The 55,306-nt window shown below is 39.1% G+C and carries 57 protein-coding genes and 4 pseudogenes; 27 read left to right on the top strand and 34 right to left on the bottom strand.

Annotated elements, in window-relative coordinates:
- Nucleotides 1–635: 635 nt before the first annotated feature.
- The 3 genes and pseudogenes from PYW33_RS16730 to PYW33_RS16720 all read left to right on the top strand — a co-directional run bounded on the left by PYW33_RS16730 (nucleotide 636) and on the right by PYW33_RS16720 (nucleotide 3,424).
- A pseudogene (locus PYW33_RS16730) lies at nucleotides 636–992 on the top strand (type II toxin-antitoxin system RelE/ParE family toxin).
- Nucleotides 985–1,287, top strand: coding sequence for a helix-turn-helix domain-containing protein (locus PYW33_RS16725; protein WP_001140620.1), 303 nt, complete (start codon nucleotides 985–987; stop codon nucleotides 1,285–1,287). The pseudogene PYW33_RS16730 and the gene PYW33_RS16725 overlap by 8 nt, the downstream one beginning before the upstream one ends.
- 259 nt (nucleotides 1,288–1,546) lie before the next feature.
- On the top strand, nucleotides 1,547–3,424 hold the full coding sequence (locus tag PYW33_RS16720; protein WP_004282101.1) for a potassium transporter Kup: 1,878 nt from the start codon (nucleotides 1,547–1,549) through the stop codon (nucleotides 3,422–3,424).
- A gap of 66 nt (nucleotides 3,425–3,490) precedes the next feature.
- Here PYW33_RS16720 and PYW33_RS16715 read toward each other — a convergent pair whose 3' ends face one another.
- Together PYW33_RS16715 and PYW33_RS16710 are read right to left on the bottom strand one after the other, a co-directional pair.
- Nucleotides 3,491–3,688 carry a hypothetical protein gene (locus PYW33_RS16715; protein WP_004282105.1) on the bottom strand — a complete coding sequence of 66 codons (198 nt, stop codon included), beginning with the start codon at nucleotides 3,686–3,688 and terminating at the stop codon, nucleotides 3,491–3,493.
- Nucleotides 3,689–4,108: 420 nt separating this feature from the next.
- The gene (locus PYW33_RS16710) at nucleotides 4,109–5,239 is read right to left on the bottom strand and encodes a hypothetical protein (RefSeq protein ID WP_004644750.1); all 1,131 of its coding nucleotides are present in this window, start codon (nucleotides 5,237–5,239) and stop codon (nucleotides 4,109–4,111) included.
- 440 nt (nucleotides 5,240–5,679) lie between these two features.
- Between PYW33_RS16710 and PYW33_RS16705 the strand changes: the two genes are divergently transcribed.
- Together PYW33_RS16705 and PYW33_RS16700 are read left to right on the top strand one after the other, a co-directional pair.
- Nucleotides 5,680–7,125 carry a DNA cytosine methyltransferase gene (locus PYW33_RS16705; RefSeq protein WP_004644751.1) on the top strand — a complete coding sequence of 482 codons (1,446 nt, stop codon included), beginning with the start codon at nucleotides 5,680–5,682 and terminating at the stop codon, nucleotides 7,123–7,125.
- A gap of 62 nt (nucleotides 7,126–7,187) precedes the next feature.
- Nucleotides 7,188–8,507 carry an MvaI/BcnI family restriction endonuclease gene (locus tag PYW33_RS16700; protein WP_004644752.1) on the top strand — a complete coding sequence of 440 codons (1,320 nt, stop codon included), beginning with the start codon at nucleotides 7,188–7,190 and terminating at the stop codon, nucleotides 8,505–8,507.
- Between the two features lie 23 nt (nucleotides 8,508–8,530).
- Here PYW33_RS16700 and PYW33_RS16695 read toward each other — a convergent pair whose 3' ends face one another.
- From PYW33_RS16695 to PYW33_RS16610, 18 genes are all read right to left on the bottom strand, one after another.
- On the bottom strand, nucleotides 8,531–8,995 hold the full coding sequence (locus tag PYW33_RS16695; RefSeq protein WP_004644753.1) for a very short patch repair endonuclease: 465 nt from the start codon (nucleotides 8,993–8,995) through the stop codon (nucleotides 8,531–8,533).
- A gap of 250 nt (nucleotides 8,996–9,245) precedes the next feature.
- A complete protein-coding gene (locus PYW33_RS16690) occupies nucleotides 9,246–9,632 on the bottom strand; it encodes a hypothetical protein (protein WP_004644755.1) in 387 nt (128 codons plus the stop codon).
- Between the two features lie 426 nt (nucleotides 9,633–10,058).
- Nucleotides 10,059–11,336 carry an LPD7 domain-containing protein gene (locus PYW33_RS16685; protein WP_004644756.1) on the bottom strand — a complete coding sequence of 426 codons (1,278 nt, stop codon included), beginning with the start codon at nucleotides 11,334–11,336 and terminating at the stop codon, nucleotides 10,059–10,061.
- A gap of 10 nt (nucleotides 11,337–11,346) precedes the next feature.
- Complete coding sequence (locus PYW33_RS16680) at nucleotides 11,347–11,628, bottom strand: hypothetical protein (RefSeq protein WP_004644758.1); 282 nt, start codon at nucleotides 11,626–11,628, stop codon at nucleotides 11,347–11,349.
- 10 nt (nucleotides 11,629–11,638) lie between these two features.
- Nucleotides 11,639–13,885: a type IV secretory system conjugative DNA transfer family protein gene (locus PYW33_RS16675; RefSeq protein WP_004644759.1), complete on the bottom strand. Its 2,247-nt coding sequence runs from the start codon at nucleotides 13,883–13,885 to the stop codon at nucleotides 11,639–11,641.
- On the bottom strand, nucleotides 13,882–14,994 hold the full coding sequence (gene virB11 / locus PYW33_RS16670) for a P-type DNA transfer ATPase VirB11 (RefSeq protein WP_004644760.1): 1,113 nt from the start codon (nucleotides 14,992–14,994) through the stop codon (nucleotides 13,882–13,884). Before virB11 ends, PYW33_RS16675 begins: the two co-directional genes overlap by 4 nt.
- Complete coding sequence (gene virB10, locus PYW33_RS16665; RefSeq protein ID WP_004644761.1) at nucleotides 14,975–16,399, bottom strand: type IV secretion system protein VirB10; 1,425 nt, start codon at nucleotides 16,397–16,399, stop codon at nucleotides 14,975–14,977. Before virB10 ends, virB11 begins: the two co-directional genes overlap by 20 nt.
- A complete protein-coding gene (locus PYW33_RS16660; RefSeq protein WP_004644762.1) occupies nucleotides 16,399–17,289 on the bottom strand; it encodes a TrbG/VirB9 family P-type conjugative transfer protein in 891 nt (296 codons plus the stop codon). Before PYW33_RS16660 ends, virB10 begins: the two co-directional genes overlap by 1 nt.
- Before the next feature lie 11 nt (nucleotides 17,290–17,300).
- Nucleotides 17,301–18,116: a VirB8 family type IV secretion system protein gene (locus PYW33_RS16655; RefSeq protein WP_004644763.1), complete on the bottom strand. Its 816-nt coding sequence runs from the start codon at nucleotides 18,114–18,116 to the stop codon at nucleotides 17,301–17,303.
- Nucleotides 18,117–18,269: 153 nt separating this feature from the next.
- The gene (gene virB5 / locus PYW33_RS16650) at nucleotides 18,270–18,971 is read right to left on the bottom strand and encodes a P-type DNA transfer protein VirB5 (RefSeq protein WP_004644764.1); all 702 of its coding nucleotides are present in this window, start codon (nucleotides 18,969–18,971) and stop codon (nucleotides 18,270–18,272) included.
- Nucleotides 18,972–18,982: 11 nt separating this feature from the next.
- Nucleotides 18,983–20,008 carry a TrbL/VirB6 family protein gene (locus PYW33_RS16645; RefSeq protein WP_004644765.1) on the bottom strand — a complete coding sequence of 342 codons (1,026 nt, stop codon included), beginning with the start codon at nucleotides 20,006–20,008 and terminating at the stop codon, nucleotides 18,983–18,985.
- 23 nt (nucleotides 20,009–20,031) lie between these two features.
- Nucleotides 20,032–20,340 carry a hypothetical protein gene (locus PYW33_RS16640; protein WP_004644766.1) on the bottom strand — a complete coding sequence of 103 codons (309 nt, stop codon included), beginning with the start codon at nucleotides 20,338–20,340 and terminating at the stop codon, nucleotides 20,032–20,034.
- A 2-nt stretch (nucleotides 20,341–20,342) separates the two neighbouring features.
- On the bottom strand, nucleotides 20,343–22,805 hold the full coding sequence (locus PYW33_RS16635) for a VirB4 family type IV secretion/conjugal transfer ATPase (RefSeq protein WP_004644767.1): 2,463 nt from the start codon (nucleotides 22,803–22,805) through the stop codon (nucleotides 20,343–20,345).
- 7 nt (nucleotides 22,806–22,812) lie between these two features.
- Nucleotides 22,813–23,139: a VirB3 family type IV secretion system protein gene (locus PYW33_RS16630; RefSeq protein ID WP_005407440.1), complete on the bottom strand. Its 327-nt coding sequence runs from the start codon at nucleotides 23,137–23,139 to the stop codon at nucleotides 22,813–22,815.
- Entirely contained in the window at nucleotides 23,139–23,444 is a 306-nt protein-coding gene (locus tag PYW33_RS16625; protein WP_004644768.1) for a TrbC/VirB2 family protein, read from the bottom strand. Before PYW33_RS16625 ends, PYW33_RS16630 begins: the two co-directional genes overlap by 1 nt.
- Nucleotides 23,445–23,578: 134 nt before the next feature.
- Nucleotides 23,579–24,256: a lytic transglycosylase domain-containing protein gene (locus PYW33_RS16620; protein WP_004644770.1), complete on the bottom strand. Its 678-nt coding sequence runs from the start codon at nucleotides 24,254–24,256 to the stop codon at nucleotides 23,579–23,581.
- On the bottom strand, nucleotides 24,256–26,508 hold the full coding sequence (gene topA, locus PYW33_RS16615; protein WP_004644771.1) for a type I DNA topoisomerase: 2,253 nt from the start codon (nucleotides 26,506–26,508) through the stop codon (nucleotides 24,256–24,258). Before topA ends, PYW33_RS16620 begins: the two co-directional genes overlap by 1 nt.
- Before the next feature lie 283 nt (nucleotides 26,509–26,791).
- Nucleotides 26,792–27,070, bottom strand: coding sequence for a hypothetical protein (locus PYW33_RS16610; protein WP_004644772.1), 279 nt, complete (start codon nucleotides 27,068–27,070; stop codon nucleotides 26,792–26,794).
- 464 nt (nucleotides 27,071–27,534) lie between these two features.
- Between PYW33_RS16610 and PYW33_RS16605 the strand changes: the two genes are divergently transcribed.
- Nucleotides 27,535–27,780 (top strand): hypothetical protein, encoded by a 246-nt coding sequence (locus tag PYW33_RS16605; protein WP_004644773.1) that lies wholly within the window; start codon nucleotides 27,535–27,537, stop codon nucleotides 27,778–27,780.
- Nucleotides 27,781–27,805: 25 nt separating this feature from the next.
- Here the strand turns inward: PYW33_RS16605 and PYW33_RS16600 are convergent, their stop codons facing one another.
- Together PYW33_RS16600 and PYW33_RS16595 are read right to left on the bottom strand one after the other, a co-directional pair.
- Nucleotides 27,806–28,126, bottom strand: coding sequence for a hypothetical protein (locus PYW33_RS16600; protein WP_004644774.1), 321 nt, complete (start codon nucleotides 28,124–28,126; stop codon nucleotides 27,806–27,808).
- An 11-nt stretch (nucleotides 28,127–28,137) separates the two neighbouring features.
- On the bottom strand, nucleotides 28,138–28,410 hold the full coding sequence (locus tag PYW33_RS16595; protein ID WP_004644775.1) for a hypothetical protein: 273 nt from the start codon (nucleotides 28,408–28,410) through the stop codon (nucleotides 28,138–28,140).
- A gap of 1,186 nt (nucleotides 28,411–29,596) precedes the next feature.
- On the opposite strand from PYW33_RS16595, the gene PYW33_RS16590 reads away from it, so the two are divergent.
- From PYW33_RS16590 to PYW33_RS16545, 10 genes are all read left to right on the top strand, one after another.
- On the top strand, nucleotides 29,597–30,787 hold the full coding sequence (locus tag PYW33_RS16590) for a replication initiation protein (protein WP_004644776.1): 1,191 nt from the start codon (nucleotides 29,597–29,599) through the stop codon (nucleotides 30,785–30,787).
- A gap of 165 nt (nucleotides 30,788–30,952) precedes the next feature.
- Nucleotides 30,953–31,981, top strand: a complete 1,029-nt coding sequence (locus tag PYW33_RS16585) for an IS701 family transposase (protein WP_080591875.1) — start codon at nucleotides 30,953–30,955, stop codon at nucleotides 31,979–31,981.
- A 622-nt stretch (nucleotides 31,982–32,603) separates the two neighbouring features.
- A complete protein-coding gene (locus PYW33_RS16580) occupies nucleotides 32,604–33,068 on the top strand; it encodes a hypothetical protein (RefSeq protein WP_004644779.1) in 465 nt (154 codons plus the stop codon).
- 343 nt (nucleotides 33,069–33,411) lie between these two features.
- Nucleotides 33,412–33,930: a hypothetical protein gene (locus tag PYW33_RS16575; protein WP_004644780.1), complete on the top strand. Its 519-nt coding sequence runs from the start codon at nucleotides 33,412–33,414 to the stop codon at nucleotides 33,928–33,930.
- Nucleotides 33,931–34,056: 126 nt separating this feature from the next.
- Entirely contained in the window at nucleotides 34,057–34,332 is a 276-nt protein-coding gene (locus PYW33_RS16570; RefSeq protein ID WP_016807023.1) for a hypothetical protein, read from the top strand.
- Between the two features lie 361 nt (nucleotides 34,333–34,693).
- Nucleotides 34,694–35,074, top strand: a complete 381-nt coding sequence (locus PYW33_RS16565) for a DUF6573 family protein (RefSeq protein WP_004644781.1) — start codon at nucleotides 34,694–34,696, stop codon at nucleotides 35,072–35,074.
- A gap of 153 nt (nucleotides 35,075–35,227) precedes the next feature.
- A complete protein-coding gene (locus tag PYW33_RS16560; RefSeq protein ID WP_004644782.1) occupies nucleotides 35,228–36,004 on the top strand; it encodes a ParA family protein in 777 nt (258 codons plus the stop codon).
- Nucleotides 36,005–36,007: 3 nt separating this feature from the next.
- Nucleotides 36,008–37,045, top strand: a complete 1,038-nt coding sequence (locus PYW33_RS16555; RefSeq protein ID WP_004644783.1) for a ParB/RepB/Spo0J family partition protein — start codon at nucleotides 36,008–36,010, stop codon at nucleotides 37,043–37,045.
- A gap of 239 nt (nucleotides 37,046–37,284) precedes the next feature.
- Entirely contained in the window at nucleotides 37,285–37,953 is a 669-nt protein-coding gene (locus tag PYW33_RS16550) for a plasmid mobilization protein (protein WP_004644784.1), read from the top strand.
- The gene (locus PYW33_RS16545) at nucleotides 37,953–39,026 is read left to right on the top strand and encodes a relaxase/mobilization nuclease domain-containing protein (RefSeq protein ID WP_004644785.1); all 1,074 of its coding nucleotides are present in this window, start codon (nucleotides 37,953–37,955) and stop codon (nucleotides 39,024–39,026) included. The genes PYW33_RS16550 and PYW33_RS16545 overlap by 1 nt, the downstream gene beginning before the upstream one ends.
- A 35-nt stretch (nucleotides 39,027–39,061) precedes the next feature.
- Here PYW33_RS16545 and PYW33_RS16540 read toward each other — a convergent pair whose 3' ends face one another.
- The 3 genes and pseudogenes from PYW33_RS16540 to PYW33_RS16530 all read right to left on the bottom strand — a co-directional run.
- Nucleotides 39,062–39,997: a hypothetical protein gene (locus PYW33_RS16540; RefSeq protein ID WP_004644787.1), complete on the bottom strand. Its 936-nt coding sequence runs from the start codon at nucleotides 39,995–39,997 to the stop codon at nucleotides 39,062–39,064.
- A gap of 69 nt (nucleotides 39,998–40,066) precedes the next feature.
- The gene (locus PYW33_RS16535; protein WP_004644788.1) at nucleotides 40,067–40,405 is read right to left on the bottom strand and encodes a DUF192 domain-containing protein; all 339 of its coding nucleotides are present in this window, start codon (nucleotides 40,403–40,405) and stop codon (nucleotides 40,067–40,069) included.
- Nucleotides 40,406–40,521: 116 nt separating this feature from the next.
- Nucleotides 40,522–41,226 (bottom strand): annotated as a pseudogene (locus tag PYW33_RS16530) (DinB/UmuC family translesion DNA polymerase); the annotation flags it as partial.
- Between the two features lie 53 nt (nucleotides 41,227–41,279).
- On the opposite strand from PYW33_RS16530, the pseudogene PYW33_RS16525 reads away from it, so the two are divergent.
- Nucleotides 41,280–41,741 (top strand): annotated as a pseudogene (locus PYW33_RS16525) (IS5 family transposase); the annotation flags it as partial.
- 33 nt (nucleotides 41,742–41,774) lie between these two features.
- On the opposite strand, the gene merR reads toward PYW33_RS16525, so the two are convergent.
- Nucleotides 41,775–42,230, bottom strand: coding sequence for an Hg(II)-responsive transcriptional regulator (gene merR / locus PYW33_RS16520; protein ID WP_004644734.1), 456 nt, complete (start codon nucleotides 42,228–42,230; stop codon nucleotides 41,775–41,777).
- Nucleotides 42,231–42,301: 71 nt separating this feature from the next.
- Here merR and merT point away from each other — a divergent pair, with 71 nt between their 5' ends.
- The 7 genes and pseudogenes from merT to PYW33_RS16485 all read left to right on the top strand — a co-directional run.
- Nucleotides 42,302–42,652, top strand: a complete 351-nt coding sequence (merT, locus tag PYW33_RS16515; protein ID WP_001294659.1) for a mercuric ion transporter MerT — start codon at nucleotides 42,302–42,304, stop codon at nucleotides 42,650–42,652.
- A gap of 13 nt (nucleotides 42,653–42,665) precedes the next feature.
- Nucleotides 42,666–42,941: a mercury resistance system periplasmic binding protein MerP gene (merP, locus tag PYW33_RS16510; protein ID WP_004178136.1), complete on the top strand. Its 276-nt coding sequence runs from the start codon at nucleotides 42,666–42,668 to the stop codon at nucleotides 42,939–42,941.
- 27 nt (nucleotides 42,942–42,968) lie between these two features.
- Nucleotides 42,969–43,394, top strand: coding sequence for an organomercurial transporter MerC (gene merC, locus PYW33_RS16505; protein ID WP_000522996.1), 426 nt, complete (start codon nucleotides 42,969–42,971; stop codon nucleotides 43,392–43,394).
- Between the two features lie 38 nt (nucleotides 43,395–43,432).
- The gene (gene merA, locus PYW33_RS16500; RefSeq protein WP_004644736.1) at nucleotides 43,433–45,118 is read left to right on the top strand and encodes a mercury(II) reductase; all 1,686 of its coding nucleotides are present in this window, start codon (nucleotides 43,433–43,435) and stop codon (nucleotides 45,116–45,118) included.
- 17 nt (nucleotides 45,119–45,135) lie between these two features.
- Entirely contained in the window at nucleotides 45,136–45,501 is a 366-nt protein-coding gene (merD, locus tag PYW33_RS16495) for a mercury resistance co-regulator MerD (RefSeq protein ID WP_001277463.1), read from the top strand.
- Nucleotides 45,498–45,734 carry a broad-spectrum mercury transporter MerE gene (gene merE, locus PYW33_RS16490; RefSeq protein ID WP_001087807.1) on the top strand — a complete coding sequence of 79 codons (237 nt, stop codon included), beginning with the start codon at nucleotides 45,498–45,500 and terminating at the stop codon, nucleotides 45,732–45,734. Before merD ends, merE begins: the two co-directional genes overlap by 4 nt.
- Nucleotides 45,735–45,784: 50 nt before the next feature.
- A pseudogene (locus tag PYW33_RS16485) lies at nucleotides 45,785–46,012 on the top strand (DUF3330 domain-containing protein); the annotation flags it as partial.
- Between the two features lie 192 nt (nucleotides 46,013–46,204).
- Here PYW33_RS16485 and PYW33_RS16480 read toward each other — a convergent pair.
- The 7 genes from PYW33_RS16480 to arsC all read right to left on the bottom strand — a co-directional run bounded on the left by PYW33_RS16480 (nucleotide 46,205) and on the right by arsC (nucleotide 51,385).
- Complete coding sequence (locus tag PYW33_RS16480) at nucleotides 46,205–47,290, bottom strand: ArsO family NAD(P)H-dependent flavin-containing monooxygenase (RefSeq protein WP_171057026.1); 1,086 nt, start codon at nucleotides 47,288–47,290, stop codon at nucleotides 46,205–46,207.
- Nucleotides 47,291–47,386: 96 nt separating this feature from the next.
- Nucleotides 47,387–48,337 (bottom strand): thioredoxin-disulfide reductase, encoded by a 951-nt coding sequence (gene trxB / locus PYW33_RS16475; RefSeq protein ID WP_004644738.1) that lies wholly within the window; start codon nucleotides 48,335–48,337, stop codon nucleotides 47,387–47,389.
- Between the two features lie 18 nt (nucleotides 48,338–48,355).
- Complete coding sequence (gene arsH / locus PYW33_RS16470) at nucleotides 48,356–49,060, bottom strand: arsenical resistance protein ArsH (RefSeq protein WP_004644739.1); 705 nt, start codon at nucleotides 49,058–49,060, stop codon at nucleotides 48,356–48,358.
- A 4-nt stretch (nucleotides 49,061–49,064) separates the two neighbouring features.
- Entirely contained in the window at nucleotides 49,065–50,105 is a 1,041-nt protein-coding gene (arsB, locus tag PYW33_RS16465; RefSeq protein ID WP_004644740.1) for an ACR3 family arsenite efflux transporter, read from the bottom strand.
- A 5-nt stretch (nucleotides 50,106–50,110) separates the two neighbouring features.
- Complete coding sequence (locus PYW33_RS16460; protein WP_004644741.1) at nucleotides 50,111–50,584, bottom strand: arsenate reductase ArsC; 474 nt, start codon at nucleotides 50,582–50,584, stop codon at nucleotides 50,111–50,113.
- Nucleotides 50,585–50,588: 4 nt separating this feature from the next.
- Nucleotides 50,589–50,912, bottom strand: coding sequence for a metalloregulator ArsR/SmtB family transcription factor (locus PYW33_RS16455; RefSeq protein WP_004644742.1), 324 nt, complete (start codon nucleotides 50,910–50,912; stop codon nucleotides 50,589–50,591).
- A 44-nt stretch (nucleotides 50,913–50,956) separates the two neighbouring features.
- A complete protein-coding gene (gene arsC / locus PYW33_RS16450; RefSeq protein ID WP_004644743.1) occupies nucleotides 50,957–51,385 on the bottom strand; it encodes an arsenate reductase (glutaredoxin) in 429 nt (142 codons plus the stop codon).
- 315 nt (nucleotides 51,386–51,700) lie between these two features.
- Between arsC and PYW33_RS16445 the strand changes: the two genes are divergently transcribed.
- Entirely contained in the window at nucleotides 51,701–52,267 is a 567-nt protein-coding gene (locus tag PYW33_RS16445) for a recombinase family protein (protein ID WP_016807019.1), read from the top strand.
- A 225-nt stretch (nucleotides 52,268–52,492) separates the two neighbouring features.
- Here the strand turns inward: PYW33_RS16445 and PYW33_RS16440 are convergent, their stop codons facing one another.
- Complete coding sequence (locus PYW33_RS16440; RefSeq protein WP_004644745.1) at nucleotides 52,493–52,843, bottom strand: DUF3147 family protein; 351 nt, start codon at nucleotides 52,841–52,843, stop codon at nucleotides 52,493–52,495.
- Between the two features lie 190 nt (nucleotides 52,844–53,033).
- On the opposite strand from PYW33_RS16440, the gene PYW33_RS16435 reads away from it, so the two are divergent.
- The gene (locus PYW33_RS16435; protein WP_026055779.1) at nucleotides 53,034–53,960 is read left to right on the top strand and encodes a chromate resistance protein ChrB domain-containing protein; all 927 of its coding nucleotides are present in this window, start codon (nucleotides 53,034–53,036) and stop codon (nucleotides 53,958–53,960) included.
- Entirely contained in the window at nucleotides 53,957–55,306 is a 1,350-nt protein-coding gene (chrA, locus tag PYW33_RS16430) for a chromate efflux transporter (protein WP_004644748.1), read from the top strand. The genes PYW33_RS16435 and chrA overlap by 4 nt, the downstream gene beginning before the upstream one ends.

The raw sequence follows: 55,306 nt of genomic DNA, 5'->3' as shown, positions 1-55,306 counted from the left end.
AGAATGAACACTAGAGGTATGGATAAAAAATCTATGCTTCTTTTGACACGATTCAAGGTATCTTCTTTCATATAAAAAATTAAAGAATATTCCACTAAATCACTCCCCATTTAACATAATGGCGGTTATACGAAGTACACTTGTATATTAATATAAAAATCAATATCTTAAAAATTTACACCAAACCCTAAAATCCATAAAAAGCCGACTTTGAAACAAGTCGGCTTTTTTATGAGCAGTTTTGATACTTCTTGCCAATAAAATTGTTTAAAAAATAGTCAATTTTGAGATTTTTCAAATTTTATCAATGCCTCAATGTCCGAAACTATCCCCAATTGCTGTGGATAAAATTTAGGCTATTTTGTACGCTCTGGCGTACATCAATCTCGGCCCTTTGCGGCTACCTGGGACAGTGGAATTTTCCTATGATGAACTCATCGGGAACAGGAAGTTCCATACAAGAATAACAAGAGATAAGCACAAGGACTGTAAGGTACGACAGGAGTTATACCGAGCGAACCAATACGAAAAACCCCGGCAGGATGCCGGGGTTTTTTATTTCCTATCCTTTCTCATTTGCAAAATAAACATAATGCTCCTAAAATATAGACTATAATCTATATTTTGGTTGTGGTATGTGGACAGTCATTACGACAGATCTATTTAATCAGTGGCTTGAACAGCAAGATGAACCTACACAAGAGAAGGTCCTAGCTGCCCTGGTTGTTCTACAGTAGCAGGGACCGAGTTTAGGCCGTCCTTTAGTAGATACTGTGTATGAGTCTAAATTTACCAATATGAAAGAACTGCGTGTTCAACATCGCGGTAGACCCTTAAGAGCTTTCTTCGCATTTGATCCCTTACGACAGGCTATTGTTCTATGTATTGCTGATAAAGGCGGTAAAAAGCGTTTTTATAAAGACATGCTGGATATTGCAGATGAACAATACCAACTTCATCTCACTACCCTAGGAGATAAATCTAATGGCTAAGACTCTGCAAGAATTGTTAGCTAGCCGCTCTCCAGAGAGCCAAGCCCGTATTCAAAAAATGGCAGATGAATTACTGCTAGAAAATCAGCTTCATCTTATTCGTGAAGAACTCGAAATTTCTCAAAAAGAGCTTGCTGAAACTTTGGGAATAAAACAGCCATCGCTTTCAGCAATAGAAAATCGTGGCAATGATCTTAAGATTTCAACCATGAAAAAGTATGTTGAGGCAATGGGTGGGAAGCTCCGTATTGATGTAGAGCTTCCAACAGGAAAACATATAGGATTCAACGTTTAACAATAAAAATGGGAGCTATAGGCTCCCATTTTTAGATTCGTATAAGGTGTATTATGTTAATTTTAGAAAAAACTTAAAATTATCTATTAAAGAATCATATATTTTTGGATTACTTATAAGTGAAATAGCACCTATATAGTGCAGGCTTAGCTAGAAAAACTATAACACTCTAAGAAAGTATGGGTTTTTATGTACAAGGCAATTTCATAAGAAGCCAGATGATAAAATTCGAGGCTCCCCAATTTTGTAAATCAAATATATGCAAAATAATGTGAGTAAGCCGGCAGTACCAGCATTAACACTGGCTGCACTAGGAGTAGTATTCGGCGATATAGGAACGAGTCCATTATATGCATTAAAAGAAAGCTTTCATGCGACACGCGGGCTACCTATTAATGAACTTAATATCCTGGGAATTCTCTCTTTAATCTTTTGGACCATTACCTTAATTGTTTCGCTTAAATATGTTTTGGTGATCATGAGAGCTGATAACAATGGTGAAGGGGGTATCATGGCATTACTCGCCTTAAACCTTAGGCAAAAAGGATTGTCCCGTGGAAAAAGACTGGCAATCATTATCTTAGGTTTCATTGGAGCATCCTTATTCTTCGGTGACGGTATCATCACCCCTGCTATTTCTGTTTTATCTGCAGTTGAGGGACTTTCTGTTGCTGCCCCGTCATTTGATCGCTTCATTATTCCAATCAGTATTGGAATTCTTATAGCTCTCTTTGCCGTTCAAAAACATGGGACTGCAATGATGGGGAAGTTTTTTGGTCCTATTACCCTGTTATGGTTCCTATCTATTGGTGCCATTGGCATTATGAGTATTATTCAAAGTCCATTTGTTCTTGCATTATTCAGCCCACACTGGGCTTTTTTATTCGTTATTAACAATCCTCTTATTTCATTTTTTGTAATGGGAGCTGTGGTTTTAACAGTAACAGGTGGTGAAGCCTTATATGCGGATATGGGACATTTTGGTATTTTACCGATCAAGTTAGGCTGGTTTTTAATTGTACTGCCATGTCTGATGCTGAATTATGCTGGACAAGGAGCATTACTGTTAAGAGATCCTTCGGCTATCACCAATCCTTTTTACCTGCTTCTGCCTTCAGCCCTTCTATATCCTATGATTATTCTGGCTACTGCAGCTGCAGTGATTGCCTCACAGGCTTTAATCAGTGGGGTATTCTCTATGGCTAAACAGGCAATACAGTTGGGATATCTACCTAGGCTTACAGTTTTACATACCTCCGCTTCGGAAATTGGACAAATTTATATTCCATTACTGAACTGGCTCCTGTTTATCTCTATCACCATCTTGATCTTAATATTTGAAAGTAGCAGCAAGTTGGCAGGTGCTTATGGTCTGGCCGTCACTGTGACCATGTTCTGTGACACACTGTTAGTAGCTTTTCTGGCTTATAGTTACTGGAAATGGAAAACATGGAAAGTCTTACTGTTCATTATTCCATTCGCCTTTATTGATCTGGTTTTGCTGAGTTCAAACCTATTAAAAGTCCTGATTGGAGGCTGGGTACCAGTCGTTATTGCGGTTATTGTTTTTACCCTCATGATGACCTGGAAAAAAGGCAGAGAGATTCTTCAGGACAAACTGCAGAAGGACACGCTTCCACTGAATGTGTTTCTTGAGCACCTTGAACAGACAGGTCAGAAAGTGAGTGGAAATGCCGTATTTTTAACTGGAACGCCTCAAGTCGTACCCCATGCGCTTTTACATAATCTAAAGCATAATAAAGTTCTGCATGAACGTAATTTTTTGGTGACAATCAAGACTTCTGAAATCCCGTATGTTGATGAAGCTAAGCGAATCGTTACTGAAGTACTAGAGAATGGTTTTTTCAGAATAACGATCCATTATGGATTTAAAGAAGAGCCTAATGTGCCTCATTCATTGAAACAAGCTTTTTCAGTACTGGATCTTGAGTATGACTTAATGAATATCAGCTTCTTTGTTTCTAGAGAAAGATTAATTCCAAGTCTGTCCAGCAAGATGTCTACATGGCGTGAAAAGTTATTTGTCGCAATGCAAAAAAATACCAGCCCTGTCAGTGATTTTTATAAAATCCCTTCTAACCGGGTGGTAGAGCTAGGTAGTCAGATTGAAATTTAAGAATTTCTAAAATGAATAGGCACCTTTAAATAAGGGTGCCTATCTGATCAGAATAAATCTTTTACTTTAATTTTCCAATAGTTGACCAATCTCTAAAGCTGAATAACCACGTTCTTTAAAGATCAAAATAATTGCTTTTTTATAATCTTCAGAAGTAGAGGTCTTATATTTTGTTATAAGTTGAATTTCAGAATTAAGCTGAAGGTCATTTTTTATCGTCAACACTTCCGTAGAGACTTTATTAAAAATCTTGAAATTAAACATACAGGCGCTCTTTATCAATATTATAGCGGCCCGACTACAACAAATACCTGCCTTAGCTCAGCTAGACACCCTTGGCTGCAAGGATTACAAATTAGACAAGATTCTGCAAGTTTTGCTCCATTGAAAGTATGAATATTCAACTAAAGAAGGTTCCATTTAACATAATGGAGGTTATACGAAATTCTGTTGTTAGAACCCATTCAAAATGTCTATATTCTCACCAATAAAAATGTCTAGTTTATGATGACTTGGCTGTAATTTCCTATGATGGATGTATCGAGAGCAGGATGCTCCAAATAACAAGAATAAGGAAATCGCACAGGATCAGCAGATACGACAGTACTTACACCACGCGAGCCCAATACGAAAAACCTTGGCAAGATGCCGGAGTTTTTTATCAGGTAATCTGGATTTTATTGATCAAGATACTAAGGCATGGTTCTTGATGACATTGGAAATTTCTTCACTAAAAATAATTTCAACATCATTATTGCCGTCAGCATTTAAAGGCTTTTTCACTATCATAAAGAGGTCTTTAAGAATCTTTAATGTAAGAGGATCTTGACCAGTACTTTGAAGACGATAAGCAGATTCATCAAGAATAGTATTTAATCTTTTGATCTTGCTTTCATGAATATTCTTCTCCACAGAAATAAGATAAGCACGGTAAAGGATCGCTATGACAGTTTTATATTTTATATAAACTTGCATATTCAGTCTGCCAGCTTGAGGAGAGGATATAAGCATATCTTTGCAAATTATTTTTCTGTTAGATACATCAAAATCTGAGTGGGTTAACAAATCTCGAATTTCACGCTGAATATGCACTTTATTGAAATAAGGTAAGCTGGTTTCAATCGCTTTTTTTAGATTTTTAATAGTCAGGTTCGTTTTATTATTAGCAAGACTTGAGAAATCCATACCTCTTGAATTATCCGCATATACCAAAGCATTGCTACGCGTCATCATTGTAATAGCTGACCAGAATTGATAGTTAAGTTCAGCCTTGAGCTCATCACTTAGATCAAGAGCCATATAGTTATCATAGATATAAATAATATCATCAATATTTTTTAAAAGCTCAGAGGCAACCGCTACCTCAGATTTAACAGGATTAGGATTGAACTCGATTCCAATCATGGAAGATATTAGAAACCCGAATAATCGAGCCATATCCTGATTTTCAATAATAGAAGCATAGCTGTACTCTTGAGCTAGAGTATCCATTGCTGTTTGAGCTAATGCTTCATATAAATCAGAGTCTTGTACCGGACGTGCTATATTTTTAACAACCACTGAAACATCCGGATGTATAAGACTGGTAAATAACCCTGAGGCAATATTAAATTCAGCATTAGATTTAAGATGGTCATTCATCATAAGAACACGAATAAGATATTTATTATTCTTAATTTTTTTATGAGTTGAAACTAGACTTATGATGGCATACGTAAATCTTGGGTCTTCAGTATCCATGTAGGAAATACCTTCAACTTTATAAGGATGGCGATAATTCTTAGGTGGTACTAGTTTAATTTTTTGCTCTGACATGTGAATTCTTGAAGAAACCTCGAAGTTTTAAAAATAAACATTGGGATAGACTAAGAAAATGAATTATCAATACTTTTCCTATTCTTGCACAGTTTTCCTTTTTTAGCATTTGAAGGTAAGACTAAAATTCCTTTTAACTTGGACTTCTTTCTGATGGAGGTTGTATCTAAAGAAAAAAAGAATAATCATTTTACCAACCATAATCGTCAAAAATGACAAGAATCACAAATACATTTCATAGTAAGCTGCTGACGCTTTATGTACTTACTTTAGCAATTCTCATTAATTTTCTATTTGTTTAAAAATCCGCATATGTACCAGAATCAACTAAAAGATCAGTTGAGTATTGCATAATTAATGAACACAAAGAACTTAAATCCTCCAATCTGGGTTAAATGAGTGATAAAATATCACTCAAAATACCCAATATAGATTTATAGATGAAAGAGCTTTTGTCCCAAGCTGATGACCTGCATGAAAAGTATCTAATCCAGGAAAACCAGAAAATTGCAGAACACAAGGCGCTGGTTAATCAGGTACTGGAGTCCTATGACCAGAAAACTGTTGCTGAAATACTTCGTAGAGTAGGTCAGTATGACTGGACCCGTGAAACGCTGAATAAATGGCTGAATGGAAAGAGTGCACCAAGGGCATTGAGTGAAGGTGAAGTAGAAATGCTTCAGCAAAAAATGCTTCCAAAACCACCAGCCCACCATCCAGATTATAAATTCCGTTTTATTGATCTTTTTGCCGGTATTGGTGGGATCAGAAAGGGATTTGAAGAAATCGGCGGACAATGCGTGTTTACCAGCGAATGGAACAAGGAAGCCGTCCGGACATACAAGGCTAACTGGTACTGTGATCCTGAACAGCATAAATTCAACGAAGATATCAGACAGGTTACGCTGACTGAAGATCCGGATACAGACATCAATGAAGCTTATGAGCATATTGATAACGAAATTCCAGATCATGAGGTACTACTGGCCGGTTTCCCATGCCAGCCGTTCTCTCTGGCAGGTGTTTCAAAAAAGAATTCCCTTGGCAAGGCTCATGGTTTTGAATGTGAAGCACAGGGAACTCTGTTTTTTGATGTGGCACGTATTATTGCTGCAAAACAGCCAGCCATTTTCGTACTCGAGAATGTAAAAAACTTGAAAAGCCATGACAAGGGAAATACCTTCCGTATCATCATGAAGACGCTGGACGAGCTGGGCTATGATGTTGCAGATGCTGACGCGAGTGGTCCGAATGACCCCAAAATCATTGACGGCAAAAATTTCCTTCCCCAGCACCGTGAGCGTATTGTACTGGTAGGCTTCAAACGCAGTCTGGATATCAAGGGAGACTTTTCCCTGAAAAATATCAGTAAACTCTTCCCTGAAGCCCGTCCGACCATACAGGATGTGTTAGAAACAGAAGTAGCAGACAAGTACATACTCACTGAAAATCTCTGGAAGTATCTTTACAACTATGCAAAGAAACATCAGGCCAAAGGTAACGGTTTTGGGTTTGGTCTGGTAGATCCGAAAAATCCTGGCAGCGTGGCCAGAACCCTTTCAGCTCGTTATCATAAAGACGGTTCGGAAATACTAATTGACCGCGGCTGGGACATGCAGCGGGGAGAAGAAGAGTTTGATGATCCAAATAACCAGAAAAACCGCCCACGTCGTCTAACACCACGGGAATGTGCCAGACTGATGGGCTTCCAGAAACTGGACGGAGAAGATTTCTTCCGTATTCCGGTCTCGGATACACAGGCATACAAGCAGTTCGGCAACTCGGTTGTTGTGCCTGTTTTCGCTGCCGTTGCAAAGTTACTGGAACCTTATATTTTACGTGCAGCAGAAATCCGGAAGCGTGAAAAAGACAAGATGTCTGCTTAAAAGCTATAAAAATCACTAAAATAGAGGTACGATCCGGTTAGAAGACAATGACTGGATTGTATATGGCCACTCTCAGACAGATATCACAGAAAATGCAGGATCTGGGTGCAACCCGTATCCTGCTCAAGCTTCTTTCCAATAATGACAATTCCAAACAGCAGATCTATTTTGGGGGGAATTTTGAGGTTATTCAGGACTTCCCGCTGGGAGAGATCCGTGCTGATGGAGAGTCCAGCAAAGGCCCTATATTCAAGGCACCTCTCAAACTGTTCTGGATTACACCAGAAGGTGAAACTGAAGAAGCCGCAGGTTCCCAGATTATCCTTTATCCCAAATATCCGGAAATCAGGCTTTCGGGATTCCTTCGTGGCTGCTCGCTTGCCCCAAGCAAGATAATGAAACCACCAACATCAGAAGAACGTGAACGGTATGCCAGCCAGAAACGGGGCATGATACTAGGACTGACTGATGACAAGGTCTTTGCGTATACAGGATCATGGAATGAAGAAATTTCAAAAGAGATCCAGGAATATACCGAACAGAATCAGGACAAGCAGGTCCTGTCAGTTTTCTATGAATATTACTCCAGCCTTGCAGACAGTCAGGGTCTTTTAATTGAAAAACTCAAAGATATCTACATCAAAGGGCCCATAAGATCCAGAAGACTGGACAAAGACGGTACTGTTATCTTCTATGAAGCACCTAATGGAGCCGGTTTTACCCTTGAATGCGAATTTGGCATCATTCCAAACGGAAATGCCAGTCCAGATTTTCTGGACTGGGAGCTGAAAACAAGATCAAAAAGCAGTACAACTCTGATGACTCCTGAACCGGATATCGGACTCTATCGTGATAGCTATGCAAATTTCATGAATACCCATGCAAACCGTAGGCAACCGCATCAACTTTATTTTACCGCCAAACACCAGACTGGAATCCGAAATCCGGAAACCCACCTGACACTTTTCATTGAAGGGTATGATCTGGAGAAAAAGAAAATCACCTTGAGCGAGGGTGGCTATTTTCTGAAAAATGACAATGGAGAAATTGCGGCCGGGTGGACCTTCAGCAAACTGCTCAATCACTGGAAGAAAAAACATACAAAAACATGCTATGTCTCATATACTAATTTAAAAATTGAAGGATCTACCTATTACCAGTTTGGCCCAAAGGTATCGCTGGCTAAAGGAGCGAGTATTGAAAAATTCCTGGATGCCCTGTCTACAGGAATAGTAGTCCATGATCCAGGATGTAAATATGCATTGGATCAGAATACAGGTAAATGGAAACAGAAAAAACGTAACCAGTTCAGGGTGTCAGCAGGCAATTCAGCTTGCCTCTATGATGAATATAAGGAGCTTGATCTGTCATCAGAGGAATAAGTATGGCTGTATTTTCCCAAAGATCATAGATCTCTTTGAATGTCACGTATTTTAAGAAACTGTTCATCACCTGCAAGCCAGTCAGCAATTATACTGACTACTTTTTCCGGATCTTTTTTGGCTCCCCGAATACTGCATTCCCAGACGATACAGACCCGCCAGTTACTGGCGAGCAGGAGATCTACAGCTCTGGAATCATTCGCCTGATTACGACAGATTTTTTCCTGCCAGAATTCAGTCCGCGTTGCCGGTAACCTGAAAAGATGGCAGTCTTGGTGGCCATGCCAGAAACAGCCATGTACAAAAATCACTGACTTATATTTTGGTAGCACAATATCCGGTTTTCCCGGCAGATCCTTTACATGAAGACGATAACGGAATCCTTTTTTATGAAGCAGGTGTCTTATTAGCAATTCAGGCTTTGTATTACTGCCTTTGATTCCGGCCATCATACGGCTACGTGTAGAAGGGTCAACAATATCTACCACTAGTCTCTCCTATCCTTCCTGACTAATCCTTTTCTCTTTTATTCCTTCAGTAATTTTTATCATCCAATAAAGGAGAGCAAAAAATGGAATAAGCAAGATTAATAGATAAAGGATACTAAAATTCAGAAAGTATCTGGCAAATGATAATGCTGTTAGTAAGACCAATAATCCGCAGACTGTATAGAAAATTTTATTGCGTTTACTAACCAATTCGACAATAGAAAGATCCTGATTTTTCATTCCATGATCCTTAGTAGCTTGAGCAATACTGCATTTCTCTATAACCATGAAGCATATTCACCAGAACCATTAACTGGTTAAGGTATGTGCAAGGTAATCCATTTAATTCAGGGAATTTTTCCCACATTAAATATTTGTCTTTGTAAAGAAAGCTATTTCTCTTAAATTTTTCTTGACCAGATAATTCAATTTTCATTTGTTCAAGCTGCTTAAAATGCTCAACCACATCGTCTGGAATCGGCATATTGAGTGCTACACTCTTACCATTCAACCAATATTGGATTGGTCGGACGTTAATAGATTCATTAAAGCCTATAGCTTTGAAATAATCCCTTACTGCTTCAGCGTTATAGAACCCCAATGATTCAACTAGCAGTTTAAAATCTGCATTTGTCATTATATACCGTCCTTAATCAGATTAAATTTGATTATATAGTCCACAGGTGGACAAAACAAGTAATATCCAAAGTTTAACCTTCTATTAGTTTTAGTAGATCATGGACTGCCAATGTTATTGTCTGGTCCATAATCTCTAAAACGTCTAATCCCGATGCTTGGACAATTGCTGCAAGCTGCAGCTATTATCCAAGCCTCTATTCTAACTATCTAATGCAGATCCATAGCAGACATATCAGAGCAAAGTGTCTACTTTGCGAACTGACGCAATCAGTTAAATTTTCCCTTCCCTGATTACCGTTGATTTTCAAGCGAGCTTTAAAAAGCTGTGCTTTTTAAATGGCGACTGCAGAAAATGAACTACTCCCATTTGATCCAGTAACGAGATATAAAAAAACACTCTTAATGGGTGTTTTCGTGGCCTAGATTATCGGGATATATCTTTATTTTTAGTTCTCTCTTGAGTTTTAATTTGTGGCTGCTGTTTTGGAGCATTGGCATCATAAGCCGTTAATTTTGGCTTATGAAATTTCTGATTTTGAATATCGGTATTGTGTTGAATCTGAAGCTTAGTTTTATCATTTTTGGTTAGAGCTTTTTCAGTTGTTTCTTTCAATTTACTCAAGCTTTGGGCTTCCCACTTCCCTTTATTTGCTAATGTTTGAACTCTTGCGCCTGTTGGCAGTCCAGTTTTAGGATCAATTTCTTTAGTATTCACTTCGACTTTGTTAGACCCTTTATAGGACAGGACAATATCATCATTCTTAATGATATTTTGCTCTTTCAAAGTACGTTCCAGATCCTTCGCCCAGATTGTATTTTTTTCACCTTTACTATTTTCAATAGTGGCGTAGTAGCTGCTGTTATTTTTAGGATCATGCTTATAAGGTGCTGCACCATGATCTACTAATTTTCCAACGTGCATTTTTTTCTGATTAAGCTGTTCAACCGCAACGTCTATACTGGCTGTACGCTGCTTTTCTGTGAAACCGTCAGCTTTCATCTTTTTATCAAAAACTGTCAGTAAAGCTTTTTCCTGTTCTGACAGGTTATTAATTTTTTCCTTCCGTTCCTGTGCTGTATCTACTTTTTCCTTCTCATTTAAAGGCTTCTCTTTCTGGCGTTCATTACCCTTTTCAATAGTATTGAGAACTACCTCTTTACCTTGTTCTTTTTTCATATCATTGAGCAAGGCTAGATCAATATCACGAGGTTCATAACCCTTTACTGTCATGCCCTTCATTGAAGCTTCAAGCCATACATTCCGTTTAAATTCTTCAGAGCCTTTAACCTGTATTGTTTCCCATTTTTTAGCTTTTGCTACCTCCACCATTGAAGCAGCAATATGTTTATCATCAATTGTGGTTTTTAAAGCTTTTCCAGAATCTTCAAAAGCTACTTTTTCAGGATTACCTTTAAAGTGATATTTGTCATCTACCACATAATATTTATTGAGCAATGCTTTAGGTATGCCTTCTTCACTCGATTCTTTACTGTCATCAGCTTTTAGCTTTTTGGTATCAGTTACCTTAGTTTCTTCAGGATCTTGATTAATACCTTTTGTGCTTTTTGAAATATCTATATTTTCAGCTTTTTCAATCGAATTGACTTCAGCTTGATTTGTTTCTAACGTCTGGCCAAGTTTGGTATAGCCTGTTTGTTCTTTATTAAAACTAGGTTTATCGACCTTGTTTGCTTCAGTCATGATCAAGTCCTTATTGATTAGAAATATTTTGGCGACGTGCTGCTTCGTCAATAATCATTTTGGTTTGAATATATTTGTCTGTTAGAAGTGCAATTTGTCTTTCAGTTTCAGTGCTTAAATCTTTATTTTGCTGATATACAGCTATGCTTTGCATATAGTTTTTTACAGTGTCAGGCGGATTAACCGCTTTAGATGAAAAGCCATTAGGACTGGTCACGGCTTTATTTGAAGTACAGCCCACAACTGAAAAAGATAGGGCAAGGCTGATTAATGTAAGAGAGATTTTTTTCATGATAGTTTCCTTATTTAGAATTAACTTGGTCTGAAAACGCCTGATAAACGTCATCAATATCTGAATTTTCTATAGATCCGTTTTGACCTTCATCGGCTGCAACTAGATTTTCCGCTTGTTCTGATTCATCTACTGCAACCAGATTTTCCATTTCTGCAATCATGGCCAGAGGATCTGATTCATCTGCTGCAACAAGGTTTTCCATTTGTTCTGGTTCATCTACTGCAACTAGGTTTTCTATTGGATTTTCAGCACTAGCTTCCACCTGGCTAAAGAAGTCATCGACAATATTTTGCGCTTCAGTATCTTCTTCCCATTCAACAGCCCCAAAGAATTGATCGACCACTTGTAGACATTCTTCAGGTTGTGGATTTTCTGGATCTTCAAAAACTGTTTTATCTAACTTAAATTCAGGGATAACTAAGCTAGAAATATCTATCTGTTCAGCCTGTTCTACTGTAGTAATTTCAGTTATACGTTTTTCAATTTTTGCCTTATGCAGCTTTACGTCTAAATCAGGAATAGGAATTGAAAGTTCCAGATCCTCAAAGGCAATTTTTTCTAATTGCTTGTGAGTTGGAAAACCTTTAATTGCTTTCATGCTAGGAGAAACGGACTTTAGGCGATCCACAAAAGCACTGTCATTAAAATACTTAGCCTTTTCACACATGATAGGTTTTGTATTTTCCATAAAGATAATTTCTTTATCTTGCGACAATTCTTTTAACTCTTGAGGGAGCATTAAAGCTCGTCTTTGATCTGATTCATTTTCTGAATTAGAGCCACCTTGACCCCATGCCATAGAACGGCTTTGGCCTTTAGATTTTGCTTTGAAAGTGAAATAGCCAAGCATTTCACTATATTCATTGGCATCACGTTGTTCTCTAGGCGGATAAACGATTTGCAAAGCATGGTTAGTCACAAGCCCCCTAGTTTGGGTTTTATAAACGTCCTCTAGCTGGCCAATAGACTGAATAATTGTTAATAAACGAATGTTATAACCCGCGATAAACGAGTTAGCATCTGCAATTTTCGCGACTTTACCAACAGCCGTTGCTTCATCATTCACGACTAAGCACTGATATTTCAAAGATGAATCTTGTTGTGGCAGTGTTTTTAGATTCACATCAATTAAGAGTGAATAGAACAAATTGATTAAGTTCTTAGCATCCCCTAAACGGTTTGGTTGAACACCAAAATAGATAGACATTCTTTGTCTGCGTACATCTTCAAGTTTAAAGTCACTTGATGAAGTTGCAGCGTCTACAATCGGGTTCGCAAAAATCGTTAAAGGTGAGGTAAAAGTAGAAATGATGTTACCGAGCGTATTGTCTGGTGAACTTAAAAAACGGTTTAAAGCATCTAGGCAAGTATCACTAAGCGGTTTATCACTTTGCGCTCTTTCATCAATAATAGATCTAATATGATCCTGAATTGGCTTACCTTTACCTGAACTCTGTCTTAAAACCTCGCCCATAGTTACAGGCAGATCTTCAGTTTCAAATAGATATAGGGCTAGGCCAAGAAATAAGTTATTAGCATTGTCATTCCAGAAATCGGTTTTAGCATCACCAGTCACAGGGTAGAAGCTTCGACCAATAGCAAGAATTTCACCTACTCTAAAATTTTCGTCATGACTAACGGTATCAAATGGATTCCATTTGTGAGATTTTAGATCTTCAGAAAATGGGCTGAATAGATAAACTTTCTGTCCATTCTTAGCACGAAATTTAGAAGTTAATAGGAAGTTTTCAAGCTTTAAATCCAATACAACTACACTATCCGAATAGTTTAGAAGGTTAGGAATAACAATCGCTACACCTTTACCGCTTCGTGTCGGAGCAGCCAGAAGTACAAATTGCTGACCGCCAAGCATTAAGTATTTATTATGATATTTCCCTACTAAAATTCCCTTATTTCCCATCAATCCAGATTTCTGAATTTCTTTTGTTGTGGCAAATCTGGCATCACCATGTAACGACTGTTTTTTATTAAACAGACTAGCAATTACTAAAGCAGGGAGAACAAAAGTGATAAATAGTGCAGCGATCAAGGCACCTTGCAGCTTTTTCTTTTGTGCAGGTACATTGTGTGCATATAAATCCCAATAATACCCCCACGTTGTCAGATTCACTTCAGGAAATGGATTGGTCTTATTAGCTAAGTAATAAAGAACACCGGCCAGATATTTAGTAATAAAGAAACCAACGACCGCTAGAAAAATCGCAAGGAGTAGAATCAGGATCTTTTTATTCATGCTCGATCCCCGACAATAATTTCAGCATCACCAAATTGAGCCTTAACTTTAGAAACAGGATCAAATTTAATTTCAGAAATAAAGCGTTCTTTACCTATTAAATTACTTTCATCATCGTATTTTTTCTTCACTTCAACATGAACAATAATATCAATGGTTAAAGCAACTAATTCCTTTAGTGTAGTGACATCGTAGATATTTGCTTGTTCATGTTCTTTGCACATAAAGACATAGCGATCATAAGCCAGTGAACAGCTTTCAGCGTGATAACTTGTAATAGATCCACTGTGACCAGTTGTAAGCAATTTCAGAAAGTCAAAAGCTTCTCCACCACGTAATTCAGCAAGTAATACACGGTCTGGCTTCATACGCATATTACTAGCGATCAGATCAGATGGAGTTACCTTAGCTTTACCTTGACCACCTTTAGAATAAAGTAGGTGAACCTTGTTTTCATGTGGAACAAAAAGTTCACGTACATCTTCAATAGTGACAAGACGTTCATTTTTAGGAATGTACTGACAAATTGCCTTCATGAAAGTGGTTTTACCAGAACCAGTATCACCAACAACTGCAATATTTTTCTTACATTGAACAGCGAATTTAAAAAATCCCTCAAGATCTTTGTTTTCTAAAAACTGGACTAGCTTAATATCTTCAGTACGTAATACAGGTTTAAACTGCTCAAACTCTTTAGATTTCCCATATCTGAAGTGGTCAAAAAAGCCTTGATCTTTATATTCCTGAAATGATCGGTTTGACTCGTCAGGAATACGGATTGTCATTGATACCGTTCCATTTTCAATGGCTGGCGGTAGAACAATCTGAATACGCTCTCCATCAGGCAATTGAGCAGATAATATAGGGTTTTCTTGGCCAATCCGTTGATTGGTATAGGTAGCAATAACATTAGCTAAAGCTGTTATTTGCGCCATTTCCAGATTTATAGAATGCTTTTCCCATCCTTTATTAGATTCCGTCCAAACTTCGTTAGGTGCGTTAATTGCAATTTCAGTCACCCCTTTAGTTTTTAAGAATTTTTCTAATGGAAGTAATAGCTGTCTAACCATTACATCCTTGCTTAAAACATTATTTTGCGCGGAGTTCATACACACCTCTGAAATCAATATCTTTGGCTACGTAAATTGAAGCTACATCACCCTGATTTTTATAAATTGTTGGCTTGATATTGATTGTTTCATTCAACACTGTTTCAGCCATTGATTTACCCATGTCTGAAGTGTTTTGAAGCATATAAGGAGTGCTATTGTTCCCGCCTGTTTCTTTAGAAATACCGTAAGCAATAGCGTCTTGAACTAAAGAAAGCATAAACGCTGCACCGATACGTGCCCCCCAACGGTTATCTACTCGACCACTTAAACCACCTGTTCCTAAATGGTCTGCTGCGGGAGAATCAATATCGACAATAACACCATGCGGAGTTTTTAAGCGTGACCAGATGATACCTAAACGTCTTTGCCCTTGTGCTGCAATACTTTTGTATTCTCCAATGACTTCAGATCCCGCTTCAGCAAGGACTACACGACCATTATCAGAATAAACAGGTTGTGGAAGGACACATGAAGCCATACCGCCAATTTCTGAAACGACTTTAACTGACAGGTTGCAACGGATTACACGACCTTTAGCAATTAAGTAATTTCGATCCCCAATAAACCTAGCCTGGACTTTATTAGAGGAATGATCGGCCATGTTAGTTGTAGCTTGTTGTGGCTGATGCTGCTGCATAGGTTCATCATCATCATGCGCTAAAGACATCAAACCAGATCCAGAGAAATTACCAGAACGGCTATTACTATTCTGATCCTGTTCAAACTGTTTCATCATGCCTGTTACTTGGTTATAAGCTGCTTGATGATTCATGCTTGACGGCTGGCCAACCGCCCCGCCTTGTTGTGAAGGATTGACAAAAATCCCGCCACCGTAACGGCTTCCATTGTTTAAAGGTACATATTGAGCTTGTTGTTGTGGCTGTGGCTGAATTACTACAGGCTGTTGATTTGCTGCTTGTTGTTCAACTACTGGCGCAGCTTCAGGCTGTCTTAAAATCTGCTGACCATTTTGGCATTGAAAAACCAACATGCCGTTATAAGTTAAAGCATTGCCGTTATTGTCTGTTAGCTGTCTAGGAATACTTTGATCCTGACAGGCATCTAGGCTTTGAAATTGAGCATTTTGACCTGCATCCAGTGGCACAGGATCAGTATTAGTAAATTCCCGTCTTTTAGCTGAAGCATCTAGGCTTGGATCTATCTGATTTTCTTTTAATTGGGCTGCTTCTTCAGCATCACTACTATCTGAAAAGAAGTTATAGGCAAAGACCGCTATAACAGTAAAAAGTACCGCCATAACTGCAATAAACGCTATTTTTTTACCTTTTCCATCTTCCTGATCCCCACGTTCATTGACAGACACAATGCCATTTTCTGATTCGTTAAATTCTTCATCAGGAGCTTGTTGATCATCTAATGGTTTTTGATCATTAGTATTCATTAGTTCATATCCCCAGTAATGACACGTTTAACACCCTCTACAGTAGTGCCATCTTGAGGAGCAACACCGACAGGATCATAAGATTCATTGAAAATGCTCACTACGCCTTTTCCTTGACGTAAAACAAATTTTTTAGCTAGAGCTTCAACAATCAAAAGTTTTGGATCTTCTTTACTGATATGGAAATTAACTTTTTCTTCCCCTTCCGTACCTTCAATAAATACGACTGGAATATCGGTATTTCCTTTAAATCGCATATAGGTAAAACGACCGTCATCAAATAGCATTTCTGGAACAAAATGCTTCCCTTTACTGTTTGTAGCTTGACGATAATTCCAATTTTTAGGGATAGGTGCAGCATTGGCTAAACGATGCTGTAAAACCAAAAATTCAGTAAGCTGGCTTTCTTCTTTTAATTGTGCTGCATAAGCGTTATAGCGTTGAGCTTCTTCCTGTTTACGTTTTTCTTCTTCTTGTGGGTATTTAAAGACAACACGATACATCGGTTTTTCTTTGGCATTATTTAGAACTTGAAAATCAAAACTATAATCACGCTTATTAGTGCGTAACTCTAAGTTATTCCGAGTAGCCTTATCCTTTGGCTTCACCCATACTAAATTTGATCCAGTATCCGCAAAAATACACCAATTGGTGTCATCCTTTTCACAGTCTGAAGGGTATCCAGTAGCAGCACCACGCTCTAAAATTCTTTCACCTTCACCTAATACAATGCGGGTTACAGTGCCTTTTTTGACAGTAATTCGATAAACATCATTAGGAACATAATTGATTGTTCTAATACGTGAATCGGTAGGCATAGCTTTAGGCGTAATTGCTGCATAAGAGATCCCATGCATAGCCAAACCCAAAGCAAGAATTAATTTTTTCATGTAATGATCCTTTACATTCCTTGTTGAGCTTGTGGCTGAACAGCAGCCCCGCCTTGTTGAATCGGAACATAGACTTGCTGACTAGGTTCAACAACCGCAGCTTGCGCTACAGGTCTGTTAGGAGATAGTTCAGGATCGACACGATAGCCCACGACCTTAAAGCCGAATGGATTTTTAATTAGATCTTTTTCTACCAGTTTATTTAGATTGTTCGGAGCATATTCATATCGAATACTTGCAATATAATATTGTGGCTGTTCATCACGATTAGCTTCGACTGAATGCAAAGTCTTAGTGAAGCGGACACTAGCGGTAAAACCTGTTTCATCCTGATTAGTCTGGACAGAAATCACATCAACTTTTAATTCATATTTTTTGCCGTACTTTTTATCTCTTGCGCTATCACCTTCATAGAGTGAAGCAAAGTCATTACCGACCTGATTACTGCTCATAGTCATGACTAAATCATAATCTGGCTGTAATAACGGATAGAAATAACTCTCACGGGCGGTTACATAGCGAGTAATGTTATTTTTATCAATTAATTCTTGTTTGCCTTTTACTTGCTGATCATCAACAACGCCCACGTATTCAACATTTCCTTGAGCTTTATCTACTGTGAAAACAACAGGTACAGTCTGGCGCATTGGAGCTAATGTCACTAATCCAATGGCTTCTAAGACGGCCACGCCCACCGCTACTTTTGCAATAGTCCAAGCTTTACGTTCTGACTTAGCCCGCATCGCAATAAGATCTGCTTCCCAATCCATAGCTTTTTCATAGCTTTTAGCTTCTTCAGCAGCAGATACTTTTTTAAGTTTGTTCATGATAGACCCTATTAGAGTTATTTCTCTAAGTATGCCAAAAAATATAAAAACCGTAAACCAAAATAATATATTTTGGTTTTATAAATTCAATGTTTTCTGAAAAATTGCAAAAAAAATACCCATTTCAAAAGAAATGGGCTTTTTTTTAAAAGTTTAGTTACCAGAGTAGCCGTCAAGAATGTTGCCTTTTTGGGCAGCACGTTTTAATCGGCCTTCAATTTCAAGCTGTTGTGCTGCATCTTTTTGAGCTTGCGCTTGCGCCTGCATCAAAGCAATTCGGTTTGCATCATTAGCAACTTGTGACTGTTCTGCTTGAATCCTAGCCTGTAACTCAGCGATAGCTTTAGCATCAGTAGTGTTATTGATCTGTTTACGCAGATTATCAATCTGCTCAGTACGCAGATCCGCAACGCCTAACGCTTGCTGATTTAAAGCCTGTGTTTGTGCATTGTTATTTAATGCAGCTTGACAGGCTTTATAGTTCTGGCCAGTTCTAGAAGCACAGTCATAAACCATTGTGGCATCACGAATGTTTCTAGCTGCTGAAGTCATACCATTGACACCGCCTTGTTGGATGCCTTTATAAATGTCAGCAACGTCACTTGGAATCACGTCTTTAAGATATGGATTATTGACAGCGTCACCGAAACCACGAATACCAGTAATGGAATCGTATTGCTGTTTTGCCTGTTGGATCTGGTTCACCATCTGATTGTATTGCTCACCCCAAGCCACCATATTTTGAACAGCTTGAACAAGGTTAGCACCGTCAATGACAGGAATACCTGTAGCATTGGCTTGACCACTAATAAACAAAGATGAACCTAAACCCAAAGCTAACAATTGTTTTTTCATTAGAAAAATTCCTATTTGTTTCTTTTGAGGTTAGAGAGAGTATGTCGTTGATATAACGGCTTAGATCCTCCTGTATTCGAGCTATTGGAATTATTAGAGCTGCTAGAATTCCCTTGAACACTTCCCCCAGTAGTAGGAGTAGCTGAAGCACTATCAGATTTTGAATTATTACCGCCACGACCTTTAGTAATTGCTTGTGCTACAGCACGACCGACACCTTGAACACCCGCCCCACCTGTTATGGCTGAAGCCATCGTTGGAATGTTCCACATGATCACTACAATAGTTCCCGCAACAATACAGAGGGAAACTACAGAAGTAAGAATGTCACCCGCATCAAAGTTATTAGCGATTTGCGTACACATGCCTGAAACGAAAGCAAAGAGCATACTGATAATTGCTGTGATAAAGCCTATGGTGAAAACATAGCTCAATGTTTGAGAAAGCCAACTTTCAAAATATTTTTGTGTAGCAGGGAACATTGCACACAGAATGAATATGGGACCAACGCCTAAACAAAGTTGCAGACTGATTTTTGCCAGTAAATATAGACCAGTACCAATGAAGAACAATAGGAATTGAGCGACAGAAACAACAGCAGCAGATAAATACAAGCCAATATCAGGGAAAACGCCAGAAGCTGATTCAGCTTCTTCACCTAATTTTTGGATTAAATCACCCCACGGAACGCTCACTTGATCCAGTAAAGCACCTAACGAAGATTCACCACCTGGACTAACAATCTGAATTAAACCTATGGCTAGTCCGTTAATAGCTTCAACAACAAAGGATTGATAGACTCCCGCACTTAAAGCAATTCCACCAACAAAAGCGATCTTAAAAAACTTCCATAAAGCGGTATAAATAGAATCTTCTTGTGCGCCAGTCGCAATATTGTAGCCAATGATCAGGATATAAATTGTTGCAGCAGTCAAAGCTATAGGAACAATTGCAGAAGCGATATTACTACTAACACCTGTCACGTAACTTGCTAATAGAGAATCAATTTTTGTTTCTAATGTAGTAATAATTGCCATTGCAATCCCCTATGAATCCTTAATTATTTTGAATCTGGGTTATATCCATCAAGAATATTTCCAGATCCTTTTTTGGTTTCTGGTTTTACTGGTTTTACTGGTTTTTGAGGTGCAGAAGGATCATATTCATCAAGAATATTGCCCTTTTGGGATGCTCTAGCCTTGCGCTGCTTCAGTTCTTCTTGCTGTTCAGCAGTTAAGTCTTGAAGTTTTAATTGTTGTGCAGCCTTCACTTCTTCTTTTAACTGCTTAACCTGTTCCTTATCATCAGAACATGCAGTTGTTAAAGTAGAAATAACCAACAAACTAGATAGTGCTAAAAACTTAGTCATGACTAAGCAACTCCTTTTTCTGAAATTAATTTTTTACGTTCTGCGATCCGTTGTAAGAAAAGTTCGCCCCAATCGTTAGGATCTTCACCAACTTCATTCATGAGATTTTCGAGAAGTTCTACATTGTCCTTAGAGCCTGAAATAATCTGTAAAACGTCACGCATTTCGCCTAGATCCATTTTGCAGAGTGCGGAACGGCTACCCTGCTTAACTAAGAACATGCGTGAGTTTTCTTCTAGCTCTTTAATAATTTCAAATTCTTGCGGAGTGACCTTAAAGCCGTTTACATAGTCATCGTAATCAGCACGAGGATTAGGTAAAAAGATTTGAGTAACGCTTTGTTCAACCATTGTTTTACCAATGTCAGAATCTAAAACGTCACTTGGAGATTGCGTCATAAAGACACCTAGACCATTCAATTTACGTATAGTTTTCTGCTTATCTTTGGCAAAATCTTTGAAATATTCATCTGTTAATGGCTTCCAAAACTCGTCCATCCAATAAATAAACGGACTACCATCAATCAATGAATCTGTGATGTGTAATAGATAAGCCATGATTGGTGTACGGACTTCTGGATCATCTAAAAATTCCGTGTAGTCATAACCAAAGATTGGCATTTTGGCTTTAGAAAAGTCTTGAGTATCGTATGGATTATCAAAGACCCAAGATAAATTTCCGTCATGATCAGCAGTGTTACACCATTTAGCTAAACGATCCTGAAGCGAATCACCCCCGCCATTTACTTTCAGATTCATATATAAAGCTGAAAGTCTGCGGAGTTCTAACGGCATATCATCACGCATAATGGTACGAACAGCCTGACTGATTTCCAGATCTTCAGCAGCATTACGAACGCCACCTACCAGAATTTTTACAAGCTTTTCTACAAACTGAATATTTGTTTCAGTCGGTGGTAGCTGCAACGGATTAAAGCCAGTTGGTACACCACGCTCTAAGGCATAGTATTGACCCCCAATCCGTCTAATCCCAATTTCTGCGCCCCTATCTTTATCAAAGAAAACACCCTTCAGATTTTTATACTTACAAGCAAACATCATCATGGCCATGACTAGGGTTGTTTTCCCCACACCAGTTGTTCCAATGACACACGTATTACCTGGCATCTTGTCATCTGTAGAATCTTGCTTATCAGGGCTGACATGATGATTAAAGTAAAATGGTTGGCCACTTGGAGTTTTAAATAAAGCTAGTGCTTCACCCCAAGGATTGCCGTCACGCTTACCTCTTGCGAAGTTATGAAAAGGGCTTAAAGCAGAAAAATTTAGGCTTGTGAGATATGCTTCTCTTGGACGCATATTAAAGTTACCCGCTAATTGCGAGAACCATGCACATTCAGGAACAGTATCAATTACAGCCATTTTGAACCCTGCTTCATCTGATAAAGCAGTTCTGGCACTCGAAACATTTAGAGCAACTTGATTTGGTGAATCGCCAAAAATCGCAAGCGTATAGTGATATTCGCCTAACTGGAAATTCCCGCTATTAGCTTCACTCATAGCCAGATCAATATCACGAATCTCTTGATCTGAAACGTCCTCTACAGAATTTAGTTGGCCTTTAATTGTTTTTAATTTATCTACAGCATCACGCTTGCCATAAACCGTGAAACTTTGAGTTTCAATGTATTCATAGTTTCCATACAGGATGGAATTGCACATTCCTGATTCTGATAAACGTGGAAATTCTTGAATATCCAGAAAGCCTACATATTTTTGCGCTTCAGGATGTTTAATCTGTAAATAGCCATTTTTGTCACCAAAGAACAAGCGACTACTTGGAATATATTGATCAAGATTAGCCTGTCTTAAAGGGATTTCTTCCCAAACTCCATTAGTTAAAAAACCAAGTAGATTACACATTCCGGAGTAGACAAAACCTTTCTTGGTATAGGTCGCCAGACGTTCTGGATTGTAGTGATATAGACTTGCTTCAACCTGTTTGGCTACATCATCCAAAATATCGAGATCCCGCTTAATCTGCTTTTTCAGGGCTACTGGATCACGACTAGCTTTACTCTTAAAAATCTTTGTTAATCTGGAAATTTCAGGACGATAAAGAATTGTTAAATACAATTCAGTAGCCATCTGTTTATTCTTTTCACCCTGAAACTGCTGATAATATCTTTCATTAAAATCAGCAATAAAATCATTTTCATAAACGCCATTTAGACGTTCATTAACTCCCCTACGAATCTTATGCGTCCAAACAGCAAAGTGACCGCCACCTAAAGCACGATAAAAATTATTTAATCCTTCTTTACGGATTCTAATAATATCGGCTTCAACTGTTTCAAACGAAATGCCTTCTAATTTCCATGTAGCAATGTATTCACCATTTTTAAGCTTAATAACATTGTTGGAAACATGATTACCAAACGGCAGATAGTCTGAAATTGCGACTTCAGCATTTGCGCTATCTCTAACTTGCTGTTTTGAACGCATGATATTGTTATTTCCTTTTCTTTAATTTAAGTGGCGAAAATGAGATTGCTCCCCATTTTTGATGGTTCTGGATCTGTTTCCCTCTTATGCGCCACCGCATCAATACTTGCTTTAATCGTTGGTCATCTACTTTTGTTATTGCCCGCATCCAGAAGTAAATAGGCACATAAATAGCTGCTATAAATAAAGTCACATAGGCACTGAGTAGATAAAAAGACCAACCCGCTAAAAGAATTGCTACCCCCGTCACCAACAAAAAAGGCAACATTGGAACGCCAAAAAGCATGGCAGGACGAGTGCAACCCCTGAAAATTGGATCAGAAAAATTCGACATTAGTTAATCAGCCAAGCAGCGATACCCGCAGCACCACCTACCAAAATGCCCCCAATAACGATGTTAGAAATGTCTGACCACTTTGCTTGTTGCCAAGCCAATTTAAAGCCAGCCCACATGATAGTGATGGTAAATACAGTTACAGCCACACCCGCTAAGACTGACTGAACATTAGCCATAACCGTATTAACTTTTGAGATTTGAGCAAAAGCAGGGCTTGAGATTAACGTCATGAACAACATCAATACGCTTGCTTTGATACCAGTCGTTTTAGTCGTTGTTATTTGCGTTTGATTTGCTTTCATTATTTTCTCCAAGTGAAGCAATTAAGACCTAGCGCATTAAGCACCAAGAACAATATTTTTGGAAAATCAAATATTGTTCATTGGTACTAGATATTTAATATATTACACTAAGTTTTAAACTTTTTGAAAATATTTTAAAAGACCATAGAAGATTTTAAACTTTTTTCTTTTTCTTTAAAGTCTGTACCGTTAGTTAAGAAAAATGAAGGCCGTTTCTCCACTACTGGAAGGCTTTGAAGTTCTGTATTTTCGGTATATCCACTGGAGTTAGGCATATCTGCATTAGTAGCAAAATATGCAAGCTGTTCCGAGCTATTCATAGGAGGTGAAGGAGGATTGAATTTTACAGGCATGGTATTGAGTGAACCATTAGCAAAATAATTCAAATTTCTTGATACTTTCGCTACATACCCATTTCTAAATCCTGATGAATGGTTGCCAGTGTTATAGCAAGACATAGCTTTATAAATATCTTTGCCTTTTGCCCTATTTCGGCAGTCGTTAAAGATAAATTGCATTGCGCTTAGATTAGTGCAGGGATCAAAAACTTGCTCGACACTAAGATTTAGTCTTTTGAAATTAGCACTATTAATTTGAGCAAAACCAACATCAATATTTCGTCCCTGGCTAATTAATCTTTTGGCCAGAGATACAGCTTCTTCATAGCTAGTCGGCTGTTTTTTAAGACCTGCGGCACGATTAACCCCTATCGCAAAAGGATTAAATGAGGATTCAGATTTAACAATTGCAGACGCAATATTTACATCAACTTGTGGCGCACATTGTTGTGCCAAAACTACGAAATCAATCATTACTTTTTCACCTCAAATTTTGGCTTACCTTTTTGATCTGGGTAAGTAGCGGAGCACCCATTTTTATAGTTGGTACACCCCCAAAAATAGCCATTTGCCCCATTGATCCGTCTTAAATCACTGGCACATTGAGGACATGAATAGACTTCAAGAAGTGGCTTTTTATTAACTTCAGGCAAAAAGACTTTGCAATCTGTTTCCCGATTAGGACAGAACCAGATCGGATCTTTACCTTCTTTTTTGGATCTGAATAATGGCGTTGAGCATTTAGGGCAAGGATATTTGATTTTCTCTACTGGCTGACCTTTCTTGTTATCCATCGAGTGCTTACATTCCTGATCATTGCAGATCCAAAAAAATTCTTTAGTTTGCGAATTTTGGAATTTATTTAAGCGACCTGTTTTACATTTAGGGCATGAATGAATAACTTTTTCGACTGGTTTACCCTTGTCGTCATCCATCGAGTGCTTACAGTCCTCATTGCTACAAATCCAAAAAAATTGATTGGTTTTAGTATTCTTAAATTTTTTTAACTGGCTCTTACACTTTGGACAAGGTATTGCGTTTATAGCTGTCAGTTTTGAAGCTGTACTTAGCTCTTGAGCAAGTTGAGTGTATAAGGCAGAAACAACCGAATTATATGAAGTTTCACCAGATGCAATTTTATCTAGCTGCAACTCCATCTCTTTTGAATAGTGCAGATCCAGAAAGCTAAACTTAGCTTTTAACAGACTACCAATTAGATCATTCCCTAATTTAGTGGGTTTTAAGACTTTCTTTTCTACCTCTAAAAAGCCCTTATTCAGAATATTGGCCATGATTGATGAATAAGTAGAGGGGCGACCAATCCCGCAGCTTTCCAATTTTTTAATTAGTGAAGCTTCTGTATAGCGTTTTGGTGGCTTGGTTTGTTTTGCAATAACTTCACCGCTTTTAACATCAACTACAGAACCAACTTCTAAGACCGGCACCACGCCTGAAGGCTCGTTTTCATCTTCATTCAGGCAGTCTTTCCCAAAAACCATCCACCCTTTTTTTATTAACTCACGGCTTTTAGCATGGAACTTATATTTTCCATCTTCAGACAGTAATTCCAAAGTAACGGCTTTATATTCAGCTTTGGCCAATTGACTTGAAATAGTACGTTCCCAAATCAATTGATATAAAGCTTTTTGTTCTGGTGAATTTCCTAGATCTTTATCAGTTATGTGAACAGGTCGGATTGCTTCATGTGCATTTTGCGCCCCATCTTTTTCCTTAAACTTATTAGGCTTTTCAGGTAAAGAAAATTGATGTTCATTAGCATAAGCAAAGATTTCTTCTACACTTTCATCAGCTATATTTAGGCCGTCAGTCCGAATGTAAGTAATTGCCCCCTGTTCAAATAATGCCTGTGCTGCTTTGGTCGTTTGTTGAGGGCTAAAGCCTAAAGCTACACTAGCAGCTTGTAAAAGTAGGGCTGTAGAGAACGGAGAAGGAGCATTTGAATACTCTGTTTTTTCAGTGCAGTTTAAAACTTTAACTTTCTTAGTTTTTGCAACTTCTTCAGCTAAGGAACGATCTAAAATATAAGGCTGATCCTCAGTTACAAAATCCGTTGTAACCCATTGCGAGATCCATTTTTTAGGCTCTTTATCAAAACTCAAATTAACGCCAAAGTGGTTAGTAACTTTGAATTTCAGGATTTCGATTTCTTTAAGGACAACGATTAAAACAGCAGGAGATTGTACCCGCCCCGCAGATGAAGTCTGCCCCATAAGATTAGATGCAATAGGGGAAACTAGATAGCCCACCAGACGATCTAAAGCCCTACGTGCTTCTTGAGCATATACAAGCTGATAATCTAAACCACGCCCATTATTAATGGCTTCTCTAATAGCTTTTTCTGAAATCTCATTAAATTCTATTCGTTCAAATTGACCATCTTCCAGACCTAAACATTCTTTTAAATGCCATGAAATAGCTTCACCTTCCCTGTCTGGATCGGTAGCTAAATAAATCTTGTCTGCTTTATTCAAAAAGGCTCTTATTTTTTCAATACGTTTTTCGCCACCGTCAAAAGTTCTGTCATTAACTTTAGCATCAGGAATAAATGAATATTCCATTGCAAAATCATTGGCTATATCAATACCTAAGCCTTTTCTTGGTAGATCCCGAACATGGCCAACACTGGCCACAACTTTAAAATTAGATCCTAAATAACTTCCAATTTTTGAACATTTGTTAGGAGATTCAACGATTACAAGATTCATGGGTTATTTCCAAATTGTGAAATTTAGGAAACTCGAAAGCCCACAAAGAAAAGATGAATATAAGAAAGCAACTACTTGAAATTTAGTGAAATCTACAAGGATTTCTAAAAGCAGTGCATCTTGTGGCATGAAGCACACAAGATAAACACATGAAATAACTAGAAAAAATTTTAAAAAATTTCCATATTTATATAAACTTATAGCCATTTTCTTAAATATCTTCTCAGAGCTTTAAAGTAAATTATCCAAAATATATCATATTGGAAATGGATTTTGTATTTTTTTACTTGATTCTTATTATTTTTACTTCTTCTGTATAAATTTTTTCTTTCAAGAAATCATTAAGCCTAGTCAGATCCTTAAAGATCCTAGCTTTATCTTTTTCTCGTCTTGTTGTTAAAGTCCAAACCTTTTGGCCTGACCATGCCAGTTTTGCTGTAATAAAAAATCCACCCTCAAATTCATTAATAATTAACTCTTTAATAAATTCTTGTTTATTAGATTCCTCAAGCACCACCTCTGAAATAGAAAAATCAGGATCAATATTTATAAAATCAGTCATCCATAAAACCTTTTAAAACACCCGTAACAAAGGTGCATTATCATCAATTTAGGTAATCTTGGTAAAGTTTTTTTAAAGAATTTAAATAAATTTAAATCTTTTAGCTAAAATCTGTTTTAGTCATGACTAAAAACCTCGATGCCTGGATAAAAGCTGCAGCGTTTATCCAGGCATCTATATTACCTATCTAATCCAGCCCCCTAAAGGTATCTCAGAGCAAAGTGTCTATTTTGCGAACTGGTGCAATATGTTAATTTCCCCTCCCTGATTACTGTTGCAAGGGGCAAGCGAAGCCAACAAAATCTGTGGTTTTGTCGAGCTGACCGCAGTACCGCAACTACTCCCATCTGTTCCAGTAGCGGGATATACAAAGCCATCCCGCAGGGTGGCGAACAGATAAAGTAGTAAATTATTTGAAAAGGACTTAATATCCACCTGTGGACATTCATTAAATAGGATAAGTTATGACTGAAGAAACAGAAACAGCACAAAAGGTAGTAGATCGTAGAAAAAGATATAGAAAAAAGGCTTCAACCAAAACTCCACTTTCAGTTTATTTCAATATGGATGTTCCTGAAGATGTTGAAGCACTGGAAGCCTTGGAATACTTAAAAGATATTTATGGCGGGGAAAAACAAGGAAAAAGTGTAGCCGTCAAAGAAGTTTTGAGAATTTTTTATAAACAATTACAAGAAAAAAAGCCTGATTAAATCAGGCTTTTTTTCTTGCAAAAACTTAGGACTTTTTCACTGTAGTAACTAACTTGTCATCTACATAAAGATAAACTCTTTTATTATTTGTATAAGATGAAATTTTAGGTTGCCCTTCTCCACCTCCAACAGATCCGTCTTGATTACTGCTAACGAAAGAACAATGAGGAAAGCCTTTACCTTTAGCCAAATCTTTTTTTACGTCACGAATTGTAGACTGACATTCAGAAATATTAAGACCGCCAGCAAAGCACATAAAAGCACGACAGCCATAATTTTCGTCTTTAGCTGCAACTAAGGCAGAAGCACTAGCTAAGGTTAAACCTAAAATAAATTTTTTATACACAAGTAGTCGCTCTATTTAAATGAGTTTTCCAGTACGAATAACTTGCCTTCAAAGTTTAGAGATATTGTTTTGGCATTACTGCACATTGAACAAATCTCTTGAATCAAGAAGGGTAAATTCCGTGTGAATCGAATTTTTCCTGATGCGGTATGAATAACATGATCAACATTATTTACTTTTACAGTCACGAAATATTGGAACTGTTCATTCATACCAATTTCAACACCATAGTTATTGGCATTGAAGTCATCGACTGTTTTCAAGTCATTCATGGTTAAAGCCATTTCTGCAAGATTCCTAGTTTTTTGAAAGTGAAGTGCGGATTCTTACAAAATATAATTAATTTAAAAATGTAACTGAAGTGTTACTGTGTGTAAAAGACACAAAAACACCAATTATTTTTAAACAATTTTAATATATATGAAAAAGTTTTAAACTTTAACAAAAAAGTTAAAACTTTTTTAAAAAGTTTGTATATATCAAAACTTATATTTTTTTAGATCCCTTCCCTTTTTTGTCATGTAAATATCACTTTAATAATCTTCTAAACATTTCTAAAAACTTTTTAAAAAAACTAGAATCAGATTTAAAAAGAGTTTAATTAAAGTTTAGGAGTGTTTAGAACAGTTTAAGAGCATTAATTTCTGTTTGTAAAACATAAGCTTATAAGTTCATAACTATACGTTTTGTCGCTACAACTATACGTTTTGTCGCTACAACTATACATTTTGTCGCTATAACTATACGTTTTGTCGCTATAACTATACGTTTTGTCACATACCTATACGTTTTGTCGCAGATAATCCACAGATTTATCAACAGCATACAAAAAATAGCTAAATTTTGCTTAAAAATCAGTAATTAATTAGGCTTTTAACTCTAACTTATTATATTTTTGCGTATTTTTTAGCCTTAACCTATTTTGTACTCCCAAAACTATACGTTTTGTCGCAACTTCCGCGCATAACTATACGTTTTGTCGCAAACCTGCAATTATGCTTACTGAATACGATTATATATATTTTTCAGGAATTAACTAGATTCTTATATATATAATAAATCATTGTTTTATATAGATAATTAAATTTAAGAGCTATTTTTATTGTTTGGGGTAAAAGAAGAAATTTGTATAGGCTTAAAACCATAACTATACGTTTTGTCGCAACCTAAGTATATGATATGTAATAATTTTATTTAAATATCTAAAATTGATTATTTTTTATCAGGGATTTGTTTTAAAAATAGCCATACGTTTTGTCGCATCGTAAGTAATTGAAATAAAACAAAATAGATAATAATAAAATATATTTATTTTTTTATACTACTATAGGGTTATAGAGGTATTTAAAAGACTTTTTATATTTTTTATATTAAAAAACAATAGATTAAAAAGTTATTAAATAACTATACTTGATAAAGGTACTTGTATAGTTATAATGATCTTAATAGATATAACGGATTTACAAAATAATGCAGAAAATTATTGGTTCACAAGGTTTAGAGGACTATACCCAATCTAATACAAGGGCAAAATTGACCGATTTAGTTGTGACCCGCAATGATTTCCCTACAGCCAGATATAGCATTGATCTCAATCTTGAGAAGCTTATGTACTGTGCAATGATCATCGTTAGAAAGAATGAGCTAAAAAATAATACCTCAATTACTCATGACGATTTTATTTATGTGAGCAGCGAAAACTTTGGAGAATTGACTTCTCCAATGGCCAGAAAGGAAGTACTTACAACAACAGATAAACGTGAAATTCAGAGAAATGCGGAAACCGCTTTAAAACGTATTTATACAAAATTTGATAACCCAACAATGTTGGTTAAAGATGGTTTATCTGATGAACCTGCTAAAGTTCCGATGATGACTTATTGCCATTATGACAAAGTAAGTAAATGTATAAAGGTCAGATTTGCAAAAGAATTTTTTGAGTATTTTTATGACTTAGTTAAAAAAGTAGATGAAAAAACTAAATCATTTAGTAGCCATGAACTGAAGCATATTATCTTATTTAATTCGAGCTATTCCCTTCGCTTGTATCGGATCTTAATGAGCTATATGTGGCGCACATCAGAGGTCACTATTGATCTGGAAGAATTAAGATGGATGCTTGAATGTGAGGATAAATATAAAGAGCTGGCCAATTTTAAAAGCCGTGTTTTAAATGTGGCTCAAGATGAAATTAACGAACTTAGCAATATTAATGTTAAATTTGAGAACGTAAAAAACGGAAAGGAAGTAGTTGCTATTAAGTTTATGTTTAACTTGAAAACTGAATATAAAGAGCAAGGACACCTTAAATTTATAGATAAAATGAAAAAGGGTTATCTGGCTGCTGCGATTCCATTTAGTGATGATGGATCACACTTTAAAGCACCTGATCGGATTAAGCATTTCAAACCACCAGTAAAGGTATCTCCGAAACAAATTAGCACCTTAGTAAATTGCGAAGAATTTTTACTAGATTATGGATATTTCTTAGGTAATTTAGACGAGGATACTTCTAAAGTAATCATGCGAACTCTATTAACTGAAAAGTTAGATAAGCTTAATGCACATAAGCCAATAGATATGGACTATTACTTCTGGTTACAGGCAAAACGAGGGATTATTACTAGTAGCAATAATGATAAGAAGGACGATCAGGATTAATATTTAAAAAGCATACCCTCCATATTGTCTTAAACAGACTTCGCTAATTTAAGACAATATGGAGGTTTAATTTAAAACCTTCAAAAATTCTTATTAATCTATATAAAAATAGGACTTACGCATTGACGGATTTAAAAAAGTCTCAAACTACTTTATAACGTATCTGTGATCAGACGAACTAAACATGCTTCTACAGCAACTTGTACATTACCCATTTATATGGGCTTTCTCATGACAGAACCAAACTCTATTAGCTGCACACAACTTGCCGAGACTTATAATATCTCGCATGACAGTGTAAATCGCTTTTTGGAGCGTGAAGACTACACAGCTCACGATCTATATCAAGAAGCAATTCAACACATTGATAATAATAAACTTATAGTCAGTATTGATGATACTGTTTTAGATAAGCCATATAGTCAACATATGGACTTAGTTAGCTATTTTTGGTCAGGTAAACACCACCGATCCGTCAAGGGTATTAATCTCATTACCTTGTATGCGACAGATCAACATGGCAAAAATATTCCAATTAATTTTCGAATTTATGATAAGTCAGAAAGTAAAACCAAGAATGATTACTTTATGGAGATGTTAAGTGAAGTACTCGATTGGGGTGCAAAGATTCAATTCATTACAGGTGATAGTTGGTATTCATCGACTGAAAATCTAAAAACCATAAGAAAACATGGTATTCGATTTATGTTTGGTGTCGACAGTAACCGTAAGGTTTCCCCTGAAAAAGGACAATGGTTTCAACTCCGTTTATTGCCGAATTTTCATCAGGGTCAAGTGGTCTGGCTCAAAGATGTTGGCTTTGTACAATTATTTAAGACTCAGTTAAAAGAACAGCAGAGATTTTATATTGTGCATCAAGATGAAGATGATTTATTGTCCTTTGATGGTTTTTATGAATTACATTCAAGTCATTGGAAAATAGAACAATATCATCGAGTAATTAAACAGGTTTGTCATATTGAAAAGTTTCAAGTAAGACGATCCAAGCTGATTTTGAATCATATTTTCTCAGCCTTGATGGCCTATGTTGAGATACAAAAGAACCAGTTTGAGCGGATCTTTGAAAATGTATATCGTTGGCAGAAGAAATTATTTAGACCAATTATCAAGAACTTTATTGATGAATTTATTCTCGATAAGAATCATCTGCTGCCACAGAAAATCTATAAATAATAGTGCGTAAGTCCTATAAAAAGTATCTTTTCTATTCGCATTCAAATAGTAAAATTTAATAATTAGCTGATTGATACCTTAGTCATGACTAAATATTTGCGTTTAGCCTAAGTGGAATATTTTGCCATCTTTTTAGAATATTAATTTACCCCCATATAATAAAAACAATAACTTAATGTTTCCCAGGATTTGGCCAAACCTGTAATATTTTGCTAATAAATCCAGTCTGATAAGTTTTTAAGAATTTAGTTTTTGCCTTACTTATCCCTACATTTTTTATTTTTCTATGCTATCTGGTCGCTACCCTCCGGAATAGCTTTGTATATACCGCTACTGGAACAAATGGGAGCAGTTGCGGTGCTGCGGTCAGCTCGACAAAATCACAGATTTTGTCGTCTTCGCTTGCCCCTTGCAACGGTAATCAGGGAAGAGAAAATTTAACTGATTGCTTCAGTTCGCAAAGTAGACACTTTGCTCTGATATACCTTCTAGGGATCTTAACTAAACATTGTTATATTTCTTAGTCATGACTAAGCTATTGCTTGAATGTCCACAGGTGGACTGGTATAATGATTTTTATCAGGACGCATCGGGCGACCTGAAATAAAACAGGTATTTAGTTATGAATCAGGATTTAGTTTTAGTATATACATTAAAGAAATCTGAAGTTGAATCAGTCCATTTTTTTGGCTACTTAGACAATCTTAATGAACAATATGTTTGCTGTCTTACTAAAAAGAATGTAGGTCAATTAATACTAGAATTACAAAACAGTTATGGAGAAAGCTTTGCTGCTGCTTCAGTTATGACTGAAAAAGATTTCTTTCAGAAAGAGAATAACTATTTAGAACCGATTGAAATTTCACTAACTGAATATGATGAAATGTTTAATATTCTTCCCCCTGCCCGCACGTATGGAGGTTTTAACTTTGAAATGTTCATGCTACCTGAACAGTTGGGAGGTGGGCTATTCTCACACTTTTTAGTGACCTTTGAGCCATACACTAAAAAACGCCTTAAAGCATATAGAGTGACAGCTTATAGGAATGATCCATTCCATATAATTTTTAATTCTTGTCCAATTTAAAAGAGATCCCCGAAAAGGGGATTTTTTTATAATTTCTTAGTCATGACTAAGGGAAAAAGATTTTTCATCTTGTGTGTTTTAAGCTCATTTTAGCGTGTTGGTGAGTTTGATGTGGAGTAGCCAGAAATAAGATGAAAAAAGGCTATCAGCAGCCTAAGAAACGTAAATATAAGCATTAGAAAAGCAGACCAGACAGAATACTTAACTAATTATTTTTTATAAATTTATATCATTTAAAAAAATTAGTCATGACTAAGTTTTTGCTTGAATGTCCACAGGTGGGCTGATATAATGATTTTATCAGGACGCATTGGGCGACCTGAAATAAAACAGGTATTTAAACATGAAACATTTTTCATCAGTTACATCATTAGACGAGTTAAAACTTCAGTACAAAAAACTAGCTTTCAAAAATCATCCTGATCGTGGCGGTAAAACCGAAGTTATGCAGGAGATTAATAGCGAATATGAACAGCTTTTAAATCGCATTATTAATGAAGCATCAAAAGATCAGTATCAAGATAGTTCCGAAAATGGGCGTGGTTTCTGGTCAAGCCGTTCAGAACACTCTGAAGTTGAGAAAAAAGTAAAACAGGCTATTGATGCAATTATTAATCTGGATGGTTTAGATATTGAAATTATTGGCGTTTGGGTTTGGGTTTTTGGTGATACTAAGCAGCACAAAGACAAATTAAAAGAAGCGGGTTTTGTCTGGAATCGAGTGCAATGTAAATGGGTTTTCATTGGTAAAAAATCAAATGGTCGAGGCAGAATGACCTTAGATCAAATGCGAGATTTACACGGCAGCCAGAAAGTTAAAAAAACCAGAATGGCAGAAGATAAAAAACTTTTGACTGCTTAAAGGAGAAGTCCCCGAAAGGGGGCTTTTTTTTAATATTCTTAGTCATGACTAAACTTTTTCTTGAATGTCCACAGGTGGACTGATATAATGTTTTTCATCAGGACGCATCGGGCGATCTGAAATAAAATGGGTATTAATATGCGAGCTTCAATAGTTGCAATCTTTACAAACTATCCTACAGGTAAACTGATTCATTTTTGCAGTCATAAGGTTTTAACTGGATCAAATAATAATATTTGGTTTCCAATATTTGATGAAAAAACACTATTCCAAGAAATTGAAAAAATCATGATTAATTGCCGAGTAGCTCAAAATGTTACTCATATTGAAAGAATCAGAAGGGGAGATAATGAAAATGGTTACTTTGAAGATTACAGAATTACTTATAACTTAGCCGATTAAGCTAGACCTCCCACAATGGGAGGTTTTTTTTAGTGGCGATTTTTTTGGTTTTTAGCTGGCAAAAAAACATAAAAAATTGTCTATCTGTTCTGCTTTATATACGCTTATTTTGGCCTGTTTAGGATGGTGCTGGGATAACCCTAGCTTTATATATAAAAAAGGCTGTCAGTAGACCAAGAATCGCAAATAAGAGCATTTGAAAAGCGGTTTAGCCAGGTATCAAAACGGATATTTTTCTACTCAATTTTCCCTATAAAAAATTAGTCATGACTAAGTTTTTGCTTGAATGTCCACAGGTGGACTGATATAATGATTTTATCAGGACGCATCGGGCGACCTGAAATAAAACAGGTTAAAAATCATGGAACAATACATTTCAGTTTACACACGTCAGCAAGCCATTGAAGATGGTTTTTTAGTCGCAATCAATTCTATTAGTCCTAAATTAGATGGACTGGCAAAAGAACATTATAAGCATCCTATATGCTTCACTTCTGCGCTTTGGGCGGTAGTTGATAAGGCTGTAAAAAATGAAAAATGGCTTAATGACTTAGAGGGCGTTATTCATGACATTTTATGGATGAGCCGAGCATATAAGACACACCTAAGCCCAAGTGCGGTACGTTTTAATGTGATTATCACAGGCGCAGGTCGCAAGAGAAATCATATTTTAGAATTGCACGTACATGGTGGAGATCAAGCAGAGCCAGTTATAACAATAGGTTATCCTGAAGATTTTTAATTTACGTCCTCCCTTTATGGGAGGATTTTTTTATGATAAAAAACTTAGTCATGACTAAGAAAATGCTTGCAATGTCCACAGGTGGACGTTAAAATATACAGCATAAGGACGCAATAGGGCGACCCTTAATAAGCCATTAAACTAGGTGAAACTATGAAAAAAGTTGTTGCTTCAAATCAAAAGGGCGGTGTGGGTAAATCTGCAATCATTTGCCAGTATGCCCACTATTTAAATTCTTTGGGCTTGCGCATATTAGTCATTGATCTAGACCACCAGAAAAACACTACAAAAGCATTGATTACTGGCGGGGCTGTGACTGTAGCTAATGTATCTGCTTTCGATATACTGACCAAAGAAGATCAAACTATTTCAAATCCTGAAGCCTTTACTTTGGTACAAGCAACACCAGAATTAACAGCTATAGAAAAAAATGGCACTTTGCATAACAACTTTGCCACCAATTACCAGAAGTTTTTAAAATCAGTTGATTCTTTATTTGATGTTTGCCTGATTGATACCAATCCAAATCCCGACATTCGCCAAGTAGCTTCATTAATTGTTAGTGACTATGTTTTAAGTCCAATTCAGTTGAATCAGGAAGCTATTGACGGCATCGGTGGATTACTCAAGCAGATCCAAGCGATTAATCAAAAGCTTAACCCAAATTTAAAATTAATCGGCATCCTTCCGAATATTGTTGAACCCACTCCATTCCAGAAAGACAACCTAAAAGCTATTGTTCAGCATTTTTCAAAGTACCTGATCAAAAACTCTGACGGTAGCTATGCTTTCGTTAAAAAAACGACTGCAATCGCTGAAGCCCAAGCACAAGGAATACCTACAAATAAATTGGGTAAAACTAGCGGTTTTACCGCATGGGCTGAATTAAAAACAGTTTTTGAAAGCATTAACAAGTTTATGGAGATTTAAGGAATGTTAGATTTATCAGCTTTGGAAGGTATTGATCTAGGTAATCCTGCACCAGTAGCAGACGGAACACCTAAACAGATTCCACTTACAGATATTCTTGAAGATCCAGATCAGCCGCGTGTTGAGTTTCCAGAAGATCAGATGCAAAAAATGGTCGAGTCCATCAAGGCTCGTGGAGTTAAAACACCTATTAGTGTTAAACCCCATCCAACAGAACAAGGCAAGTGGATTATCAATTATGGAGCTAGACGTTTTAGAGCTTCAGTGATGGCCGGCAAGGAAGCTATCCCTGCTTTTGTTGATAATGATCATGATGATTATGATCAGGTCATGGAGAATAAAGAACGCCTTAACCATTCACCTATTGAGCTTGCACTTTTCATCCAAAAGAAAATTAAGCAAGGCGAAAAGAAAAACGTAATCGCTAAAAAGTTAAATGAAGATCCTGTTTTTATTTCTACTCACTTAGCTTTAGTAGATATGCCAGAGTGCTTATCTAAGGCTTATGATGCAGGTTTTAAATCTCCAAAGACTTTGTATGACTTACGCAAACTTTGGGAATCATTCCCTGAAGAAGTAAGCGCTTGGGTGGATGAATCTTTAGAGAATGGTCAAGACATTATCAGATCGAGAGTACAGGCTCTATCTAAAAAGTTAAAAGAACCTAAGCAAGCTGAAGCGACTGAAGCAGATCCAGAATCAGAACCACAGGCGCAAGAAAGCCAAGAGCAAACCGCCATTATTGATGATAATGAATCTTTCAATTTTGAGGGGAATGATCAAGCTGAAGCGACTGAAGAACCTGAAGTTAAAAAACTGATGGATCAATCGAACCAGAAAGAGCAGCCAGAAGCTAAAGAAGAAGATCCAGACAAAATCAAAAAACCGCTTTTAGTTGTTATTCATGACGGCCGACAAGCGAACCTGATGCTAAATAAAAAGCCTACTTCTTTGGGTTTTGTATGGATCAAATACGAAGATGGAACAGAGGTATCTGTAGATTGCAGCAGCCTTGAAATCGAGTATTTACAAGAAGCATAAATCTACCAATGGAAAAAAACCTTGCTTATGCAAGGTTTTTTTTGGCGGGTTATCCCGACTACCTAGCTTTATTACTCTTAGTCATGACTAAGGAAAAAAGAGGGAAAAATGAATAAAAATAATCTATGGCAGGATAGGCAACAGCCGTTAAAAACTTTAATTTGTGACACAAATTAAAGTTATACTATTCTTTCAGAATAGCTATCGAAAATATTACTTTCGATAAAGGTACTGGAATCATGACGAAATCAAACTTGGATCAAGTTTTAAAATTTAGGGTTAGCAATGCCGTTTATGACTGGTGGCAAGCTAAGTGTGAGAAGCAAGGAATCAAGAAAGGTGAGCCTTTCCAGAGGGCTTTAGAAAATGCGTATAAGAAAGAAAATGATCCAGATTATTCAGGACAAGATTTTTCCTTGAATCTTGAAAGGGACTTAGCCGAAAAAATCTATCAGTTAGCTAAGTTTGAAGAAGTAGATCCAAATGACCTGATCAAAAAAATGATCAAGGAAAAGTTATCTGAAATAGAAAAAACGCAAGACGTTATAGATGTATTTGAAAAAACATCACGCAAAGAATTACGGCTTAAACCGAGTTTGATGAAAGCAATTAATGAAAAAGCAGCACAGGTCGGCATGAAACCGAATCAATATATCATTTCGGTTTTAACAGCTAATGTCACAAAAGATTCAATATTCTTTAGCCAAGAAGAAGCTCTTAAACTTGGCGAATCAAATAGTCAGCTTTTGGCGATTGGTAGAAACCTAAACCAAATGGCTAAGAATATGAATCATGGTATTTATGAATCTTACGATAGAGAATTTGTCGAGCGAGTACATCAGCTAGTAAAAGCTCAAGTTAGGCATGTTTTCACTGTATTAGAGCGCAATAAAAAGAGGTGGGAATAATGGCTAACGGAAGCAGTAAGACTACCAGAGAAGTGCAAAGCACCTTGCTTGCTCATGGTGAGCAGCTACTCAATGGATCTAAAGTTAGGCGTGTTAATCAGACCCAAAGTTTAGATACTTTTTTAAATGACCTGTCTAAGCCTAAAAATGGATCTGGCCATTCAGCTAAATCAGCCCCTAAAGCATCTCCAAATGGCGTTAAAGCAACTTTAGATAGAATTAGTAAAAAGACCCCTGAAGTAATGGTCAAGGTTACTGGTGGAGGTAATTCTATGGGGAAGGTGAAAGCCCACATGGGATATATCACACGGAATGGGCAATTAGAGGGAATTGATCAGGACGGAAATAAAGTTAATGGTAAGGATGATATAGAAGATACTGCTGAAGATTGGCAAATGTCAGGTACACCTATTTCTGATGAAGAATCTAAATATAAGCAGGCTTTTAATATTGTGTTATCTATGCCGAAAGGTACGGATGAAAAAGGCGTTTATGATGCTGCAAAAGAATTTGCAGAGGAACATTTTAAAGACCATAAATATATGATGGTGCAGCATACCTTTACCAATGACCCTTCAAAAGATCCAAGTGAAAACCCGCATGTGCATGTTGTTGTTAAAGCTGTTTCTGAAAAAGGGGATCGGTTAAATACTAGGAAGGCTGACCTTCAGGAATGGCGAGAAAGTTTTGCTGAAAAACTAAGATCCAGAGGGATTGAAGCTAATGCGACAAAACGGATAGCTAGGCTGCAAAAAAATAGAAGTGATAAACAGTCAGTTAAACAAATGAAAGAGCAAGGCAAATCGTTTAAGCGATATGGTAAAAATAAGGCCAGTCCAGACCGTGTGCAGAAAGCTAAACAGCAAGAAAAAGAAGCATTGACGCATTACAAGGAAATTACTAAAGCTCTAGCACAGTCACCCGATCTGCAAGATAGGAAACTAGCAGTTGATCTAGTGGACTATTTACGGAAACAGGTAGAAGTGAAAAAAACAACGCCACAGCCACAGATTCAACCTAATAAGCTAGATCCGCAGCAGGGAAAGAGCAAGGGGAAAGAGCAAGATAGATAACAAGGTCAGGCACATTATTGTGCCTTAAATGCCCTTTAAAAATCCTGAATTTTCTGAGCGGGCATACCTAATTTAAACATTCTATTAAGCTCAGAAATTGCATATTTTAAATCTTTTTCAGGCATATCCTTAACATCAAAATATTCAATTTGGCCAAACCTAGCTTTATATAATGCTATTCGTTCTATTCTGTGTCGTTGCATCTGCACCGTTGACGACATAATCCGATCCATTAAATAGAATAAGTAATATGATGTGATTTGCATACTGTCTTTGATCATAAATCCATGATTTATAGTGGTTTTATAGTCATACAGCGTTTTATTAATACAAATATCTGCATCTATCCCACCTAGTGCAACACGAATATTTGCAGAATATCTAGGATTGTATGTGATCAAACTATCAGGCTTAATAAGTCCATTCTTAATGAATACATTATCAAAATTTTTGACTAGGGAAGATATATCTTCGTAAACCATTTTCTCCGTTGGTTTTAGTATTTCCTTCTTTGTTGCTACTGGTAGAAATCCAGATCGCCATAGATTTTCCAATTTAGCCATGAGAATAATTCCACCAATAAAATCTTCACTTATTTCTAAATTGTTTGATCTATTAGCTAGTAAAGAATCTATGTGCTTTTGCATTTTTTTATATAATATCAAAATGCTTTTGTTTTTAGTTTCCTCTAGAAAGCTAGTAATTTGAGGTTGCTCAAATTCTTTAGCACTCAATTCAGTATTCGTGTAGTAAGCACAAATTATTTTTGATAAGTAGTCAAATGCTGTACCAACCAAGCCTGAATCATAACTATTTGTTAATTTATATTCACTCATCACTTCATAATTAGTAAAAGGAGGAATACCACTGTAAGTTTTGAAATCTTTTTTTTGGGGTGCGACACTTTTTATAATTTCTTTCACTTCTTTGCACTTAGGATCTGAAGATTTCAGTATCGACATTAAAGACATATTTTATACTTTTTCCAAGCAGTTACTATTCAAGTAATTTTAGGCATACTAAAGACTAAATTGAAAAATCTAAATTTTTAATCTTTCTAATGCAAATTGAATCTTTTCTTTGGGGCAGTACTGCTTTTGGGAAAACTTTTCCATTACAGTTGACCCAATAATTTTTTTATTTGCATTAAAGAAAAATATTTCTAAATCATAAGGTACATTGACCATATTAAAACAGGTATAAATTGGCTTTTTCCATGTGAAAACTAATGGTTTTAATAAAGGATTTTCTTTAAATCCTATTTCTTGATCATGTTCCCTATACAGATAAAGAGCCGTTAATTTTTTTCCATTAAAGTTAAAAGTCTTTAGTTCTTTTTCTTGATCAAAGTAAGGGTTATAAACCTGTTTAAAGGCCATAACAGACACTACTATTAAAAGAGCTATAAACGCTGCATATTTTAATTTCAATTCCTGTTATTCCTTTTAGCCAAGTGGCAAGTTACATGCAAAGAAATTGTCTTAGTCATGACTAATTATTTAACACTCATAAGTTGATCCCATTTAAAGTAATTGGGAGACAGCTTATTATGTGACATATTCCAATTTCTATCAGGTAGCATACTGGCACCTAATCCTATTTTTCTCTTACCAAATTTATTCTGTATATCATCGAGTGAATCCATAAGCTTATTACTTGATTCTATCTTATTCATGTCCGTGAACAGGTCATAAATATGAGTAGCTTTAGGTTCAAGACAAGTGAGGATAACTCCACATTTTTTAAATCCAATATTCTTCTGGTATAGCTGATCAATCATTGAGGTAGCAATTTTAGAAAGTAATAAACTATTGTCTGATGGATCGGGTAAAGCGTAAGACAAAGATTTATTATAAAAAGGCTCAGAACTATCAAATGGATTAGATTGCACAAAACTAATAATACAGCCACATAGTAAATTTTCACTTCTTAGACGGCTTACGGCATCTTGAACATAAAGAGTAATCGCTTCTTTAAGATCGTCACAGCTATAAACTTTCTGGCCAAAGGAACGGCTTGCTATTATTTGTTTTTTTGCTTTAGGACTTTGCTCAATTTCAATGCAAGAGATTCCCTGTAATTCTAATATTGTTCTGTGCATGACTACAGAGAATTGATCTCTAATCATTAAGGGGGAAGCACAGACGAAATCTAGAACTGTATTAATGCTTAGGCTATTCAGCTTTTTAGTATGCTTTCGGCTTTGTTGCACAAACCTATCTGTAACGGCTTTTTCAGCGATATAATTTTCAAATGAAGAAGCCTACACAGAAAATCTACCGCACAACCAATTGGCCCGCATATAACCGAGCACTCATGAGTCGCGGAAATATTGCCATTTGGTTTGATCCTGCTACGCAATGGTATGCGCCATCAAAAGGCAAACAAGGGCGAAATCAAACCTACTCCGACGCAGCCATCCAATGCTGCTTAATGATTAAATCCTTATTCCGTCTGTCTTTACGTATGGTTACTGGCTTTGTGCAAAGTCTGATTAAACTTTGCGGATTAAATTGGATAGCGCCAGACTACACTACAATTTGTAGACGAAAACAGCATATTGATATTGCAATCAGCTACCAAAAAAGTAGCGATGGGCTGCATCTACTCGTAGACTCTACAGGCATGAAGTTTCTAGGTGAGGGCGAATGGAAACGCAAGAAACATGGAGCTGAATATCGTCGCCAATGGCGTAAACTACATATTGGTATAGATGGGGTCGTCTCAGAATTCGGAAAATAAAGCACGCTAAGGCGTAGTCACCCCGTGACTCCCCCGCGCCGATGCAGCGAGCTTCGTTCCGTCTTGCAGTGACGCAATCAGCGGGCAGGAAACGTTCCCTTTCCGCGCATGGCAGGCGCACACCAGTTCAGACAGCACGGCCTCCATGCGTGCCAAGTCGGCCATCTTCTCGCGCACATCCTTGAGCTTGTGCTCGGCCAGGCCGCTGGCTTCCTCGCAATGGGTGCCATCCTCCAGCCGCAGTAGCTCGGCGATTTCGTCCAGGCTAAAGCCCAGCCGCTGGGCCAATTTCACGAACCGCACTCGTGTTACATCCGCCTCGCCATAGCGGCGAATGCTGCCATAGGGCTTGTCTGGCTCCGGCAGCAGGCCCTTGCGCTGGTAGAACCGGATGGTCTCCACATTGACCCCGGCCGCCTTGGCAAAAACGCCAATGGTCAGATTCTCAAAATTAATTTGCATATCGCTTGACTCCGTACATAACTACGGAAGTAAGCTTAAGCTATCCAAACCAAATTTGAAAGGACAAGCGTATGTCTGAACCACAAAACGGGCGCGGCGCGCTCTTCGCCGGTGGGCTGGCCGCCATTCTTGCGTCGGCCTGCTGCCTAGGGCCGCTGGTTTTGATCGCCTTGGGGTTCAGCGGGGCATGGATCGGCAACCTGACGGTATTGGAGCCGTATCGGCCGATCTTCATCGGCGCGGCGCTGGTTGCACTGTTCTTTGCCTGGCGGCGCATCGTCCGACCGACCGCAGCCTGCAAGCCGGGCGAGGTGTGCGCGATTCCGCAAGTGCGCACCACCTACAAGCTCATTTTCTGGTTCGTCGCCGTGTTGGTCTTGGTCGCGCTTGGTTTTCCCTACGTCATGCCATTTTTCTACTAATCAGGAGTTCATCATGAAAAAGCTGTTTGCCTCCCTCGCTCTCGCCGCTTTCGTTGCCCCCGTGTTCGCCGCCACTCAGACCGTCACGCTGTCCGTGCCTGGCATGACCTGCGCCTCTTGCCCGATCACTGTCAAGCACGCGCTTTCCAAGGTTGAGGGCGTGAGCAAGACCGACGTAAGTTTCGACAAGCGCCAGGCCGTCGTCACCTTCGACGATGCCAAGACCAACGTCCAGAAGTTGACCAAGGCGACCGAGGACGCGGGCTATCCGTCCAGCCTCAAACGCTGATCCGTTAACCGAACTCGGGAGCGACACATGGGACTCATCACGCGCATCGCTGGCAAAACCGGCGCGCTCGGCAGCGTCGTTTCCGCGATGGGCTGCGCCGCCTGTTTTCCTGCCATCGCCAGCTTTGGCGCGGCCATCGGACTGGGCTTCTTGAGCCAGTACGAGGGGCTATTCATTGGCATCCTGCTGCCGATGTTCGCCGGCATCGCGTTACTCGCCAATGCTATCGCTTGGCTCAATCATCGACAGTGGCGACGCACGGCGCTCGGCACGATAGGCCCGATCTTGGTGCTGGCAGCGGTGTTTTTAATGCGGGCTTACGGCTGGCAGAGCGGTGGACTGCTCTATGTCGGCCTGGCCTTGATGGTTGGGGTGTCGGTCTGGGATTTCATCTCGCCAGCACATCGCCGCTGCGGGCCGGACAGCTGTGAATTGCCAGAACAACGTGGCTGACGGCAACAGCCGTAGCCACCACAGAAAAGGAAAAATACATGACCACCCTGAAAATCACCGGGATGACCTGCGACTCGTGCGCGGCTCACGTCAAGGAAGCCTTGGAGAAAGTGCCCGGCGTGCAATCGGCGCTGGTGTCCTATCCGAAGGGCACAGCGCAACTCGCCATTGAGGCGGGCACGTCATCGGATGCGCTGACTACCGCCGTGGCCGGACTGGGCTACGAGGCAACGCTTGCCGATGCGCCACCGACGGACAACCGCGCCGGCCTGCTCGACAAGATGCGCGGCTGGATAGGGGCCGCTGATAAGCCCAGTGGCAACGAACGCCCGTTGCAGGTCGTCGTCATTGGTAGCGGTGGCGCGGCAATGGCGGCAGCACTGAAGGCCGTCGAGCAAGGCGCGCACGTCTCGCTGATCGAGCGCGGCACCATCGGCGGCACCTGCGTCAACGTCGGCTGCGTGCCGTCCAAGATCATGATTCGCGCCGCCCACATCGCCCATTTACGTCGGGAAAGTCCGTTCGACGGCGGTATCGCGGCGACTGTGCCTGCGATTGACCGCAGCAAACTACTGGCCCAGCAGCAGGCGCGCGTCGAAGAACTGCGCCATGCCAAGTACGAAGGCATTCTGGACGGCAACCCGGCCATCACCGTTGTACATGGTGAGGCGCGTTTCAAGGATGAGCAGAGCCTGGTCGTCCGTTTAAACGATGGTGGCGAGCGCGTGGTAGCTTTCGACCGCTGCTTAGTCGCCACGGGTGCCAGCCCGGCCGTGCCGCCGATTCCGGGCCTGAAAGAGTCACCCTACTGGACTTCGACCGAGGCCCTGGTCAGCGACACCCTTCCCGAACGCCTAGCCGTGATCGGCTCGTCGGTGGTCGCGCTGGAACTGGCGCAAGCCTTCGCCCGGCTGGGCAGCCAGGTCACGATCCTAGCTCGCAACACGCTGTTCTTCCGCGACGACCCGGCCATCGGCGAGGCCGTTACAGCCGCGTTCCGTGCCGAAGGGATCAAGGTATTGGAACACACGCAAGCCAGCCAGGTCGCGCATGTGGACGGCGAATTCGTGCTGACCACCGGGTACGGTGAAATACGCGCCGACCAGCTGCTGGTCGCCACTGGCAGGGCACCGAACACGCGCAGCCTGGCATTGGAAGCGGCGGGAGTCGCTGCCAATGCGCAGGGGGCCATCGTCATCGACAAGGGCATGCGCACCAGTACGCCACACATTTATGCGGCTGGCGACTGCACCGACCAGCCTCAGTTCGTCTATGTGGCGGCAGCGGCCGGCACCCGTGCTGCGATCAACATGACTGGCGGCGATGCGGCCCTGGACCTGACCGCAATGCCGGCCGTGGTGTTCACCGACCCGCAGGTCGCCACCGTGGGCTACAGCGAGGCGGAAGCACATCACGACGGGATCGAGACCGACAGTCGCACCTTGACCTTGGACAACGTGCCGCGTGCGCTTGCCAACTTCGACACACGCGGCTTCATCAAGCTGGTCATCGAGGAAGGTAGCGGACGGCTCATCGGCGTGCAAGCGGTGGCCCCGGAAGCGGGTGAACTGATCCAGACGGCGGTGCTCGCCATTCGCAACCGTATGACCGTGCAGGAACTGGCCGACCAATTGTTCCCCTACCTGACCATGGTCGAAGGGCTGAAGCTCGCGGCGCAGACCTTCAGCAAGGACGTGAAGCAGCTTTCGTGCTGCGCCGGATGAGGAAAAGGAGGTGTTCAATGAGCGCCTACACAGTGTCCCGGCTGGCCCTTGATGCCGGGGTGAGCGTGCATATCGTGCGCGACTACCTGCTGCGCGGATTGCTACGGCCGGTCGCGTGCACCACGGGCGGCTACGGCTTGTTCGATGACACCGCGTTGCAACGGCTGCGCTTTGTACGGGCTGCCTTCGAAGCGGGTATCGGCCTGGACGCACTGGCGCGGCTGTGCCGGGCGCTGGATGCTGCGGACGGTGACGGTGCGTCTGCGCAGCTTGCCGTGTTGCGGCAACTCGTCGAGCGTCGGCGCGAGGCCCTGGCCAGCCTCGAAATGCAACTGGCCGCCATGCCAACCGAACCGGCACAGCACGCGGAGAGTCTGCCATGAACAGCCCAGAGCACTTGCCGTCTGAGACGCACAAACCGATCACCGGCTACTTGTGGGGCGCGCTGGCCGTGCTCACCTGTCCCTGCCATTTGCCGATTCTCGCCATTGTGCTAGCCGGCACGACGGCCGGCGCGTTCATCGGGGAGCACTGGGGTATTGCAGCCCTCACGCTGACCGGCTTGTTTGTCCTGTCTGTGACGCGGCTGCTGCGGGCCTTCAAGGGAAGATCATGACCGCTTCCCAGCCAGCCGAGAGTGGGCAGCTTTGAGCTTCGCTACCAATCTGGAGGAGTACCACCATGAACGCAAACGCCCCGAACACTGCCAGTTGCACCACCTGCTGCGTATGCTGCAAAGAAATTCCGCTCGATGCCGCCTTCACCCCGGAAGGCGCGGAATACGTCGAACATTTCTGCGGGCTGGATTGCTATGAACGCTTCCAGGCACGCGCCAAGGCCGCGACAGAATCTGACATTGCGCCTGTCCCTGGCGGTTCGCAGCCGTCAGATTGAGGCATACTCTAAAGTTACATTATTTCTCTTACAGGTAAGACTGTAGACTTGCACTTGGAGCTTTCAACTTCACTAAATAGCCCGATAAGCCTAGGTCGAGAAAGTCTTTACAAAGCTCTTTCCGGTGAGGGTTAAACTTAGTTTCGATACTGTTATCAAAGTTGTAAAAGCACTTAGTTTACGGCAAGCAATTTAACATTGGATGTAATTATAAATATTATCTAAATAAGCTGCAATTTCATCCACTGTGGCTCTCGCAGTCCTTGAAACACCCACCAGTGTCGCTGAACCAGGTCCGGTCCACTCACCATATCCTACTAACCATAGGTTGGATTGTTTGACTGCTCGTGTTCCTTCAACAAGTATCGTATTATTTTCCTCTACTATTCCAAGTGGCTTTAAATGGCTTAAAGTCGCTTTAAATCCAGTACACCAAATCACTGCATTAACCTGTTGAAAAGATCCATCTTCCCAAATCACGCCATTTTCTGTAAAAGCCGAAAATGGGCGCTCACTATGTAAAACTCCTCGTGCACGTGCATCTTTGACTGAATCAATCATGACAATATCACCCAGACCGCCAACAGGCTGATCTATTGTACGGCCTTCTAATTGTGCCTTTAAACGCTCTGTCGCACGTAAAAACAGTACACGGCCATCAACAACATCTGCTAAAAATTGAGGAGGTGTTGGCGTGATCCAAAGAGTGTCTGCCACTTGGGAAACTTCAGCCAAAATTTGTGCTCCAGAATTTCCACCACCGACTATCATTACGTGCTTATCTTTAAAAAGTTCTGCATTTTGATAATGGGCGGAGTGTAATTGCAGACCTTTGAAATTTTCTTGGCCAGGGTAAGATGGGATATAAGGATGACTCCAGGTGCCCGTTGCACTGATTACAGCCTTGGCTCTCCATATCTGTTCACCTGCATGCACACTCAATACTTCTCCTTCGCTTTTGACGTGATCAACATATACAGGACGAATAATCGGAAATTGATAACGCTGCTCATATTGCTGCAAGTATTCAATAACTTCTTTCTTGGTCGGATACGTTTGTTCTGTATTCGGCATAACCCAACCAGGTAAGGAACTCCAGCTATTCGGTGAAAACAGACGCAAAGAATTCCAAGCATGTAACCAGGCTCCACCTGCTTGATTTTGATCATCTAAAATAATAAATGGTATTTTTTTTCGCTTTAAAAAATAAGCTGTAGATAAAGCTGCCTGTCCACCACCGATAATGATGACATCAGTTTCCGTCTGTTTCTGATTCAAAGCCTTTTCCCCTTTTATTTTTTCTTTAATATAAAAACCCAATCCTGAAGACTGGGCTTTTACAATATTCACTATATTTTTATGACAACATCAAAATCAACTTAAACTATCAAGATATTTTTCAGCATCTAATGCAGCCATACAACCAGAGCCTGCTGAAGTAATCGCTTGGCGATAAACTGAATCAGCCACATCACCGGCAGCGAATACACCTGGCACTGAAGTAGCAGTGGCATTCCCCGCTGTTCCGCTTTGGATCTGAATATAGCCATCACGTAACTCAAGTTGCGCTGAAAACATCTCAGTATTTGGTTTGTGACCAATTGCCACGAATAAACCCTGTACCTCAATATCTTGCTTTGATCCATCTACAGTGGATTTTAAACGCACTCCAGTTACTCCGGTGTTATCGCCTAACACTTCATCCACTTGATTGTTCCAAAGAATGCTAATTTTGCCTTCTTTCTGTTTTGCAAAAAGATGGTCTTGTAGAATTTTTTCAGAACGCAATGAAGCTCGGCGATGCACTAAAGTCACGTGAGCTGTAATATTAGACAGGTAAAGCGCCTCTTCAACCGCAGTGTTACCACCGCCTACAACCATCACCTTCTGGTTCTTATAGAAGAAACCGTCACAAGTTGCACAGGCACTTACACCTTGCCCCATGAATTTAGCTTCAGACTCAAGACCTAAGTATTGTGCCGTTGCACCTGTGGCAATAATCAGGGCATCACAGGTGAATTCTTCCATATCGCCTTTCAGCACGAATGGACGAACGCTTAAATCCACTTCACTGATATGGTCATAGACGATTTCGGTGCCAAAACGTTCCGTATGCGCTTGCATACGTTCCATGAGTGCGGGGCCTGTTAAACCTTCTGGATCACCCGGCCAGTTATCGACTTCAGTGGTCGTGGTTAATTGACCACCGAGTTGTAAGCCTGCAACTAAAGTGGGTTTAAGATTAGCCCGTGCTGCATATACCGCAGCGCTGTAACCCGCAGGACCTGAGCCAAGAATGATTAATTTAGAATGTCTCTTTTGCATTTAAGATCACCTAGCAGTTTACAAACTGCGCTGATTGACACGTTTAGATAATTCTTCAGCTGATTCCTTACGTTCTGAATAACGATCTGTCAGGTATTTGCTTTGTCCACGAGTCAGTAGGGTGAACTTAAATAACTCTTCCATCACATCCACAATCCGGTCATAGAAAGCCGAAGGTTTCATTCGCCCATCTTCTTCAAACTCCAAAAAAGCTTTTGGAACTGAAGACTGATTTGGAATGGTGATCATCCGCATCCACCGCCCCAAAATACGCATCTGGTTCAGGCTGTTAAATGACTGTGATCCGCCACTGACTTGCATCAAGGCAAGAGTTTTACCTTGGGTTGCACGGATTGCCCCTCCTGCCAGTGGAATCCAGTCGATTTGAGATTTAAAGATTGAACTCATAGAACCATGGCGTTCAGGTGAACACCAGACCATGCCTTCTGACCATGCTAAAAGCTCATGCAGTTCTTTTACTTTGGGATGCTCAGTATCCGCATCTTCTGGTAAAGGAAGCCCTTTAGGATGAAAGATTTTTATTTCCGCCCCAAAATGCTCAAGGATTCGACCGGCTTCAAGAACTGCAAGGCGACTGTAAGAACGTTCTCGATTAGAGCCATACAGCAGCAAAATTCGCGGAGGATGAGCAAGTTCTTTGGCTTGAACTTTTTCAAAGGTGGGTTGCTCAAGAAGATTTAGATCTACATTTGGGAGATTCATAGAGTTAGGCCTCTTTAAAAACTTTCTTTCTCAGCCAGAGTGAAACACTCACCAAGGCAATCAACACAGGAACTTCGACCAGTGGGCCAATAATCGTGGTAAAAGCAACAGGCGAAGCGATACCAAAAGTTGCAATCGCTACTGCAAGTGATAATTCAAAATTATTCCCCGCTGCGGTAAATGCAATTGCTGTGGTCTTAGGATAGTCATTGCCCATCCATTTACTCATAAAGAAGCTGATGAAGAACATTAAAACGAAGTAAATGGTTAAAGGAATCGCGATGCGTAAAACTTCAAGCGGAAGACTCACGACATCACCGCCTTTTAGGCTAAACATGGCCAGAATGGTGAACAGCAAAGCCATTAAACTCAGCGGACTGATTTTCGGAATGAACTTGGTTTCATACCATTCCACGCCTTTCTGTTTCACCAAAATCCATCGCGTTAAGAAACCTAATAAGAACGGAATACCAAGATAAACCAGAACAGCATGGGTGATGGTCCAGAAATCGACATTAATGACCTGCGAAGCGACACCAAAATAGGGTGGAAGGAAGGTCAGGAATAACCAGGCATAGGTACTGAAAAATAGAATCTGGAAGATGCTGTTAAAGGCAACTAATGCTGCAACATATTGATTATCACCACACGCCAAGCCATTCCACACCAGAACCATGGCAATACATCGAGCAAGACCGATCAGGATGACACCGGTCATATATTCTGGATAACTATGTAAAAATATGATTGCCAGGGCAAACATGAGTACTGGCGCGATCAGCCAGTTTTGTACTAAGGATAAAGTAAGGGTTTTCTTATCCTTAAACACTTGTGGCAAAGTCGCATAGTTCACTTTTGCCAGTGGTGGATACATCATTAGAATAAGACCAATCGCGATTGGAATATTCACTGAATCAATGCTTAATTTATCGAGTGCGACAGAAGCCTGAGGAAAGAAGTTTCCGATGGCAATGCCTAAGGCCATGGCAATAAAAATCCATAGCGTCAGGTTGCGATCTAAAAAAGATAAGCGTTTTTCAGACATTTCACTTACTCAACGTTCGAAATTTGATTAATTGCTGCAATCAATTCTGAGCGAGATAGTTTATCTACATTAAGTTTAAATAAAGCATCTAAGCGACGATTGATATGTTCAACAGTGCTCATAAAGGCTTTTATTTTTTCTTCTTTATTCACGTCTAAGTGTGAAGGATCAGCCAAGCCCCAATGTGCCTTGATTGCTCCACCCAAATAAAGTGGACATGCTTCTTGAGCAGCAGAATCACATACTGTGATCACAACATCAGGTTGATATTGTTCACAATCATTAATCGTTTTACTCCATAAACCTTCGGTAGATAATCCTAAGTTTTCAAGGGTTTCTAAAGTTAGCGGGTGAACTTGACCTGAAGGCTTACTCCCAGCACTATAGGCTTTCCAACCTTCTGGTGCTCGGCTATTAAACAAAACTTCAGACAAAATGCTACGGCAGCTATTTCCAGTACATAAAAATAAAAATTTCATTGAATTACTCACAATAACTATTTACAGAAAGGGGGTGTTGATCATCCAGCTTTGATTGAGATTGAACCGTCTTCAAAATATCTAAAATTTCATAACACCAGTTGGCCAATTTTGGATTGATACTGTAGTAAACCCATTGGCCTTGTCTGCGATCTTGAAGTAGCCCTGAAGCACGTAAAAGGGCTAAATGTCTTGAAATTTTAGGTTGACTGAGTTGTAGTTTTTCAGTCAAATCACATACACATAGTTCTTTATTTTCAACAATTAATGTCACTATATTGAGACGTGTTTCATCTGATAAGCATTTAAAAAAATTAACTTGATCCATATAAGTCTCCTTCACATTCTTTCCATTCAAGAGATGAGAAAGTGCTATTTAATTCTTAGGCCATTTTCATCAATAATTTTTTCACCATCTTCTTTGCTAAATGCGCCTTTCTGAGGAAACGGGAGAATATCCAAAACAACTTCAGAAGGACGACACAAACGTGTACCTAAATCCGTAACAACGAATGGGCGGTTAATCAAAATAGGATGTTGAAGCATAAAATTTAAAAGCTGTTCATCAGACCAATCTTCCCGAACAATTTCTAAATCAGAATATGGAGGTACATTTTTACGAATTGCTTCTCTAACACTTAAACCAGCACTACGAATAAGTTCAATTAATTCTGCTTTCGAAGGTGGGGTAATTAGATATTCAATAACGATTGGTTCAATTCCTGCATTTTGAATTAAAGCTAAGGTATTCCTTGATGTACCACACTCAGGATTGTGATAAATCTTTATGGTCGAGAACATTTTGACTGACTCTGCTATTAGAAACTCAGATATATTTATATACGTATTTCCACATATATGCAAATACGTATATTGATTTTATTTAAATTACTTAATGTCAATAAATGTATATATATTCTTACAAATTCTTATGAGTGAGAAAAAACTCGTTATTTAAATATGTAGATTTAGAGTGTACCCTAAAGTTACAATCTGAAAGTTCATGAAATTATGTATCATTTAAATGATTTTTAATCATAAATAACATGTAACTTTAGTATTAAAGATTTATAATTTACGAAATTGTTCATTTTTATCCAATTGGGGCGTGAAAAATTGAAAGGCCAAAAAGTAGGGTATATCCGGGTAAGTTCTGTCGAGCAAAACACTGGACGTCAACTTGAGGGAATTGAAGTCGACCGGATTTTTGTTGACCGTGCTTCAGGTAAAAATACTGACCGACCTAAATTTCAGGAAATGTTGAACTATGTCCGGGAAGGGGACAGGGTGATTGTACATTCCATGGATCGTTTTGCGCGAAGCCTGAAAGATTTGGTCACTGAAGTAGATAAACTGGTCAAACGAGGGATTGCAATCCAGTTTGTAAAAGAAAATATTACTTTTACGGCCGAATCCACCCCGATGGATAATTTGATGCTGCAATTGATGGGTGCTTTTGCACAGTTCGAACGTGAGATCATTTTAGAGCGGCAAAAGGAAGGAATAAAACTCGCCTCTGCTCAGGGGAAGTACAAAGGTCGGGTGCATAAACTAAAGCCTGACCAAGCTGAAGCTTTACGACAAGCATGGAGGGAAAGGAAGTATCCATCAAAAATGGCATTAGGAAAAGCTTTTGGGATTAGTCGTCAGGCGGTATACCGATATTTACAAGTTAGTGAATAGCTTATTGGGATTGGCAACTAAATTTAGTTTAACTTATAAAAATCATGAAACATTGTTCGAATTTTAAGCGTGGAACATAAATAATCAATAAAAAGCCGCTCTGGTACCCTATGCCCCACAACGGCTTGATCTAATATACTGAAATTTAATGATAAATATCAAGTATTTCGTATAAGGTGTATTATGTTAATTTTAGAAAAACTAACATTCATGCCCCTAGTTCATTTACAGCAAATCAATACCGAAATGGTGCAATATAGCTGCCCATGCAAGAAAAAGAAGAATGGTCATTACGTAGCAAATGGCTAGAGATAGCCAAAATCCATAACGCTGATAAAGTATTGGGAATGCTAAAAACATAGGTAATGTCGGTACTACATACCAAAAGGTATACCAAGCATGATTTGAAATTTTCTGCGGGTCTTGATTCTCAAGTTTCATCCATATCAGCACAAGTATCGTTACGATAGGCAAGGCTGCAATCAATCCGCCTAGACGGTCACTACGTTTAGCAACTTCTGAAATAAGTATGACCATTCCAGCAGTTAGAGCGTACTTAGCAATAAGCCAGACCATGTGCATTTCCTAGATGAATAGATTTATAAAGTTCTATTTTACAAACTGCTAAGTTATAAGCATCTGTTGAATTTACTATTAAAGGATAGAAAAATCTTTTATGACTTTTACATATATTCTTATTAAAGGAAAACTATTTTTAATCCTTTAAAATTGTTATAAGATAAACAAAATTTGTTGATTTTATAACATGAAAATATCATTACTGATCTCATCACTTCCCAGTCAAAGCACAACCGCAAGAATGCGAATTTGGCGTTCATTAAAGTCAAATGGTGCAGCAACTTTAAGAGATGGTGTTTACCTCTTACCCGAAGCACATTCTGAAAAATTCGAGTCTGTTGTTCATGATCATCTTAATGAACATGGGCATGCCTATATCTTTCAGACTGAACCTCCTGCACATTTAGACCTTGCTCAACTTTTCGACAGAACTGGAGAATATGAAGAACTGAGAACTGAAATTTCACAAATACAAAATACGCTTGAGGAAAATAAGAAAAAAGAACATCTCAAACAGATTCGAAAATTAAGAAAAAACCTCAATTCACTGATAGAAATAGATTTTTTCCCAAATACTCATCAAAGCAAAACACTGAATGAACTCACCCGATTAGAACAAGTTATTGCCCGGTTAGGTGAATACGATGAACCCAATAATTTTGAACAGCAATTAAAAGTCCTATGCAAGCAAGATTTTCAAAATAAAATCTGGGCAACCAGAAAGCGTCCTTGGGTTGACCGTTTGGCATCGGCATGGATCATTCAGAAATTTGTAGACCCTCAGGCAAAATTTATTTGGTTAGAGCATCCCAATGATTGCCCCAAAGATACCTTAGGTTTTGATTTTGATGATGCCCAATTTACCCATATCAATCATCTAGTCACTTTTGAAGTGTTAATGCATAGCTTTGAATTACAAAACCCTGCTTTAAATAAAATCGCTGAAATTGTTCATTTTTTAGATGTTGGGGGAAATGAGCCTGCCGAAGCCTTAGGCATTGAAAAAATCTTGCAAGGCTTAAGAAGCACGATCACAGATGATGATCAATTACTCCATCTTTCAAACCATATTTTTGATGGCTTATATGCAGACTTTCAAAGGAATTTAACATGAATAATAAGCCATCTTTAATAGATGAAACAGAAATTGAATCTATCAGCTTTTGGCAAGCATTCAAATTTTGGTTAAAACTGGGATTCATTAGCTTTGGTGGCCCTGCCGGGCAAATCGCTGTTATGCACCAAGAGTTAGTTGAAGAAAAAAAATGGATTTCAGAACAGCGTTTTATGCACGCATTGAATTATTGCATGCTCTTACCCGGCCCCGAAGCTCAACAACTTGCAACTTATATTGGCTGGTTAATGCATAAAACCAAAGGTGGCATCGTTGCAGGGGTTTTATTTGTTCTACCTTCTCTTTTTATCCTCATTGGGCTGTCTTGGGTCTATGTGAAATATGGCGACGTCCCGATCATTGCCGGTTTGTTTTATGGCATTAAGCCCGCAGTTGCCGCAATTGTATTTCATGCCACGTATCGTATTGGCAGTCGTTCATTAAAGAATAAATTTCTATGGGCGATTGCAGTTATCGCTTTTCTTGCAATATTTATTTTTAATATTCCTTTCCCTTTAATCGTTTTATGTGCAGCGATATCGGGTTATTTGGTCGGTAAAAAGTATCCTGATTTATTTAAGCTAAATGCACATCAGTCCAGTCAAAAATCCTATGGACGTGCAATTATTGATGATGATACCCCTACACCTGAACATGCTGTTTTTAAATGGTCTCATCTGATCAAAATAACTGTAATTTCAGCACTTTTATGGGCAATTCCACTCATCTCTTTAACAGCAGTTTTGGGATGGAGTCATTCTTATACTCAACTGGCTTGGTTCTTTACTAAAGCTGCACTTCTGACATTTGGTGGTGCTTATGCTGTTCTGCCTTACGTTTATCAAGGCGCTGTCGGTTTTTATCACTGGCTCACCCCAACTCAAATGATCGATGGTTTAGCCCTAGGTGAAAGTACTCCCGGCCCATTGATCATGGTGGTGGCTTTTGTCGGCTTCTTAGCAGCTTATAACCATTCGCTGTTGGGTGCTGAACATCAATTTATTGCAGGTGCATTAGGTGCAATCATCGTCACGTGGTTTACTTTTATTTTCTCATTTTTCTTTATCTTAGCCGGAGCACCTGTTATAGAGTCCACACACAATCAAATTAAATTTACTGCCCCTTTAACCGCCATTACCGCTGCCGTGGTGGGCGTAATTTTAAATTTGGCACTCTTTTTATGTTACCACGTGCTTTGGCCACAGGGTTTTGAAGGGAATTTTGATTATATCTCTGCCATTATTGCAATTTTAGCTGTAGTCGCATTATTTAAATTTAATCAAAGTGTGCTCAGAGTCATCATCGGTTCTGCTTTAGTGGGTTTAACGATTAAAATTTTACTATAA

The sequence above is a fragment of the Acinetobacter lwoffii genome (assembly GCF_029024105.1).
Classification (GTDB): domain Bacteria; phylum Pseudomonadota; class Gammaproteobacteria; order Pseudomonadales; family Moraxellaceae; genus Acinetobacter; species Acinetobacter lwoffii.
This window is presented reverse-complemented; position numbering and strand designations above follow the sequence as displayed.

Excerpts from the sequence above, each read along its gene's own strand:
- PYW33_RS16435 (WP_026055779.1), top strand. The coding sequence starts at position 53,034 with ATGAAAATATCATTACTGATCTCATCACTTCCCAGTCAAAGCACAACC.
- PYW33_RS16625 (WP_004644768.1), bottom strand. The coding sequence starts at position 23,444 with ATGAAAGCAAATCAAACGCAAATAACAACGACTAAAACGACTGGTATC.
- PYW33_RS16700 (WP_004644752.1), top strand. The coding sequence starts at position 7,188 with ATGGCCACTCTCAGACAGATATCACAGAAAATGCAGGATCTGGGTGCA.
- PYW33_RS16440 (WP_004644745.1), bottom strand. The coding sequence starts at position 52,843 with ATGGTCTGGCTTATTGCTAAGTACGCTCTAACTGCTGGAATGGTCATA.
- PYW33_RS16725 (WP_001140620.1), top strand. The coding sequence starts at position 985 with ATGGCTAAGACTCTGCAAGAATTGTTAGCTAGCCGCTCTCCAGAGAGC.
- PYW33_RS16535 (WP_004644788.1), bottom strand. The coding sequence starts at position 40,405 with ATGGCCTTTAAACAGGTTTATAACCCTTACTTTGATCAAGAAAAAGAA.
- PYW33_RS16635 (WP_004644767.1), bottom strand. The coding sequence starts at position 22,805 with ATGCGTTCAAAACAGCAAGTTAGAGATAGCGCAAATGCTGAAGTCGCA.
- PYW33_RS16660 (WP_004644762.1), bottom strand. The coding sequence starts at position 17,289 with ATGAAAAAATTAATTCTTGCTTTGGGTTTGGCTATGCATGGGATCTCT.
- PYW33_RS16630 (WP_005407440.1), bottom strand. The coding sequence starts at position 23,139 with ATGTCGAATTTTTCTGATCCAATTTTCAGGGGTTGCACTCGTCCTGCC.
- PYW33_RS16605 (WP_004644773.1), top strand. The coding sequence starts at position 27,535 with ATGACTGAAGAAACAGAAACAGCACAAAAGGTAGTAGATCGTAGAAAA.
- PYW33_RS16710 (WP_004644750.1), bottom strand. The coding sequence starts at position 5,239 with ATGTCAGAGCAAAAAATTAAACTAGTACCACCTAAGAATTATCGCCAT.
- merE (WP_001087807.1), top strand. The coding sequence starts at position 45,498 with ATGAACAGCCCAGAGCACTTGCCGTCTGAGACGCACAAACCGATCACC.
- chrA (WP_004644748.1), top strand. The coding sequence starts at position 53,957 with ATGAATAATAAGCCATCTTTAATAGATGAAACAGAAATTGAATCTATC.
- PYW33_RS16540 (WP_004644787.1), bottom strand. The coding sequence starts at position 39,997 with ATGTCTTTAATGTCGATACTGAAATCTTCAGATCCTAAGTGCAAAGAA.
- virB5 (WP_004644764.1), bottom strand. The coding sequence starts at position 18,971 with ATGAAAAAACAATTGTTAGCTTTGGGTTTAGGTTCATCTTTGTTTATT.
- PYW33_RS16555 (WP_004644783.1), top strand. The coding sequence starts at position 36,008 with ATGTTAGATTTATCAGCTTTGGAAGGTATTGATCTAGGTAATCCTGCA.
- PYW33_RS16460 (WP_004644741.1), bottom strand. The coding sequence starts at position 50,584 with ATGAAATTTTTATTTTTATGTACTGGAAATAGCTGCCGTAGCATTTTG.
- PYW33_RS16640 (WP_004644766.1), bottom strand. The coding sequence starts at position 20,340 with ATGACTAAGTTTTTAGCACTATCTAGTTTGTTGGTTATTTCTACTTTA.
- PYW33_RS16690 (WP_004644755.1), bottom strand. The coding sequence starts at position 9,632 with ATGACAAATGCAGATTTTAAACTGCTAGTTGAATCATTGGGGTTCTAT.
- PYW33_RS16545 (WP_004644785.1), top strand. The coding sequence starts at position 37,953 with ATGGCTAACGGAAGCAGTAAGACTACCAGAGAAGTGCAAAGCACCTTG.
- merT (WP_001294659.1), top strand. The coding sequence starts at position 42,302 with ATGTCTGAACCACAAAACGGGCGCGGCGCGCTCTTCGCCGGTGGGCTG.
- merC (WP_000522996.1), top strand. The coding sequence starts at position 42,969 with ATGGGACTCATCACGCGCATCGCTGGCAAAACCGGCGCGCTCGGCAGC.
- PYW33_RS16575 (WP_004644780.1), top strand. The coding sequence starts at position 33,412 with ATGAAACATTTTTCATCAGTTACATCATTAGACGAGTTAAAACTTCAG.
- PYW33_RS16685 (WP_004644756.1), bottom strand. The coding sequence starts at position 11,336 with ATGACTGAAGCAAACAAGGTCGATAAACCTAGTTTTAATAAAGAACAA.
- PYW33_RS16715 (WP_004282105.1), bottom strand. The coding sequence starts at position 3,688 with ATGTTTAATTTCAAGATTTTTAATAAAGTCTCTACGGAAGTGTTGACG.
- PYW33_RS16550 (WP_004644784.1), top strand. The coding sequence starts at position 37,285 with ATGACGAAATCAAACTTGGATCAAGTTTTAAAATTTAGGGTTAGCAAT.
- topA (WP_004644771.1), bottom strand. The coding sequence starts at position 26,508 with ATGAATCTTGTAATCGTTGAATCTCCTAACAAATGTTCAAAAATTGGA.
- trxB (WP_004644738.1), bottom strand. The coding sequence starts at position 48,337 with ATGCAAAAGAGACATTCTAAATTAATCATTCTTGGCTCAGGTCCTGCG.
- merA (WP_004644736.1), top strand. The coding sequence starts at position 43,433 with ATGACCACCCTGAAAATCACCGGGATGACCTGCGACTCGTGCGCGGCT.
- merP (WP_004178136.1), top strand. The coding sequence starts at position 42,666 with ATGAAAAAGCTGTTTGCCTCCCTCGCTCTCGCCGCTTTCGTTGCCCCC.
- arsB (WP_004644740.1), bottom strand. The coding sequence starts at position 50,105 with ATGTCTGAAAAACGCTTATCTTTTTTAGATCGCAACCTGACGCTATGG.
- merD (WP_001277463.1), top strand. The coding sequence starts at position 45,136 with ATGAGCGCCTACACAGTGTCCCGGCTGGCCCTTGATGCCGGGGTGAGC.
- PYW33_RS16595 (WP_004644775.1), bottom strand. The coding sequence starts at position 28,410 with ATGGCTTTAACCATGAATGACTTGAAAACAGTCGATGACTTCAATGCC.
- PYW33_RS16645 (WP_004644765.1), bottom strand. The coding sequence starts at position 20,008 with ATGGCAATTATTACTACATTAGAAACAAAAATTGATTCTCTATTAGCA.
- PYW33_RS16560 (WP_004644782.1), top strand. The coding sequence starts at position 35,228 with ATGAAAAAAGTTGTTGCTTCAAATCAAAAGGGCGGTGTGGGTAAATCT.
- virB10 (WP_004644761.1), bottom strand. The coding sequence starts at position 16,399 with ATGAATACTAATGATCAAAAACCATTAGATGATCAACAAGCTCCTGAT.
- PYW33_RS16570 (WP_016807023.1), top strand. The coding sequence starts at position 34,057 with ATGGGTATTAATATGCGAGCTTCAATAGTTGCAATCTTTACAAACTAT.
- arsC (WP_004644743.1), bottom strand. The coding sequence starts at position 51,385 with ATGTTCTCGACCATAAAGATTTATCACAATCCTGAGTGTGGTACATCA.
- PYW33_RS16580 (WP_004644779.1), top strand. The coding sequence starts at position 32,604 with ATGAATCAGGATTTAGTTTTAGTATATACATTAAAGAAATCTGAAGTT.
- PYW33_RS16565 (WP_004644781.1), top strand. The coding sequence starts at position 34,694 with ATGGAACAATACATTTCAGTTTACACACGTCAGCAAGCCATTGAAGAT.
- PYW33_RS16720 (WP_004282101.1), top strand. The coding sequence starts at position 1,547 with ATGCAAAATAATGTGAGTAAGCCGGCAGTACCAGCATTAACACTGGCT.
- PYW33_RS16590 (WP_004644776.1), top strand. The coding sequence starts at position 29,597 with ATGCAGAAAATTATTGGTTCACAAGGTTTAGAGGACTATACCCAATCT.
- PYW33_RS16675 (WP_004644759.1), bottom strand. The coding sequence starts at position 13,885 with ATGAATAAAAAGATCCTGATTCTACTCCTTGCGATTTTTCTAGCGGTC.
- PYW33_RS16620 (WP_004644770.1), bottom strand. The coding sequence starts at position 24,256 with ATGATTGATTTCGTAGTTTTGGCACAACAATGTGCGCCACAAGTTGAT.
- PYW33_RS16680 (WP_004644758.1), bottom strand. The coding sequence starts at position 11,628 with ATGAAAAAAATCTCTCTTACATTAATCAGCCTTGCCCTATCTTTTTCA.
- arsH (WP_004644739.1), bottom strand. The coding sequence starts at position 49,060 with ATGAATCTCCCAAATGTAGATCTAAATCTTCTTGAGCAACCCACCTTT.
- PYW33_RS16455 (WP_004644742.1), bottom strand. The coding sequence starts at position 50,912 with ATGGATCAAGTTAATTTTTTTAAATGCTTATCAGATGAAACACGTCTC.
- PYW33_RS16705 (WP_004644751.1), top strand. The coding sequence starts at position 5,680 with ATGAAAGAGCTTTTGTCCCAAGCTGATGACCTGCATGAAAAGTATCTA.
- merR (WP_004644734.1), bottom strand. The coding sequence starts at position 42,230 with ATGCAAATTAATTTTGAGAATCTGACCATTGGCGTTTTTGCCAAGGCG.
- PYW33_RS16655 (WP_004644763.1), bottom strand. The coding sequence starts at position 18,116 with ATGAACAAACTTAAAAAAGTATCTGCTGCTGAAGAAGCTAAAAGCTAT.
- virB11 (WP_004644760.1), bottom strand. The coding sequence starts at position 14,994 with ATGAACTCCGCGCAAAATAATGTTTTAAGCAAGGATGTAATGGTTAGA.
- PYW33_RS16610 (WP_004644772.1), bottom strand. The coding sequence starts at position 27,070 with ATGACTGATTTTATAAATATTGATCCTGATTTTTCTATTTCAGAGGTG.